At 51.0% G+C, this 57066-nt stretch carries 57 protein-coding genes (2 of these 57 running past the window's edge); 21 read left to right on the forward strand and 36 right to left on the reverse strand.

The window, feature by feature from the left end; genetic code table 11:
• Both BLV22_RS06265 and BLV22_RS06270 read right to left on the reverse strand, forming a co-directional pair.
• A protein-coding gene (locus BLV22_RS06265; protein ID WP_091612724.1) for an ATP-binding cassette domain-containing protein crosses the window boundary here: on the reverse strand, positions 1–206 show its start. It extends 781 nt beyond the left edge of the window; 206 of the gene's 987 nt are visible here — the first part of the coding sequence; it begins with the start codon at positions 204–206; its stop codon lies beyond the left edge, outside the window.
• Between the two features lie 115 nt (positions 207–321).
• Entirely contained in the window at positions 322–1182 is an 861-nt protein-coding gene (locus tag BLV22_RS06270; protein ID WP_245724031.1) for an alpha/beta fold hydrolase, read from the reverse strand.
• 188 nt (positions 1183–1370) lie between these two features.
• On the opposite strand from BLV22_RS06270, the gene manA reads away from it, so the two are divergent.
• Together manA and BLV22_RS06280 are read left to right on the forward strand one after the other, a co-directional pair.
• Positions 1371–2339, forward strand: coding sequence for a mannose-6-phosphate isomerase, class I (gene manA / locus BLV22_RS06275; protein WP_091612727.1), 969 nt, complete (start codon positions 1371–1373; stop codon positions 2337–2339).
• Positions 2340–2416: 77 nt separating this feature from the next.
• On the forward strand, positions 2417–3019 hold the full coding sequence (locus BLV22_RS06280) for a class I SAM-dependent methyltransferase (protein ID WP_091612729.1): 603 nt from the start codon (positions 2417–2419) through the stop codon (positions 3017–3019).
• Here BLV22_RS06280 and BLV22_RS06285 read toward each other — a convergent pair.
• Genes BLV22_RS06285 through BLV22_RS06305 form a run of 5 tightly spaced genes read right to left on the reverse strand, consistent with a single transcriptional unit; the run spans position 3011 to position 7598 of the window.
• Positions 3011–3541, reverse strand: coding sequence for a chromate transporter (locus tag BLV22_RS06285; protein ID WP_091612731.1), 531 nt, complete (start codon positions 3539–3541; stop codon positions 3011–3013). The two genes, BLV22_RS06280 and BLV22_RS06285, sit on opposite strands and share 9 nt — an antisense overlap.
• Positions 3538–4095 (reverse strand): chromate transporter, encoded by a 558-nt coding sequence (locus BLV22_RS06290; protein ID WP_091612734.1) that lies wholly within the window; start codon positions 4093–4095, stop codon positions 3538–3540. The genes BLV22_RS06285 and BLV22_RS06290 overlap by 4 nt, the downstream gene beginning before the upstream one ends.
• A 23-nt stretch (positions 4096–4118) precedes the next feature.
• Positions 4119–5732, reverse strand: coding sequence for a gamma-glutamyltransferase family protein (locus BLV22_RS06295; RefSeq protein WP_245724032.1), 1614 nt, complete (start codon positions 5730–5732; stop codon positions 4119–4121).
• A gap of 14 nt (positions 5733–5746) precedes the next feature.
• Entirely contained in the window at positions 5747–6931 is a 1185-nt protein-coding gene (locus BLV22_RS06300) for an amidase (RefSeq protein ID WP_091612736.1), read from the reverse strand.
• Entirely contained in the window at positions 6924–7598 is a 675-nt protein-coding gene (locus BLV22_RS06305; protein ID WP_176967680.1) for a GntR family transcriptional regulator, read from the reverse strand. The genes BLV22_RS06300 and BLV22_RS06305 overlap by 8 nt, the downstream gene beginning before the upstream one ends.
• A gap of 146 nt (positions 7599–7744) precedes the next feature.
• On the opposite strand from BLV22_RS06305, the gene BLV22_RS06310 reads away from it, so the two are divergent.
• The 3 genes from BLV22_RS06310 (at position 7745) to BLV22_RS06320 (ending at position 11342) form a co-directional block, all read left to right on the forward strand.
• Positions 7745–8479 carry an SDR family oxidoreductase gene (locus tag BLV22_RS06310; RefSeq protein WP_091612742.1) on the forward strand — a complete coding sequence of 245 codons (735 nt, stop codon included), beginning with the start codon at positions 7745–7747 and terminating at the stop codon, positions 8477–8479.
• 449 nt (positions 8480–8928) lie between these two features.
• Positions 8929–10062 carry an ABC transporter ATP-binding protein gene (locus BLV22_RS06315; RefSeq protein WP_091612744.1) on the forward strand — a complete coding sequence of 378 codons (1134 nt, stop codon included), beginning with the start codon at positions 8929–8931 and terminating at the stop codon, positions 10060–10062.
• Positions 10063–10235: 173 nt separating this feature from the next.
• Positions 10236–11342: an AI-2E family transporter gene (locus BLV22_RS06320; protein ID WP_091612747.1), complete on the forward strand. Its 1107-nt coding sequence runs from the start codon at positions 10236–10238 to the stop codon at positions 11340–11342.
• Between the two features lie 61 nt (positions 11343–11403).
• Here the strand turns inward: BLV22_RS06320 and BLV22_RS06325 are convergent, their stop codons facing one another.
• Complete coding sequence (locus BLV22_RS06325; protein ID WP_091612750.1) at positions 11404–11832, reverse strand: small multi-drug export protein; 429 nt, start codon at positions 11830–11832, stop codon at positions 11404–11406.
• A gap of 784 nt (positions 11833–12616) precedes the next feature.
• Here BLV22_RS06325 and BLV22_RS06330 point away from each other — a divergent pair.
• Positions 12617–12823: a hypothetical protein gene (locus tag BLV22_RS06330; RefSeq protein ID WP_091612753.1), complete on the forward strand. Its 207-nt coding sequence runs from the start codon at positions 12617–12619 to the stop codon at positions 12821–12823.
• Between the two features lie 112 nt (positions 12824–12935).
• Here BLV22_RS06330 and BLV22_RS06335 read toward each other — a convergent pair whose 3' ends face one another.
• The 6 genes from BLV22_RS06335 to BLV22_RS06360 form a co-directional block, all read right to left on the reverse strand.
• Positions 12936–13418, reverse strand: coding sequence for a (2Fe-2S)-binding protein (locus BLV22_RS06335; RefSeq protein WP_425433798.1), 483 nt, complete (start codon positions 13416–13418; stop codon positions 12936–12938).
• Complete coding sequence (gene pucD / locus BLV22_RS06340; RefSeq protein WP_091612755.1) at positions 13415–15691, reverse strand: xanthine dehydrogenase subunit D; 2277 nt, start codon at positions 15689–15691, stop codon at positions 13415–13417. The genes BLV22_RS06335 and pucD overlap by 4 nt, the downstream gene beginning before the upstream one ends.
• The gene (locus BLV22_RS06345; protein ID WP_091612758.1) at positions 15688–16554 is read right to left on the reverse strand and encodes an FAD binding domain-containing protein; all 867 of its coding nucleotides are present in this window, start codon (positions 16552–16554) and stop codon (positions 15688–15690) included. Before BLV22_RS06345 ends, pucD begins: the two co-directional genes overlap by 4 nt.
• The gene (locus BLV22_RS06350) at positions 16530–17132 is read right to left on the reverse strand and encodes a nucleotidyltransferase family protein (RefSeq protein ID WP_091612761.1); all 603 of its coding nucleotides are present in this window, start codon (positions 17130–17132) and stop codon (positions 16530–16532) included. Before BLV22_RS06350 ends, BLV22_RS06345 begins: the two co-directional genes overlap by 25 nt.
• Positions 17129–18130: an XdhC family protein gene (locus BLV22_RS06355; protein ID WP_091612764.1), complete on the reverse strand. Its 1002-nt coding sequence runs from the start codon at positions 18128–18130 to the stop codon at positions 17129–17131. The genes BLV22_RS06350 and BLV22_RS06355 overlap by 4 nt, the downstream gene beginning before the upstream one ends.
• 209 nt (positions 18131–18339) lie before the next feature.
• Positions 18340–18699, reverse strand: coding sequence for a Na-translocating system protein MpsC family protein (locus tag BLV22_RS06360; RefSeq protein WP_091612766.1), 360 nt, complete (start codon positions 18697–18699; stop codon positions 18340–18342).
• Between the two features lie 293 nt (positions 18700–18992).
• Between BLV22_RS06360 and BLV22_RS06365 the strand changes: the two genes are divergently transcribed.
• Entirely contained in the window at positions 18993–19361 is a 369-nt protein-coding gene (locus tag BLV22_RS06365; RefSeq protein WP_091612769.1) for a DUF485 domain-containing protein, read from the forward strand.
• Complete coding sequence (locus tag BLV22_RS06370) at positions 19358–20923, forward strand: solute symporter family protein (protein ID WP_091612772.1); 1566 nt, start codon at positions 19358–19360, stop codon at positions 20921–20923. Before BLV22_RS06365 ends, BLV22_RS06370 begins: the two co-directional genes overlap by 4 nt.
• A gap of 51 nt (positions 20924–20974) precedes the next feature.
• Here BLV22_RS06370 and melA read toward each other — a convergent pair whose 3' ends face one another.
• The 4 genes from melA to BLV22_RS06390 all read right to left on the reverse strand — a co-directional run bounded on the left by melA (position 20975) and on the right by BLV22_RS06390 (position 26196).
• Complete coding sequence (melA, locus tag BLV22_RS06375) at positions 20975–22276, reverse strand: alpha-glucosidase/alpha-galactosidase (protein WP_091612774.1); 1302 nt, start codon at positions 22274–22276, stop codon at positions 20975–20977.
• Between the two features lie 69 nt (positions 22277–22345).
• Positions 22346–23377 (reverse strand): LacI family DNA-binding transcriptional regulator, encoded by a 1032-nt coding sequence (locus BLV22_RS06380; protein WP_091612777.1) that lies wholly within the window; start codon positions 23375–23377, stop codon positions 22346–22348.
• A 204-nt stretch (positions 23378–23581) separates the two neighbouring features.
• Positions 23582–24646 carry an AEC family transporter gene (locus BLV22_RS06385; RefSeq protein ID WP_091612779.1) on the reverse strand — a complete coding sequence of 355 codons (1065 nt, stop codon included), beginning with the start codon at positions 24644–24646 and terminating at the stop codon, positions 23582–23584.
• Between the two features lie 56 nt (positions 24647–24702).
• Entirely contained in the window at positions 24703–26196 is a 1494-nt protein-coding gene (locus BLV22_RS06390; protein ID WP_425433791.1) for a potassium/proton antiporter, read from the reverse strand.
• Positions 26197–26468: 272 nt separating this feature from the next.
• On the opposite strand from BLV22_RS06390, the gene BLV22_RS06395 reads away from it, so the two are divergent.
• Entirely contained in the window at positions 26469–26771 is a 303-nt protein-coding gene (locus BLV22_RS06395; protein WP_091612785.1) for a hypothetical protein, read from the forward strand.
• A gap of 95 nt (positions 26772–26866) precedes the next feature.
• A complete protein-coding gene (locus BLV22_RS06400; RefSeq protein WP_176967681.1) occupies positions 26867–27757 on the forward strand; it encodes an alpha/beta hydrolase in 891 nt (296 codons plus the stop codon).
• Between the two features lie 60 nt (positions 27758–27817).
• Here the strand turns inward: BLV22_RS06400 and BLV22_RS06405 are convergent, their stop codons facing one another.
• Positions 27818–28720: a cation diffusion facilitator family transporter gene (locus tag BLV22_RS06405; RefSeq protein ID WP_091612790.1), complete on the reverse strand. Its 903-nt coding sequence runs from the start codon at positions 28718–28720 to the stop codon at positions 27818–27820.
• Positions 28721–28904: 184 nt separating this feature from the next.
• On the opposite strand from BLV22_RS06405, the gene BLV22_RS06410 reads away from it, so the two are divergent.
• Positions 28905–29897, forward strand: coding sequence for an alpha/beta hydrolase (locus BLV22_RS06410; RefSeq protein ID WP_176967682.1), 993 nt, complete (start codon positions 28905–28907; stop codon positions 29895–29897).
• 58 nt (positions 29898–29955) lie between these two features.
• Here BLV22_RS06410 and BLV22_RS06415 read toward each other — a convergent pair whose 3' ends face one another.
• A complete protein-coding gene (locus BLV22_RS06415) occupies positions 29956–31047 on the reverse strand; it encodes a M24 family metallopeptidase (RefSeq protein WP_091612796.1) in 1092 nt (363 codons plus the stop codon).
• A 207-nt stretch (positions 31048–31254) separates the two neighbouring features.
• Between BLV22_RS06415 and BLV22_RS06420 the strand changes: the two genes are divergently transcribed.
• The gene (locus BLV22_RS06420) at positions 31255–31815 is read left to right on the forward strand and encodes a hypothetical protein (RefSeq protein WP_091612798.1); all 561 of its coding nucleotides are present in this window, start codon (positions 31255–31257) and stop codon (positions 31813–31815) included.
• Between the two features lie 167 nt (positions 31816–31982).
• Here the strand turns inward: BLV22_RS06420 and BLV22_RS06425 are convergent, their stop codons facing one another.
• Positions 31983–32684, reverse strand: a complete 702-nt coding sequence (locus BLV22_RS06425) for a peptidoglycan-binding protein (protein ID WP_176967683.1) — start codon at positions 32682–32684, stop codon at positions 31983–31985.
• Between the two features lie 359 nt (positions 32685–33043).
• Here BLV22_RS06425 and BLV22_RS06430 point away from each other — a divergent pair, with 359 nt between their 5' ends.
• Complete coding sequence (locus BLV22_RS06430; protein ID WP_091612804.1) at positions 33044–33730, forward strand: DUF2306 domain-containing protein; 687 nt, start codon at positions 33044–33046, stop codon at positions 33728–33730.
• A 212-nt stretch (positions 33731–33942) separates the two neighbouring features.
• Here BLV22_RS06430 and BLV22_RS06435 read toward each other — a convergent pair whose 3' ends face one another.
• The 4 genes from BLV22_RS06435 to BLV22_RS06450 form a co-directional block, all read right to left on the reverse strand.
• Positions 33943–34392 carry a universal stress protein gene (locus BLV22_RS06435; protein ID WP_091612807.1) on the reverse strand — a complete coding sequence of 150 codons (450 nt, stop codon included), beginning with the start codon at positions 34390–34392 and terminating at the stop codon, positions 33943–33945.
• 72 nt (positions 34393–34464) lie between these two features.
• Positions 34465–36009 (reverse strand): CocE/NonD family hydrolase, encoded by a 1545-nt coding sequence (locus BLV22_RS06440; protein WP_176967684.1) that lies wholly within the window; start codon positions 36007–36009, stop codon positions 34465–34467.
• 12 nt (positions 36010–36021) lie between these two features.
• Positions 36022–36861, reverse strand: coding sequence for a YitT family protein (locus BLV22_RS06445; protein WP_091612812.1), 840 nt, complete (start codon positions 36859–36861; stop codon positions 36022–36024).
• Between the two features lie 90 nt (positions 36862–36951).
• Complete coding sequence (locus BLV22_RS06450; RefSeq protein ID WP_091612814.1) at positions 36952–38433, reverse strand: BCCT family transporter; 1482 nt, start codon at positions 38431–38433, stop codon at positions 36952–36954.
• Positions 38434–38706: 273 nt separating this feature from the next.
• Between BLV22_RS06450 and BLV22_RS06455 the strand changes: the two genes are divergently transcribed.
• From BLV22_RS06455 to BLV22_RS06470, 4 genes are read left to right on the forward strand one after another with little or no spacing between them, the layout of a single operon-like run.
• Positions 38707–39261, forward strand: a complete 555-nt coding sequence (locus BLV22_RS06455; RefSeq protein WP_245724034.1) for a GbsR/MarR family transcriptional regulator — start codon at positions 38707–38709, stop codon at positions 39259–39261.
• Between the two features lie 21 nt (positions 39262–39282).
• Positions 39283–40164: a beta-keto acid cleavage family enzyme gene (locus BLV22_RS06460; protein WP_091612817.1), complete on the forward strand. Its 882-nt coding sequence runs from the start codon at positions 39283–39285 to the stop codon at positions 40162–40164.
• Between the two features lie 17 nt (positions 40165–40181).
• The gene (locus tag BLV22_RS06465; RefSeq protein ID WP_091612820.1) at positions 40182–41153 is read left to right on the forward strand and encodes a 3-hydroxyacyl-CoA dehydrogenase NAD-binding domain-containing protein; all 972 of its coding nucleotides are present in this window, start codon (positions 40182–40184) and stop codon (positions 41151–41153) included.
• A complete protein-coding gene (locus BLV22_RS06470; RefSeq protein WP_091612823.1) occupies positions 41143–41613 on the forward strand; it encodes a thioesterase family protein in 471 nt (156 codons plus the stop codon). Before BLV22_RS06465 ends, BLV22_RS06470 begins: the two co-directional genes overlap by 11 nt.
• Before the next feature lie 59 nt (positions 41614–41672).
• Here BLV22_RS06470 and BLV22_RS06475 read toward each other — a convergent pair whose 3' ends face one another.
• The 4 genes from BLV22_RS06475 to BLV22_RS06490 are packed head-to-tail and all read right to left on the reverse strand — an operon-like array spanning position 41673 to position 45070.
• Positions 41673–42683 (reverse strand): hypothetical protein, encoded by a 1011-nt coding sequence (locus BLV22_RS06475; RefSeq protein ID WP_091612826.1) that lies wholly within the window; start codon positions 42681–42683, stop codon positions 41673–41675.
• A 17-nt stretch (positions 42684–42700) separates the two neighbouring features.
• Positions 42701–44371: a hypothetical protein gene (locus tag BLV22_RS06480; protein ID WP_091612829.1), complete on the reverse strand. Its 1671-nt coding sequence runs from the start codon at positions 44369–44371 to the stop codon at positions 42701–42703.
• The gene (locus BLV22_RS06485; protein ID WP_091612831.1) at positions 44368–44682 is read right to left on the reverse strand and encodes a YkgJ family cysteine cluster protein; all 315 of its coding nucleotides are present in this window, start codon (positions 44680–44682) and stop codon (positions 44368–44370) included. Before BLV22_RS06485 ends, BLV22_RS06480 begins: the two co-directional genes overlap by 4 nt.
• Positions 44672–45070, reverse strand: a complete 399-nt coding sequence (locus BLV22_RS06490; protein WP_091612834.1) for a tellurite resistance TerB family protein — start codon at positions 45068–45070, stop codon at positions 44672–44674. The genes BLV22_RS06485 and BLV22_RS06490 overlap by 11 nt, the downstream gene beginning before the upstream one ends.
• A 214-nt stretch (positions 45071–45284) precedes the next feature.
• Between BLV22_RS06490 and BLV22_RS06495 the strand changes: the two genes are divergently transcribed.
• Positions 45285–46175 (forward strand): alpha/beta hydrolase, encoded by an 891-nt coding sequence (locus BLV22_RS06495; protein ID WP_091612837.1) that lies wholly within the window; start codon positions 45285–45287, stop codon positions 46173–46175.
• Positions 46176–46188: 13 nt separating this feature from the next.
• On the opposite strand, the gene BLV22_RS06500 is transcribed toward BLV22_RS06495, so the two are convergent.
• The 3 genes from BLV22_RS06500 to BLV22_RS06510 all read right to left on the reverse strand — a co-directional run bounded on the left by BLV22_RS06500 (position 46189) and on the right by BLV22_RS06510 (position 49017).
• Positions 46189–46569: a DUF488 domain-containing protein gene (locus BLV22_RS06500; protein ID WP_176967685.1), complete on the reverse strand. Its 381-nt coding sequence runs from the start codon at positions 46567–46569 to the stop codon at positions 46189–46191.
• Positions 46570–46890: 321 nt separating this feature from the next.
• A complete protein-coding gene (locus tag BLV22_RS06505) occupies positions 46891–48111 on the reverse strand; it encodes an NRAMP family divalent metal transporter (RefSeq protein ID WP_425433792.1) in 1221 nt (406 codons plus the stop codon).
• 117 nt (positions 48112–48228) lie between these two features.
• Positions 48229–49017 (reverse strand): carbon-nitrogen family hydrolase, encoded by a 789-nt coding sequence (locus tag BLV22_RS06510; protein ID WP_091612844.1) that lies wholly within the window; start codon positions 49015–49017, stop codon positions 48229–48231.
• Positions 49018–49185: 168 nt separating this feature from the next.
• On the opposite strand from BLV22_RS06510, the gene BLV22_RS06515 reads away from it, so the two are divergent.
• From BLV22_RS06515 to BLV22_RS06525, 3 genes are all read left to right on the forward strand, one after another.
• On the forward strand, positions 49186–50625 hold the full coding sequence (locus BLV22_RS06515; protein ID WP_091612847.1) for a DUF2254 domain-containing protein: 1440 nt from the start codon (positions 49186–49188) through the stop codon (positions 50623–50625).
• A 41-nt stretch (positions 50626–50666) separates the two neighbouring features.
• Positions 50667–51152 (forward strand): cupin domain-containing protein, encoded by a 486-nt coding sequence (locus tag BLV22_RS06520; RefSeq protein WP_091612850.1) that lies wholly within the window; start codon positions 50667–50669, stop codon positions 51150–51152.
• Between the two features lie 272 nt (positions 51153–51424).
• Complete coding sequence (locus tag BLV22_RS06525) at positions 51425–52510, forward strand: diguanylate cyclase (RefSeq protein ID WP_091612852.1); 1086 nt, start codon at positions 51425–51427, stop codon at positions 52508–52510.
• Positions 52511–52568: 58 nt separating this feature from the next.
• On the opposite strand, the gene BLV22_RS06530 is transcribed toward BLV22_RS06525, so the two are convergent.
• The 4 genes from BLV22_RS06530 to BLV22_RS06545 form a co-directional block, all read right to left on the reverse strand.
• Positions 52569–54929, reverse strand: a complete 2361-nt coding sequence (locus BLV22_RS06530) for an FdhF/YdeP family oxidoreductase (protein ID WP_091612855.1) — start codon at positions 54927–54929, stop codon at positions 52569–52571.
• 123 nt (positions 54930–55052) lie between these two features.
• Positions 55053–55409, reverse strand: coding sequence for a Na-translocating system protein MpsC family protein (locus BLV22_RS06535; RefSeq protein WP_091612859.1), 357 nt, complete (start codon positions 55407–55409; stop codon positions 55053–55055).
• A 58-nt stretch (positions 55410–55467) separates the two neighbouring features.
• Positions 55468–56721, reverse strand: coding sequence for an L-lactate MFS transporter (locus BLV22_RS06540; RefSeq protein WP_091613379.1), 1254 nt, complete (start codon positions 56719–56721; stop codon positions 55468–55470).
• Positions 56722–57000: 279 nt separating this feature from the next.
• Positions 57001–57066: the final stretch of a hypothetical protein gene (locus BLV22_RS06545; RefSeq protein WP_091612862.1), read on the reverse strand. It continues 1203 nt past the right edge of the window; 66 of the gene's 1269 nt are visible here — the last part of the coding sequence; the start codon falls outside the window, past its right edge; the stop codon is at positions 57001–57003.

Consider the following 57066-nt stretch of genomic DNA (forward strand, 5'->3'; position numbering starts at 1 on the left):
CTTGCCCGGCCTTCGCTGGGCTGGAGAAGGGTCGCAAGTATGCGGAGGACCGTCGTTTTCCCCGCTCCGTTTGGACCGAGCACGCCATACACCGTTCCTTTTGGCACCTCCAGGTCAATCCCGTCCACTGCCCGGGTCGTTCCAAACGTTTTCACCAGACCTTTGACGACAACAGCCGCTCTCTGTTCCTCCGCCTTGCTATCCATCGCTTGTCTCCTCCTTATTCGTTATCTCTCAGCTGTCTCCTTTCTGTTTATCATAGCATTGACGGCCTGCCCGGACTTCTTTTCAATTGCTGCAAAAACATACGTTCGTATTTTTTTACAGCCGGTTCTTTTTTAAAAAATTTAACACTGCATGATCTCTATTCTGTGCTTTTGATCCGATCCAGATCAGATGCCCCCACGATTCCAGAATAGTTAATTCCGCCTGAGGCATTAAGCGTTTAGCCTGGTGCGCATGCTGGACCGGCACCGACGCGTCATGTTCACTGTGTACAATAAGCACCGGTGCATGAATCGACGTCCACATCTCTTCTGCCGCCTTTGTGTTCACATCAATCAGAAAACCCTTTCCGGACCGCTGACCTGCTATCATTCCGGCAAATTCCTGTAGTGCCCGGCTGTTTATTTCCTGACGAATATGTTCATACGAAAGCGTGCTGAACGATGCGGCCATTTGTTTAAATATCATTTCCGGTCTTTTTTTGACAGCCATTCTCAACAGCGCCCATGTGCCTTTTTCCACTTTCGGCCGAAACAGCACCATTGCCGCTTTGTAGGCAGCATCCTTTTTCGTCAGCCACTTGGTGGTGACGGCCGACTCGAGCGTTAATGTGCGCACCCGTTCAGGATAAGCTGAAGCAAGCATCAACCCGCTCGGCCCTCCGGCGGAAACGGCAAGCACATGAACAGACTCTATCTGCAAATAATCAAGCAGACCGGCGTAGGCTTCTGCAGCGCTTTCCAGGGAGCCTCCGATTTCAGCGCTTGTGGCCCTGTACCCGGGCCGCGAAGGCGTAATTAACCTGTACCCCCGCCTCACGAGCGGTGCATACCCCATCTCCTCCATGCAATTGGAATGCCCTCCATGCATCACCAGCACCGGCTCCCCAGTCCCACAAATGGTATATTCCATCTGCGTACCGTCTTTCCGGTACCACATGCCAAGTGTCCGTTCCATGCTCTGCTCCCCTCCCCGTTTTCTATACCTTTACTATATCCTATAATGGAACAGTCCGCGGGTCGTATTTCCGCTGAAGCCGGAATAAATTTATGTACGGATTTTCATAAACATCCACGCAGGAATTGCAAAGCATTCTGCTCTTTGTCATATTAAACAAGAGACACAACTATAAACGGAGGCTGAACATGGATCAATTTATCTTTTTTCAACCAATTTTTCAGGAACGCATTTGGGGTGGAAATAAATTACATACTCATTTTAATTACAACATCCCCTCAGCATCGACCGGTGAAGCCTGGGTATTTGCCGCCCATCAAAACGGTTCAAGCATTGTAGCGAACGGCTCCTACGAAGGCAAAACGCTCCTGGATCTCTGGCAGGATAAACGGGAATGGTTCGGTTCGTTAAAAGGCGACCGCTTTCCGCTGTTAACGAAAATTCTCGACGCGGCCAAGGATCTTTCGGTGCAGGTGCATCCGGACAATCGGTACGCCTCCGCTAACGAAAACGGCGAATACGGCAAGACCGAGTGCTGGTACGTGATTGACTGCGATGAAGACGCGGAGCTCGTACTCGGGCACAATGCCGACAGCCGCTCGGAGGCAACAGAACTCATTGCTGCCGGCGAATGGGACGCTTTCTTACGAAAAGTGCCGGTAAGGCCCGGGGATTTTGTTTACGTACCGAGCGGCACGATGCACGCCATTGGCGAAAGCGTGCTCATTTTAGAAACCCAGCAGAACTCGGATGTCACCTACCGCGTCTATGATTACGACCGGACTGATAACGAGGGAAAAAAGCGGGAGCTTCATCTGCAGCAGGCCCTCGACGTGACTCATTTCCCTCATGAGGATGCTAAAGTGGAGCCTGCCGTTCAGTCCGACGGCGAGGCAGAAGTCACTACCTTTGTGGAGGCAGACTACTTTTCCGTTTACAAATGGGAGATGCACGGTACAGCTTCGTTCACATGCGAAGCTCCGTTTCTGCTCTGCAGCGTCATTGAGGGCAGCGGTACTGTCGATAACCTGACCGACAGCGCCCCAATTCAAAAAGGCGACCATTTTCTCGTCCCGAATCACGTGACCGACTTTACGATCGACGGCAATGTGACCTGCATTGTGTCCCATCCGAATGCCTCCCTTCACTCCTCCTAAATACAGAAAACCACCTTCTGCACGGCAGAGGGTGGTTTTGTTATACTATAAAAAAAACAAAGATTGGCGGCGGTACGATGAACATGTTTCCTCTATTGTATACTCCGGTCATGCAGCCGGTGGAAAAACAATTTCTTTCTGCACTCCGGCAAAAACATATTCCGTCTCTATCCGGACATGTCCTTGAAACCGGATCCGGTCCCGGAGCAAATTTTCCTTACTACCGGGCAGCCGCAAAAGTAACTGCCATCGAGCCAAACGACCGGATGCGCAAGCAGTCTATTCCGGCGCAGCTGCACGCCCGGGTTCCTATCCGCACGCTCGGCTCGTCAGCTGAACGGCTGCCTTTCGAAGACAATACTTTTGACAGTCTTGTCTGTACGCTTGTGCTCTGTTCTGTAGAGGACCCTCTTCAGGTACTGCAGGAATTAAAACGGGTGTGTAAACCAGGCGCCGCAGCCTATTTTCTCGAGCATGTGCAAATGTCTCACCCAGCCGCAGCCCAGCTGCAGCACAGTATAACCCCGGTATGGAAGCATTTTTGCGACGGCTGCCATCTCGACCGTCCCACCCGTTCGTACATTGAACAGGCCGGGTGGAGCATCACCGGAACCGACAGTTATTTTCAGGGATTTTTATTATCCATGCAGGCTGTTCTTCCTCCAGCTCCGTCATCCTAAAAACAAAATGCCATAGATGATCGCAAGCACAATGACCAGCGCGGGATGCAGCTTCGTCTTTTCAAGCAGCAGGTAGCTTGCTACAAGCATGCCGGCTGTCTGCCAGCCGCCCGCACCCTCCCAGGCATTGGTAAAAAACTGCAGCGTTAATATGCCGAGCAGCACTCCGATGACCGGGCGCACGTAGGCCGTGAGCCGTTTTACCTTCGGGGAATGCCGGTATTTGTATAAAAAACCCATAAGTACGATCATTAAGATTAACGACGGGGCGACGGTCGCGAACAGACCGGCAGCAAGCCCTGGCCAGCCGGCGACTTCATACCCGATGTAGCCGGCCATTTTTGTGGCAATCGGCCCCGGCAGGGCGTTGCTGATGGCCAGCACTTCACTGAATTCACTCACGCTCATCCATTCGTACCGGTTCACGACTTCGTGCTGGATAAGCGGAATGGAGGCCGGCCCGCCGCCGTAGCCGAGAATCCCCGGGATAAAGAACGCCATAAAAACCTCTAAGTAAATCACGTGGAGGTGTCCTCCTCTCGTTTAGCAGGGTCCTTCTGCACCAGTGCTGCAATCAGAAGCACTGCAATGACGATCGCGGGGTGCACGCCGAGTACGCCAAGCACCACAGCCGCCCCGATAATAAATGCAATCGTCTTTGTCCAGCCCAGGTCGCCGCCGGATTTTTTAATAAACCCCCATGTCAGCACTCCCATCAGTACCGTCACTACGGGCAGTACTCCGTTTGCCAGGCCGCTTACCCACGAAGCGTCCCGGTATTGGGACAAGATGCTGAAAAACAAAATCATTAACAATGCCGTCGGGGCGACGATCGCCGCCACCCCGTTCAGCGCTCCCAGAATGCCGCCGCGGCTGTAGCCGATGTAGCCGGCAAGCTTGGTAACAATCGGCCCGGGCAGCGTGTTGGCAATCGCGAGTGTATCGCCAAACTCCTCGTCGGTCATCCAGTTATAGTGCTCCACCACTTCTTTTTGCACGAGCGGAATCGACGCCGGGCCTCCCCCGTAGCCAAAAATACCGACCCGGAAAAAGGCCAGAAAAATTTTCCACTGCATCACTTCCACCTCTTCTCTCTTTATTACCAGGCAGCTACGTTTCCGTCTGTTCGGGATTCACTGCCTCCGCAGAGCACTCCGGTTTCCGGGTCTCTCCATATAATCTGTCCGCGGCCAAAGCTCGAGGATTCTGTTTCTATTTTCACTGTGTGGCCTTTCCGGCTCAGCGCCTGAGCGGCTGCCCTGGAGAAGTCAGGCTCCACCGTAATCAGCGTATCCCGCTTCCACTGCCACCTTGGTGCATCGAGGGCGGCCTGCGGATGAAGGCCGAAATCAATGGTATTCATGATCATCTGCATATGGCCCTGAGGCTGCATGAATTCCCCCATCACCCCGAACGGACCCACGGGGTCGCCCCCCCTCGTCAAAAAGCCGGGAATGATCGTATGATACGGACGTTTTCCGGGCATGAGTCCATTGGCGTGCTTTTCATTCATGGAAAAATTGTGCGCCCGGTTATGCAGAGCGATTCCGGTATCCGGCACGACCATTCCTGAGCCGAATCCCATGTAATTGCTTTGGATAAACGACACCATATTGCCTTCCCCGTCGGCAGTGGCAAGATACACTGTGCCTCCGCTACTTGGGTCTCCTGCTTCGGGCACCTTCGCTTCGCTGCCAATTTCACCGCGCCGGGCCTCTCCGTAAGCATCCGAGAGCAGTTCTTCGGTGGTCCGGGTCATGGCGTCCGGCTGGGCGACATACTTCTCTCCGTCCACAAACGCAAGCTTCATCGCCTCCATCTGATGGTGAAGGGTGTTGATGTTGTCACGCTCCTGAAAATCATATCCTTTTAATATGTTCAGGGCCATTAAAGCAACAATCCCCTGGCCGTTCGGCGGGATTTCCCAGACGTCATATCCTTTATAATGCACCGAGATTGGCTTCACCCACTCCGGCTTGTACAATGCCAGATCCTTGGAGCGCAGATAGCCGCCCTGCTCTTTCATATAGGTGTCTATTTTTTTCGCCAGATCTCCACGGTAAAAGGATTCTGCATTTGTTTCAGCAATTTCCTTTAACGTCTCTGCATGCTCCCTGGAGCTCCACAGCTCTCCCGCAGCCGGTGTGCGGCCCTCCGGAGCGAACACCCGGCTCCAGTCGGCAAACACTGTCGGATCGAGCTCTTTTTCCAGTGTCTCAAAGGCAGAGGCCCACAGCGTTGCGAGCATAGACGCTACCGGATAGCCTTCCTCGGCGTAAGCTACAGCCGGAGCGATCAACTCAGAGAATGGAAGCTTCCCGAAAGCACGCGACAGCTCGGCCCAGGCGGCCGGAGCCCCGGGCACGGTAATCGGCACCGGCCCCCGCTTTGGCATCTCATCGTAGCCGTCTTTGTACAGTCCGTCGATGGAAAGCTCCTCCGGTGCGTAGCCGCTGGCGTTCAGCCCGTGGAGCTCGCCGTCCATCCAGACGAGCGCAAAGGCGTCACCGCCAATGCCGTTGGATGTCGGCTCGAGCACAGTCAGGCTTGCTGCTACAGCGACGGCTGCATCCACAGCATTGCCTCCTTTTTTTAAAATGTCGAGACCGACCTGGGAAGCAAGCGGCTGCGACGTGGCGACCATGCCTTTTTTACCGTATGTCGGCGCGCGGTAGGATGCATATGGATGATGGTGCGGATCAAATGAAATCATGACAATCGCTCCCTTTATAAATCAGTGTTTTGAAGATGACGGACGACGTGTTGAACAAATGACAGAAGCCGGCGGTCGTCATGACGGCCCGCGATAATCGAAATCGAGAGCGGGGCTTTCCCCGGCCTTTCCACCGGAATGGTCACCTGCGGCAGCCCTCCGATACCCGCAATACAGGTCAGCTGCATCGTACGTTTCCGCACCGCCTGGATATCATCTTCCCCGGATTGAATTTTCGGGGCCGGCCCGGGCACGGTCGGAATAACCATCACCGTGTCTTTTCCGAGCCTCCGCTGCACCTCGTCCTGCATTTGTTTCCGTTTTTCAAATATATGAGGGTAATTCTGCCGCCGGGTATCGGTCGCAAATGAAAACCGGTCCCGGACGCCGGGCCCAAACGTCGGTTTGTGCTCCCGGATCCATTCCCGGTGCATTTCTCCAATTTCCACCGCCTGGTGCAGCCGGAACACTTCGGCCCATTCTGCGAGCGAATCCTCAGCCAGCCTGTTTTCATTTAGCGTTTCTGCCTGCGCCTGCACTGCGGAAAACACCCTTCCAAGCGTCTGCTTGTACTCATCGGCGTAGTCTGCCCACGCCTCTTCCTCCCACCAGATTGTCCGGTACGGGGTTTCTTCCTCTCCCGCCGGAAGCAGCGCCTCTCCCACCTGCTGTAGAACTTCGGGGTCTCTGCTCATCCAGCCGACGGTGTCAAAGCTTGGAGCAAGCGGAACGACTCCCTCAAGCGATACGGCTCCGTGCGTCGGACGTATGCCGTACAGGCCGCAGTAGGACGAGGGCACGCGCACCGAGCCGCCTGTGTCAGTGCCAAGGGCAGCATCGACGCTGCCGGATGCTGCCGCTGATGCCGACCCGCTCGAGGACCCGCCCGGTATTGCTTCCGGATCGGCCGGATTGACCGGCATGCCGTAATGCACATTGTCGCCGTGCAGGCTGTACATTAATTCATCGCTGATGGTCGTTCCGGTCAGCGCAGCCCCGCTTCGGAGCAGGCGTTCAATCGCCGGTGCAGTAGCTGTGTTTTCCGGATGGGTTCGAAGACATTCCGGATGGCCCGCAGACGTTTTTTCGCCGTGAATCGCAAACACGTCTTTCACTGCAAATGTATATCCCGAAAGACTTCCATTCATTGCGGGTTCAAGTCTCAGCTTCTTATTCATAAACGCTTCCTGTTTATTCATTTGTCGAATCCTCCTCGGAAATGGCTTGAATAATAGCCTCGGCAGTTTTTTCCGCGTGCTCGCCGTTCAGCCGAAGCAGTTCTTCGCGTTTATTCTCCTGCAGCAGAGCAAGCATCTGCTTGTGTTCTTCCTGAGACATATGGATCGAATGCACGTCTGAATCAATGTTTGTATAGATGTTCATGTACGCTTCAATCCGGCTCCATACGTATTCGAGCGATTTTATCAGCGGTTCGGAGCCGGAAGCCTCGTACCAGGTCTGGTGAAACAACCGATTCTGCTTCCTCCACTCCACAGGTTCCGAAGCGTGCCGGTCCATCTCTGTGATTCGCTCCCGCAGCCTTCGCAGGTTCTCTTCATTCATCTGTTCAAAGGCCCATGCCACCGCCAATTCTTCGAGTTTATTGCGGATGGCAAACAACTCGCGGACTTCACTGGCAGACAAGCGGCTCACATAGACACTCCGCTTTTCTTCAAACAGAAACCCTTCTGTTTTAAGCGTCGTGATCGCTTCCCGGACCGGCATCGTGCTCACCCCAAAATCCTCCGCAATCTTCCGGATAGTCACCTTCTCGCCGGGCCGCCGCTCCCCCTGAATAATTTGCTGTTTCAGCAGTTTGTATACTTCTGTACGTAACGTTGAGACGTGCAAAGACGGTTGATTCACAGTACTCGCTCCTTTGTGATCTGTGATCACAAACATTTTTTATTATTTTAGCAGAAAAATCCTCTTCTGCAAACTAGTTTTTAGTTTACTTTATCGGCGCCTTTCCTTCATATTTAAAAGAAGAGAAGCTCAAGGAGGACGATACAATGACAACACTAGTAACCGGAGTAAGCCATGATAAGGGAATCGGTGCTGCCGTCTGCCGTCTGCTTGCCGAGCGCGGGGAAAATATTATTTTCACTACATGGGGCTCAGACATCGACTGGGCGGCAGAATTTAAACTGCATCTCGAAAATCGCGGCATCGAAATTTATTATATCGAAGCCGATTTCTCAAATCCGGGCGCGCCGGATGAACTCATCGATCAGCTGAACGAACTGCCGCTGTTTCCGACCGCGCTCGTCAATAACGCTGCCTATTCGGCCAACGACAGCTACGAGCGCCTGAACGGGGAATCGCTTGACGAGCATTATTATGTTAATATGCGTACTCCTTTTCTGCTTACCACGAAAATCGCCCAGCGGTGGATTGATTTTGGCATCAGCGGAAAAATCGTAAACCTGACCTCCGGGCAGGATCTCGGACCTATGGTAAACGAAATCGCCTACGTATCTACGAAAGCAGCGGTTCGGGCATTCACCGAATCCCTTGCTGCCGAGCTCGCCCCGTATGATATCAACGTTAATGCTGTCAATCCCGGCCCGACCAACACCGGATGGATGGACCCCGCCATGGAAAAAGAACTGTCGAAAAAATTCAGTAAAGGCCGGATCGGGCATCCGGAAGACGCAGCCAAAGCCATTGCCTTTCTGCTTTCGGACGAGTCGGACTGGATCGTCGGCCAGGTGATTCACTCCGAAGGCGGATTTTTGCGCAGCTAGGGCCCGTACGACGCGGGTCAGTTCGACGTTGCTGCAGGACGTAGCGGTTTTAGTCGAACATCCTTAAAAACCTCCGCTTTTCTCTGTCCAGCTTCGGGTGTTACCATCCCTCTCCGTTCGTGATTTCAGAGCGTTTGCGACTTCGTCTCAATCCGCCTGAAACCGTCGAGCCGTCAGGGATGGTGATCAAACACCCTCCGCTTTTCTATCTGTCCAGCTCCGGAGCCTAGCCGCTCGGGGTTACTTTCCATCCGACTTCGGGCAGCAGGCTGCCCTGCACGTCTGGGAAGTACCTGTCGCGGTTAGACAAGGCTCCTCCGCTTTTCTATTCACCTTGCACAATGTTTCTTTTGTTAACTTTGTTCAGGTTGTCTATATTAATCTGAAAGCGTTTTCTTTAATATGAACAACAGATAACATAAACCTTCCTCAAAAGGAGCGAACTTATTATGGCTGGTATCCGCATGAATCACATTACAAAAACATACGATGGTGACGTTACTGCAGTAGATGACTTTAATCTTGATGTCGAGGACAAGGAATTTATCGTATTCGTCGGCCCGTCCGGTTGCGGGAAATCCACTACTCTCCGCATGATTGCCGGGCTCGAAGACATTACGGGCGGCGATTTATACATCGGAGATGAGCGCGTCAACGACGTTTCTCCAAAAGACCGCGATATCGCAATGGTGTTCCAGAACTATGCCCTGTATCCGCACATGAACGTATACAACAATATGGCTTTTGGCTTGAAGCTCCGTAAGTTCAAAAAAGAGGATATTGATCAGCGTGTGAAAAACGCAGCCGATATTCTCGGGCTGACAGACTATCTTGACCGTAAACCAAAAGCGCTCTCCGGTGGGCAGCGTCAGCGTGTTGCTCTTGGACGTGCCATTGTCCGCGATCCTAAAGTATTCCTGATGGATGAGCCGCTTTCCAATCTGGATGCGAAGCTGCGTGTGCAGATGCGTACAGAAATCATTAAGCTTCACCGCCGCTTAAACAGCACGACGGTTTATGTAACGCACGACCAGACAGAGGCTATGACGATGGCGACCCGTATCGTAATTATGAAAGACGGCGTCGTGCAGCAGGTTGGGTCTCCTAAGGAAGTATACGATCATCCTGCGAACGTTTTTGTAGGCGGTTTCATCGGATCCCCGGCTATGAACTTCCTGGAAGGAAAAATTAATGGCTCCACGCTTGAGCTGGGCGAACACAAGCTCGAGATTCCAGAAAACAAATTACAGACACTTCGCGACCGCGGATTCGCTGATGAGAAAGTTACCTTCGGCATTCGTCCGGAAGATATCCACCACGTGATGGGCGGAACGACGTCGTCGAAAAATAAACTGAGTCTCGATATTGAAGTAGCTGAAATGAACGGGGCAGAGTCTATGCTCTACACAAGTGTAAATGGCAAGCAGGTTATTGCCCGGGTCGATGCAAACAGCAGTATCCATGCCGGCGATAAACTCGACCTTTTCTTCAACATGGACCGCTGCCATTTCTTCAGCCCGGAAACTGAAGAAGTGCTGACTCCGGAATTAAAAGAACTTTCTGCCACTTCCGCCACTCAGTAAAGCAGGCTCCGGCACCTGTTCCCATTCGGGACGGGTGCTTTTTTATGTTCTTATAGTTTTTTGGAAAATCATGAATAAGTTTTATGTTTCCGGCTGTATAATGAAGGGAAGGTGTACAAACGTCCTGATTTTCGTTTATTCCTTATATAAGAAAAGAGTGGTGATTGTAAAACATGTATCAATACAAATGGTTTCGTGTCTCTTTAGGTATACTGGTCTTTTTAGTCATCGCCTTCATGGCCCGGCAGGTAGACTATATTTTTCAGCCATTATTCGTATTAGTAGGAACGCTCGCCGCTCCTATTATCATTTCCGGAATTTTAAGCTATTTGTTCCGGCCGTTTGTAACTCTGCTTTCCAAGTACATACCCCGTTCATTGTCTATTCTGCTTTTGTACGGTGTGCTTGTCGGCGTCATTGTTTTGATTGTAAATTTAATCGGCCCGATAATTGCAAGCCAGTTTAATCAGCTGATCAACCAGATTCCCCGGTACTTTGAGCAGGTACAGTCCTTTATTATGAACAACCAGAACCACCCGGCCGTGCAGCCAATCATGCAGGGAAATGACATCTCTATGGACTCTCTTGGCTCCCAGCTGCAGAATTCGGCCAGCACGATTACGGATTCACTTGTTTCTACGATAGTAACAATAGGGAGCGCCATCGTCAGCTTCTTTGTTATCCTGTTTGTTATTCCATTTGTTCTTTTCTATATTCTGCGCGAAGGCCACAAGCTTCCAGGCTTTATGCTGAAATTTGTGGACCGTGAGCACCGTCCGGAGGTACACAAGATTTTACAGGATATGGACCGCGCACTTGCCAATTATATTCAGGGACAGATTACTGTCAGCTTTATCGTAGGTATTCTTTCCATGATTCTGTTCTGGATTATCGGTCTCGATTACGTGCTCATTCTCGGCATCATCTGCATGCTGACCAATCTTGTCCCGTTCATCGGACCGTTTATCGGCACCATACCAGCAGTCGTAGTAGCTCTATTCGACGCTCCAATTACTGCCTTGTTTGTTATTATTGGTGTAGTAGTTATACAGCAGTTTGAATCCAACCTGATCTCGCCGCAGGTTATGGGACGGGTGCTTAAAGTACACCCAGTCACCGTCATTTTCGTCCTGCTGTTCGCAAGCAGCATGTTCGGCCTGCTTGGGTTGATTCTCGCGATACCAGCGTACGCCCTTATAAAAGTGGTTGTTACCAATCTCTACCGGATTTGGCAGATCAACCGCCGCGGGAACAAACACCGCCGCGAAGAAATGATTTAACTAAAAAAAGCCGGCAGCCGCATCATTGTGCGTGCTGCCGGCTTTTTTGCACCGTCATATATTAAAACCAGCCGAGTCCAAGCTGTATCGATCCGGCAATGGCAATACCGTAAATTAGAATACTTGTACCAGTGGAGAGAAACAATGTCCGCTTTGACATACCGATGGCTTTGGCAATCACAGAGATGGCCCAGACGCCCGCAATCGGCGTCAGCAGCAGGATAACCCAGCCTCCGTACTGCTCTATTTTACCCCGGAACCGGTTAGCTGATAATTTTTCCATCCAATTGGAGAAAAAGCTGACTCTCTCCAGCTGGCGGTAAAAAAGCGTCACGGTCGGTACCGCCATAAAGTTTCCTACGGCCGCCCACAGAACAGCCGATACAGGATCAAACCCTGCCCCCATCGCTACAGGGACTGCAATATAAATTTCAAACAGTGGAAAAAACCCCATAAACCAGGCCAATGAAGCCATCGAAATGTATTCCATTATTTCTCCCCCTTCCCTACCGAAAATTTCACACAAAAATCATTTTAGCACGCGTTATTTCGAATAGGAAGCGAAAAAACCTGTTAAGATGGATTCAACTCTTTATATATATTTATATGTTCTAATTACTAAGTATAACTATATATATATCGATCATATGAATTTCCTTTGAAACGCTCCGCTTCGGCATTCTTGCTTTTACTGCTCCCTCTTCTAAAGCACTAATATTTGTAAATTTTTTGCACATTTTAACTAAAGAGTTCTTTTTTCGGTTAAATGCGGATAAAACCCCCCCCCCGATTATTGATTTTTTAGATAGAAAAAAGGTAAAAACAGGTAAATAGTCCTTTAAAATGCATATTTAATACTTTCCTCGTAATCTCTTCGTTATGATGGCTTAAAATCACTTATATGCCAGTATTTTCACCTTTCATCTATACATCAGCATGTTTTTTAGACGACTGGGGAAAAGATAGTGCTTTATTCTTGAAAGCGGGACCTAGTTCCCGGCAGCGCTTTTTAAAAAATTATCGTTCCCCATTTTATTCCAAAACAGTGAAGTGTTGATACTAAAGCATTTAACGCATGTATTTTATTACAATATTGCAAACGCGTGATACATTTGCTCTCTTTCTTAACGGACCGGAAACCTCTCAAGCACGCTGTCTGTAATGAGAATTGTTACTTATTTAGCATTTCTTCCAAATTTGTATCGTGGTACGGTAGTTGTAATAAACTTTTCCTTTCGACAATGGTGTAAAAAGTGTTAAGGGGGCGAATGACAGTGTCGGAGAAAAATGAGACGCTTTATGTGGAATTGCTTGAATCTTCTGATGATCCGCATCAGAGTTTCATGGATTTATCCCGTACGATTCTGGACCAGGGCGTCGACTCGGAGAAGAAAGTGGAAGTGATGCGAAGACTTCTGCAGGCCTATGACACCGTGTCACGCAGGTACAAAACCGTCATACCACTCCGGAAGGTAACATAAATAGAGATATAACAGGGGGAAGCCGGCAACTTGGGAATGCCGGCTTTTTGTATGTTTTTTTAATCTATACAGGCATGCAAAAAGCCCGGGCACGCAGCCCGGACCTGATTTATTACTGAAGATTGGCGGCGGCTGCTTTCACCGCCCGGATAATGCCGCTGTAGCCGGTGCATCTGCAGATGTTTCCGGACAGTCCTTCCCGGATCTCTTCATCGTCCGGATCCGGCGTGTGCCGGAGTAACGACTCTGCGGCCATAATCATGCCCGGCGTGCAGTAGCCGCACTGAAAGCCCCCTTCGTTCATAAACGCTTCCTGTACTATACTGCAGCGCTCCTCTGTACCCATGCCTTCAATGGTCGTTACTTCTTTGCCTTCCACCTGGTAGGCCAGCAGCAGGCACGAGCTTGTGAGCCGACCGTCCACCCAGATCGAACACGCTCCGCACCGGCCGATACCGCAGGAAATTTTCGTGCCTGTTTCATGCAGCCCGTCTCTTAAAAGATCGACGACCCGGTCCATGGGAGACGCATCGACACTCACCTCTTTTCCGTTGACGCGGAAGGTGCACGCATATTTGCCCTGCCGGTGCTCTATCCTCCGGGAATCTTTTCTGGTTTGTTCCAAGGCAGAAGCCCCCTTTGCTGAATCTGTTGCAGTACCCACTCTCTTGAAACAGGAAGCTTTTCCGGACGGGCCCCAATGGCCTGATAAATAGCTTCCGCAATAGCCGGTGCCACTGCAATTGTCCCTATTTCCCCGACGCCCCTGGGCCCGTGAATGTCTCCTTCCATCACTTCTTCACGCGGCTTTACCGTCACATTATCCGGCAGGTCCTTTACTCCCGGCATCAAATACGTATCGAAATTTTCCGTCTGATAGCGACCTTCTTGCATGACGGCGTCCTCCATCAACGTGTATCCGAGCGCCATGATGCCGCCGCCTTCAATCTGTCCTCGGTACCCTTGCGGATACATGACCGGACCGGCGGACACAGACTGTTTCAAATCAAGCACCCGTACGGTACCGGTTAAAAGGTTTACCTCCACCTCTGCGCTCACACCGCCGAAGGAATACAAATAATGACCGGAGTCAATTTCATCCGGTGTCACCGGAAAATCAAATGATGTGTGTGTCTCAATATCCCCGTCCTGCACATATTCCGCCAGCGCCTTGTAGCTTAAAAAGAGCGAGGGCTCTGCCCCTCTTTTATGGACACCGCCTGCGCCCAGGTATAAATCTGCTGCAGCCGTCCCAGTTACTCTGGATGCTTCGATCAGCAGCTGTCTGCGAAAAGAAGCCTTCATGTTTTCCACCGCTGTCCAGACCATACTCGTGCCGCGTGAAGCGGTCGTTGAACCCGAAACCGGCACTTTATTTGTATCACCGATCGTGATTTCAATATCTTCTTCATTACAGGAAAATGTACCTTTCATCACCGTTTCAATCACGGCTACAATGCCCTGGCCGCACTCTTCAAATCCAAAAGCAGCCTCGAGCTTTCCTTCCTTCGTGAGAGCAAGCCGCCCGCCGGAGGGGTCCAGCCGTCCGTAGCCAAGACCTCCTCCGTGCATGGAGACAGCGCCTCCCCGGCCGTTTTTCACCCACGCGGTTTCTCCCGCATTACTCAGCGGCAGCTGCTGCCAGGTGGTGACGTCTTCAAGTATCATCCGTCCGCCGTCCGTCGGAGCAATTCCCTGGCCGAGCGGGCCGGTGTCTGAGGGCTTTCTCATATTCCTTGCACGCAGCTTCGTCCCTTCCATTCCAAGCTTTTCAGCCAGCCGGTCCATCTGCCCCTCAAGCGCAAACGTTACCTGATTACCGCCAAACCCGCGGAACTCCCCGGCTACCCCGTTATTTGTGAACACGGAAACACCGGTGGTCGTAATGTTTGGGATCGGATACAGCCCGCTCGCATGCTCGACAGCAAATTCCAGAATCGCCGGGCCGAGTGTAGCATACGCCCCGGTATCGGCATAAATGGTCGTTTCGTGCGCGAGAACACGTCCGCTTTCATCAGCGCCTGTCCGCATCGTAATCGCCATCGGGTGACGCTTCAATCCTGCCCGTATCGACTCTTCCCGGGTGTTATGCACCCGGACCGGACGGCCTGTTTTCAGTGCCAGCAGCGCCCCGTACGGCTGCAGGTTCAGCTCATCCTTGCCGCCAAACGATCCGCCGATCGGACTCGAAATGATGCGTATCTTCTCTTCCGGAGTCTCCAGTATTCTCGACAGCTGAAAACGGTCTTTAAACCCGTGCTGGGTGGCCATGTATACGGAAATGCCCCCGTCGCTTTCCGGGACAACCACCCCGCCTTCCGTTTCCATGTAGCCGTGCATCTGACGGGGCAGCTGATACGTTTCTTCGACAATACAGGTGCACCCTGCAAAGCCCTGTTGCAGATCCCCGCGCGTATAGGAAGCTTCATGCAGGATGTTCCCGTTTTCGTGCAGCTGTTCCGCTTCGGGAGTCAGCGCTTTTTCGACCGAATCAAGCACAGGCAGCGGCTCGTACTCCACTACTACAGCTGCCAGCGCCTGATCTGCCGATTCAGCTGATTCTGCTGCCACCGCAGCTACTGCATCCCCCGTGTAGCGTACTCTGTCTTCACAAAATACGGGCTGGTCCGGCATGACGATGCCAAAGCGGTTTAACCCCGGTACGTCGTGATGTGTCAGCACCGCATGAACGCCCGGAAGCGCTTCGGCCGCTGACGTATCGATTCTTTTAATACGGGCATGCGGATATTCGCTTCGCAGCACTTTGCCGATCAGCATATTTTCTTCAAAGCGGTCGGTTAAGTATTTCAAGGATCCGGTTACTTTCGGTACAGCGTCCGGACGGCGCTGATATTCTGGCTGTTTCATGTTTTATGCACGCCTCCCTTTTCTGCCTTATCTTCGAGCCACAGGTGGGATAAAAATAAATGAGCGGCCGCCTGCAGGCGGTAGTTTCCTGAAGAAAATGGTTCATCCTCCGGCTGATAATCAGCTGCAAGCGCCTCGAAGAACGATTCCGGCGTCCATCCGGGTTCGGCCACACATGCTTCTGCACGGCGAAGCCGCACCGGGGCGTCCTTTCCGCCTACTAACGCAAGCCTCGCCCTTATACTTCCGCCCCCCTGCCTGCGAATGCAGCCGCTCACCGCAAGGAGCGACGCGGTGAATGCTTCCCGGCGCCCGATTTTTTCAAAAAAATGCACTTCGTCCGGACCTTTTTCCAACGTTTTTGGCAGCAGCACAGCTGTTAATAAAAACACACCGTCATAGGAAGCTGCTTCTTCCACCGGGATACAGGCATATGACTCCCCGTTCCAAATTTCAAGCTCAGCCTGCAGCGCAATCAGTGCCGGCAGGGCGTCTCCGTGTCCGTACATAATGTTGCCGCCGATGGTGCCGCGCGTACGCACAGCCGGAGCGGCAATCCGCCGAAGCGTTTCCCCCAGTATTTCCCGGGAAATGACCGGATTCTCTATTAACTGTTCGAGTGTCATACAGGCACCAATCCGCACGTACTTTTCTTCTTCCTGCAGAGACGCGAGCCCGGAGATACGCTCAAGTACGATCACATTGCCGGTAAACGCCCTCCCTTTTTCCCGTTCGACCTGCCGCCACGTCCCCCCGGCGATCCATTCGGCATCAGGAAAATACTCCTGATACAGAGCATAAGCTTCCTGTACCGTTTCCGGCATCCATACCACCGGTGTTACTGTTGTGTGTGCAGCATCCATCTGTATTCCTCCTCGGTGTCAACGTCAAGCTGTTCGACTTTTTGGAAGCCTACGTACGGGCTTCCTGCCCACGTGTGCGCACTCCGTAAAATAGAAGCAGCCCCGCGGTCGCCCTCCACCCTCTGCAGAGCAGCAAACATCTGTTTTTTAAAAAGCATAGGCGGCTGGTAATGACGTCCGGTCCACATGCCGGTGAAATCGCACGCCTCTGCCTCCGCCTGCGCGATTAACCGGTCAATCGTCTCCGCTGTCAGGCCGGGCTGATCGGCAAGTACGACAAGGACCGCTTCCGCACCGATACGAGCCGCTTCGTTCACTCCAGCCCGGAGAGAATATGCCTGTCCTTTCACTGCCTGCGGACAGGCTGCGAGACGTACCGGACGCTTGTTTTTTTCGAATATTCTGTTATCTATCCATACAGACTGATTCGTCACGACAATAACTTCCTCTGCACTGCTCTTTAGCACCTGCTGCAACGCACTGCTTCCAAGCGTTGTATTTTTCCACGGTTTTTCGAGTTTGTTGTGGCCCATGCGGGAGCTTTTTCCTGCTGCTAAATAAATCACTGCCGTCTTCATGCCATCACCTCTCCAGTTTTTACGGCGTTTTGAAGGGCAATAAGCTGGCTGACCACGCTCACCGCAATTTCTTCAGGCCCTTCTGCTCCAATGGACAAACCGATCGGAGTTGTAACAATCTCCGGCAGCTCCTCTGTCTGCAGCAGGCGTTTCGTTCTCATCTTTGAACCGAGTACACCAATATACGCCATTGGCTGCTGCAAAAGATGCGTCAGCACTTCCCTGTCCCTTTCAAAATGATGAGTCATAATCACCGCCATGTCTCCGCGGCGGAACGCCGTTTCTGTCCACCATTCATGCGGAAATCCAAGCACCCTTCCGGCCTCCGGCACCTCATTATTTACCGTTTCGAGGGCGTCCGGGCGCCAGTCGAGAACTGTGACCGCGTAGCGGCACCGCGCCGCCATTTGTACGAGCGGACGTGCATCCGATCCGGCACCGAAAATAAACAGTCTCGGCCTCGGGCGGATCGTCTGGACAAATATTTTTTCACCCCGGCTGTCTGAAATGGAAGAACGGCCGCTCCTGCGCTTCATCGCGGCTGCCTGTACGGCTAACTCCTCTGTCTGTTTGTCCGGTTCCCTGCCGCAGACGAACCATCCGCTCTCAGCGGTAGTGGCCCACCTCAGCACGGTTTCTCCCTGATTTACGAAAGCGTGCATGCTGCGCATAGATGCGGCCAGTGCTTCCGTTACCGGCTCAAGCAGTACTTCAATCACCCCGTTGCATCCTGTTCCTTCTCCCCAGGACAGCTCTTCGTAGCCCCGCATATCATACGATACTATTTGAGTCCCATCAGCATGCACGTCTTCAATCCGGTAATGCAGATCCCCTTCAAGACAGCCGGAACTCAGCATACCCACGGAGCTTCCGTCTGTTTTTAACAGCATGGTTGTACCTTCCTTGCGGTACGCTGATCCTTCCACATTCGTTATCGTCGCCAGTATTTGTTTTTCGTCTGCAGAAAGCTGCGGAATAATATCATGCAGATGGTCCATGCATCTCGCTCCTTTTATAAAAAAGCCGGAGAAAGGCACAGGTATCTGCTCCTGCGTTTCTCCGGCCTCTTCATTCCCGTCTAACAGGAATCAAGCTTCCGTCTGGATGGAAAGAGAAGAGCTGCCGGTCTACAGCAGTTCTTCTTCTTAACTGTTTGTATTTATTTTACTTATATCCAGACTGGCTGTAAGGAAAGATGTCATATAATCTAACTCTTTTTTTCTTCCAGGTAAACAACGGTCGCCGCAGCCCCTGATACAGGATCAAAATCCTTCAGCACAGTGCGTACCGGCAGATTCAGCTCCTGTACCAGCAGATGATGCAGCCGCTTCTTGAATTCGTCCACCAGCGCCGCATCCACCTGGCTGGTCAGAGCTTCGTTGCGCTGTTCGAGCGCCCGCAGCGCAGGCACTCTTTTGTGCTCTCCAAAAATAATACACTTGTGCTGTAACAGCTCCACCTTTAACGTTTTTACCCCAACATCGTACATCTCCTGGTTCACACTGTTGTACAACTGAGCGATTTGCTGTTTGATCCATTTTTCACTCTCAAACTGTTTTTCCCACACATTTACCCCGTCCTTTCATTCATGATTTATTATAACGAATAACGCGGTCTTAGCCTATTTTCATGAAAGATTTTTTGTCTCCGGAATTATTAACTAGTAATTTTGAACTAATTTAGGTTTCTTATGTACTGTTATGCAACAATTTTGGATTTTTTCTGACATTTTCGATTGACGGAAGCGCTTCCATATTATAAGTTTAATTTATCTCCTTCCTTTCTGCTGCATGTCGTTTTCGTCGATACTTTTATCTTACTCACACTGACTGAATTTTATCTGATAAAGGAGGAAAAAATATGGCTGTCAAAAAAGAGTCTGGTGCGACTAACGAAACCTTTACCTCGGGCGGCGGGGTGAAATATTCCGAAGCCGTGGAGAACCCTGATTTTAAAAATCTCATGTCGAAAAAAAGAAAATTCATCGCCCCTTTAACGGTGTTCTTCCTGCTATTTTACTTAGCTCTTCCGGTCTTAATTCTTACCTCAGATGTGTTGAACAACTCAGCAATTGGGCCAATCACCTGGGCGTGGATCCTCGCGTTCGCGCAGTTTGCCATGACCTGGACGCTCTGTATCCTCTACGTACGCAAATCTGCAAAATTTGATAAAGATGCCGAAGCTATCATCGAAGAAGAAGAACGCAAAGCTAAGGGGGATCATTCATGAATGTAACAGTTATAGTCCTATTCCTGGCAATTGTCAGTCTTACCCTCGTCATAACATATTTTTCAGCGAAAAAAACCAGCTCGGCCAGTGACTTCTACACCGCCGGCGGCGGACTGACCGGCTGGCAGAACGGCCTCGCCATTTCAGGGGACTACTTATCGGCCGCTTCCTTTCTCGGGATCGCCGGCGCCATCGCCTTATACGGCTTTGACGGCTTTCTGTTCAGTATCGGTTACTTAGTAGCGTACCTCGTCGTTATGTTTATCGTAGCCGAACCGCTTCGTAACCTGGGTCAGTTTACGCTCGCTGATATGCTGAACGCCCGCTTTGACGCGAAAAAAATCCGCGGGGCCGCAGCCTTCAGCACGATAACCATTGTTATTTTCTACATGATTGCCCAGCTCGTCGGAGCCGGCGCGTTAATTCAGTTATTGTTTGGAATTCCATACATTTGGGCCGTTATTCTCGTAGGTGTCATGATGACAACCTATGTGCTGTTTGGCGGAATGACTGCCACCAGCTGGGTACAAATTACGAAAGCTGTACTACTCATGATTGGTACACTGATTATTTCCATCATGGTGCTGTGGCAGTTTAACTTCAACATCATTGCCATGTTCCGGGAAGCAGGCCAGGCAACACCTGCAGGAACCAATTTTCTGAACCCGGGGCAGCAGGATAACCTGCCACTCGATTCACTATCACTCATGATTGCGCTCGTGCTTGGTACAGCCGGACTTCCACACATTCTTATGCGCTTTTTCACTGTTAAAGACGCGAAGACAGCCCGGAGCTCGGTTGTTACCGCTACCTGGATCGTTGGTATATTTTATCTCTTAACAGTCTGTTTAGGCTTTGGCGCTGCTATTTTTGTCGGCCGTTCGGAAATCATCGCTGCCAACCCGGCCGGAAACATGGCTGCACCGCTTCTTGCCCAGGCACTCGGCGGCGATCTGCTGTTCTCCTTCGTAAGCGCTGTGGCGTTCGCGACAATTCTGGCGGTTGTGGCAGGCCTGGTGCTGTCCGGCGCCAGTGCATTCGCTCACGACCTGTACGGACAGATTATTAAAAAAGGGAAAGTATCCGAGCGTGAGCAGGTGGTCGCAGCCCGTACCGCTTCACTGACTGTGGCCATACTCTCCATTGCTCTTGCGATTTTTGCCCAACACTTAAACGTGGCCTTTCTCGTGGCACTCGCCTTCTGTGTGGCCGCCAGTGCGAACCTGCCGGTTATTGTGTACACGATCTACTGGAGACGCTTTAACACGAACGGCGCTATTACCGCGATTGCAGTCGGTCTGATCAGCTCAGTCGGCCTGGTAATTATCAGCCCGAACGTCATGAACCCTGACGGCAGTGCATTTATTGCCGCCCAGGCGATATTCCCTCTTACAAACCCGGCAATTCTCTCCGTACCGCTCGGCTTTCTTGGCGGTTGGATTGGCACCCTGGTTTCCAAAGAGGCGGAATCCGGACGTTACGACAAAGTACTATTCAAAGCCAACACCGGCTACCGCGAATACGACCTCCAGGGTCGTGCGATTAAAAAAGGTGAAGATTAATCATACAAAAAGCACCGGATCCGCGGATCCGGTGCTTTTTTGCGTTATTTGTTACTGCAGGGCCGGCACCCAGTGGCCGTGGCGTTCGAGCAGCTCATCGCACATGGCGATAATCTCGTCCGGCGAAAGCTCTGCGGCTGTGTGAGGATCAAGCAGCGCAGCCTGATAGACATGTTCCTTTTTGCCGGAAACGGCTGCTTCCACGCTCATGAGCTGCGTGTTGATGACGTTGCGGTTCAGCGCTGCGAGCTGTTCAGGCAGTTTGCCCACATAGGTTGGAGTAACGCCGTTTGCATCCACAACACACGGCACCTCCACACACGCTTCCTCCGGCAGGTTGGAAATCAGCCCGCCCGTGTTCATTACGTTGCCGCCGATCACAATCGGTTCGTTGTATTCCATCGCTTCGATCATGTACGAGGCGTACTCCTTCGAGCGTTCGTGCGTCAGCTGCTCGTTTTCGACAAACTGATCGCGCTGCTGCTTCCATTCTTCGATTTGATGCACACAGCGGCGCGGATATTCATCAAGCGGAATATTGAATTTATCAATCAGCTCCGGATAGTTCCGTTTAATATAGTACGGATAGTACTCTGCATTATGCTCCGAGGACTCGGTAATATAGTAGCCGAACTTCTCCATCATATCGAGACGGACCATGTCCCCGTGCGTTTCCTTCTGCTTTTCCTTCGCGCGCCGCTTAATTTCAGGATACAGATCGATGCCGTCTTTTTTTACTTCAAGCAGCCAGGCCATATGATTAATGCCGGCGATTTTGGCACTCACACCTTCATCATCCATCCCGAGCAGTTCAAACAGCTCCGGCACGCATACCTGTACGCTGTGGCAGAGGCCGACGGTGCGGATGCCTCCATGCTCTGTCATAGCTTTTGTCAGTGCTGACATCGGATTCGTATAGTTCATAAACAGCGCATCCGGACACACGTCCCGCATATCTTCGGCAATTCCGAGCATCACCGGGATGGTCCGGAGGTTCCTGAACAGTCCGCCAATTCCGTTTGTATCGCCAATCGTCTGTTCGAGCCCGTACTTTTTCGGCACCTCAAAGTCAATGACAGTGGACGGCTCATATCCCCCCACCTGGATGGCGTTGACGACGTAGGAAGCTCCACGCAGGGCTTCTCTCCGGTCATGATATGCTGTCACCCGGATGCTGCTCTCGTAGGTGTTAATCAGATGGTTCAGCATCTGCTCGGAGTCGTTCAGCCGCTCCGGATCAATATCATAGAGGGCGATCTCAAGGTGCTGCAGCTTCGGAGAGACGATACAGTCCCCCAGGATATTTTTGGCAAACACGGTGCTCCCGGCTCCGATAAATGTTAGCTTTGTCATTTGTTTTCCTCCTCGAATTATGTGTAAGCGCATTCAAAACTTAAGCAGAAAAAGGATTTCTTCCTTTTTCTATGACTCCAGAAGCTTGTTTATCCGGCTCCCGCAGCTTTCCCGTACAATAAGCCTGGACGGCAGTACCCACCTCATCGGCAGGTCGCCTTCTTCTGCTGTCATCAGTTTACGCACGCCCATCCGGCCCATTTCCTTTGTCGGAATGTTCACTGTCGTAAGCGGCGTGCTCGCATACTGGGCAAGCTCTGTACCGTCAAAGCTTCCGATCGCCACATCCTCCGGCACGCGGATACCATGCTCCTGAAAAGCGCGGAGCGCGCCCATCGCCATCCGGTCGCTGGCAATAAAAAATGCTTCCGGAAGATTACCCTGCTCAATTGCTTTTTTCCCCATCCGGTAGCCATCGTCCATGGTAAAGTCAGCAATGTGTATATTGTTTTTGTAGGAATAGCCCGAAGCATCCATCAGCTGTTTAAATACCGTCTCCCGTTTATCTTCAATCTGCACTCTCCGCCGAAAACCGTTCTCTGCCTCCCGGCCGCCGATATAGCCGATTTTTTTATAGCCCTGATCAAGCAGATGACGCACCACTTTGCCAGCCGCCTGTTCAAAATCGATACTCACCGACGAGAACTGCTCATCATTTGGCGAGTGGCTGATAAATACAAGCTGCTTATTATTTCGCCGCAAAAACTCCGCAACCTCCTCACGAATGCGCCCAATCAGAATGAACGCGTCCACTTCCTGCACCGCTGGGTCGTTTTGAATGGTCGACAGATAAAAAATCCGTGCCTGTTCAATATCCTGGCGCATGCATTCATCTTCGATTTCCTGGCGGATTGGGTAAAAGTACGGGTCGTCCTTTTCGAGGTCGCTTGGCTGGTGCAGCACGATTCCGATCTTCATTTTCTTTTTACCGCCGTTCTTCTTCCTGGCCTTCACCGGCACGTAGGCAAGCTCCTGGGCAATCTGGCGGATTCTTTCCTTCGTGTTCGGTGATACCGAAAGCGTCTCGTCGTGGTTTAACACCCGTGACACCGTCGCAGCAGATACCTGCGCCCTGGCGGCAATATCTTTAATGGTAGCCATCGCAACCCTTTCCTTTCAGTAAAAATTTACTTTATATTTTCATTATTTTACTTTACTTTATCAAAATTATTAACCGCTTACAATCATTATTTCTCGTCCTTTTAAAATAAAACAGCTCTTTATTTACAAATATAAAAATATGTTAACTAAAACCTTAACCAATTCCTTTTCTATAAAAAACCGAAGCACCCAGGGCGCTTCGGTTCATCCGGTAATATGCTGCGCTATAAACACGGTAAGCGGCAGCAGAAGCAGGCTGAGGACCGTTGTCGCAATCAGCGCCACGATACCAAGCTGCTTGGAGCCCCCGTGAATGTAGCGTTCAAATAACACAGTAGCAAGTGTAAAGGTGGGCATCGACGCCTGCACAATAATGATCTTAGCGAGAAGCGCCGGAATCGGAAGCAGCCACACCAATAGACAGGCCGCGGCCGGCACAGTGAACACCTTCACGAGTATGGCCGTTCCCATAAACCGCTTGTACCCTGTCTTCACCATTTTCCAGTTCGCAGACGTAATCGTCGGAATCAAAAGCCCGATCAGAATCATCGCAAGCGGCGCTGCCAGACCCGAAATGGTGTTTACCGTCTCGAGAAAAATCATCGGAAGCATAATACCGGCGGAGGCCAAAAGCACCGAACAGACAAGCGACAGAAACGGCGTATTTAAAATTGCCGTCAGCTGCCGGAACGAAAAGCGCCCGGGCTTCAACAGCAGAATACCAATTGTGAACACACTCGTCATGGTCCCGGCATCATACACCGCCGCATACGACCCTGCTTCGGTTCCAAACAAAATTGTAATCAGCGGAATGCCGATAAAACCGGTATTGCCGCATCCCGAAACAATCGCAAGCTGGCGGGCCTCCATGTCAGTGTAATGAAACGAGCGCCCAATCGAATAGCCAAGAGCCATCCCCGTCCACGTAAGCCCGAGCGCACATGCGTAAACCATCGCAAACGATGCCCACGTGGAGCTGTTGAAATCCAGCTGAAAAATACTGTACACCACCACAGCCGGAAGCGCGAAATTAATAGCTACAAAGGAGATAAAACGGCGCGTTTCCACCGATACATCAATCATTTTAGAGGTGACAAGGCCGATCACAACCATCACGGCCATCATAAACACCGGCGTAATTATATCAATAATAGACATCCGTCTCGCCTCGGTTCTTTCATTATTTTCCTGAAGCTGCACGTGTTCTATCTTAATACAAATCAGCCGGAATGAAAACGAATGAAAGCTTGCTGTATCAATAAATTCCATGCAACCGCTTCCCCTGCGCGAAAAAAAGCCGCCCTCCGGCTCGAAGGCAGCGCCCGTTACTGGGTCGTCTTAGGTTCTGGGTGCTTCTTGCGGTTCAACAGCCGCCGCAGGTCGTCCTTCTGCTGTCTGGAAACGAGAATATACAGAAAATCTCCCTCCTGGACCTCGGTATTTCCGCCTGGTGTTACGAGTTCGTTGTTTCGCACCATGGCGCTTACGGTCGCGTCATTTGGAAAGTTGATTTCATACAGCTGTTTCCCTACAATCGCCGATTCCTCGCTCGCTTCAAACTGCACCATTTCCGCATTTGCCGAGCCCATACTGACGAGCTCGATAGAATGGTACGGTATTTCTTTTTTCGGGCCAACCAGATGCAGAAGCTTCGCCACATAGGAGATGCTTGAACCCTGGATGAGCGCGGAGGTCAACACGATAAAAAATACAAGGTTAAAAATCAGCTGGGCATTGTCGAGACCGGCGACCACGGGAAACGTTGCCAGTACGATCGGTACCGCTCCGCGCAGTCCCGCCCACGATAAAAACGTCCGCTCTTTCATCGTATAGCCGAGAAATGCCGTAGATATAAAAACGGCGAGCGGCCGTGCGACAAACATCAGGACAAAGGAGAGGGCGATACCGGCAAGCATCACGTCTGCTGTAAATACCTGACCCGGAAAAGCAAGCAGACCAAGAATAATAAACATCAGAATCTGGCTCATCCAGGCGAATCCTTCATTAAACTGAAAGATCGAGTAGCGGAATGTAAGCTCAGAGTTGCCGATTACAAGCGCGGCTATGTATACTGCTAAAAACCCGCTCGCTCCAACAGCCGCCGTCACGCTGTAGGCCAGAAGCGCAAAGGCCACCGAAAAAATCGGGTACAGACCACTCGATTCGAGACCGATATGGTTGATCGAAAACGAAGCGAAACGGCCGAACAGCAGGCCGAAAATAATGCCCGCGCCGATCTGCCAGAAAAAGGACGGAATGAGCATCCAGATGTTGGCATCCACATTTGTCAGCAGTTCAATAAAAGAAATAGTTAAAAAGACAGCCATCGGGTCGTTCGTTCCCGACTCGGCTTCAAGCGTTGCCCCGAGCTTGGCTTTAATATTTCTCTCCTTCAGGGCAGCGAAAACGGCCGCGGCGTCGGTGGAGCCGACGATGGACCCGAGAAGCAGCGCTTCGTACCAGGTGAAGTCGAGCAGCAGATACGCCGTGCCCCCGATACATAAAGAGGTAATCACTACTCCTGCGGTCGCGAGCGAAATGGACGGTACCGCCACCCGGCGCACCGTTGCCCATTTTGTCTGCAGGCCGCCCTCAAACAGGATAATCACGAGGGCAAATATACCGACCAGCTGGGCTACTTCGGCGTTATCAAAATAAACGATTTCCAGGCCATCGCTTCCGATCAGCATGCCAATAAGAATAAACAGTACCAGAGCCGGCAGTCCGAGCCGGTTCGAAAATTTAGCAACAATAATGCCGGCCACCAGCAGTAAACCGACAAGCAGAACGACTCCATCGTTTGCTTCCAAAAAATCCAATATGTTTCGTTCCTTTCATGACACATGCTTCTTCATGCGTTATGTTTTATAGTTTTACGGTGTTTTAATAGGAGAGCATACGCGCCGGCTGCGGAAAAGAATGACGCTGAGTCAAACCGGGAGAATGGTACATAATAATATACCCTTATATTTTAACATTGATTTTTTATTCTCCATAGCAATCAGCCCTCCAGCGTTTGCATGCGTAATGAAACCTTTTACAGGGAAAGGACGTATAGTGGTATACGCACATTAAAAGGAGGCAACCATTCATGGAAACGTCCCGGATACTCAAATGGGTCACCGGCGGGATTGAACTGTTTCTCGGTATCCCGATTCTCGGCGGACTCATTATTGTCGGCACAGGGTACCTGCCGCTGCAGATTATGCTTGTTGTCCATATTATCGCTCTTATTGCGTCTATTTATGATAAGCAAAAGAAAAGCGGCAACATTCTCGGCATCATTACGTCCGTCGTCGCCTATATCCCGATTGTCGGTATGTTTATGCACATCCTTACCGGCATCTGGCTGCTTGTTGAAGCCTTTGGATATCAGCGCGAAAAAGAAATTTAAAGCGGGGCACGCCTCACGCAGGCGTGTCCTGTTTATTTCTGCCCAAAAACAGGAATATGATTTTTAATACTTTTCAGGAAAGGAAGCAGTTACTTATGGCCAAATGGAAAACGTCTACGCAGGCAGCAATGCTGCGTTCTTTTCAAAAACGCGTCAGCCAGCAGTCCCAGTCGTATATTACTCCCCCGGCGGCTGATTCGGTGAGCACCTTTTCCTACCTGGTCGAAACGACGCCCGGAGTTACACCGGTACATATTTATTATCCGATCGCGGACGTTTCCAAAAAACTTCCAGTATATATCAATATGCACGGAGGCGGGTTTGTGATGGGCAGCGCTGATGAAGATGCGGGCTGGTGCAGATACATTGCCGCTGAAGTATCGTGTGTGGTCGTAAACATCGACTACCACCTCGCGCCGAAGACCCGTTTTCCGGCAACCGTGCTCGAAGTGTTTGAAATTGTCGAATGGCTCACAGCACATGCCGGGCGCCTTTCGCTGCAAATGGATAACTATGTGCTCGGCGGCCACAGCGCCGGAGGCAATTTTGCTGCCACGGCGAGCATGATGCTGCGTGATACCGGCCACACGCTCCCGAAGCTGCAGATTCTTGACTATCCCGTGCTCGACCTGCAGACGGACCCCTACGAAAAGCCGGCGTATTCGACCGCCATTCCGCCGTCCATTGCGCAGATTTTTAACGACAGCTACCTGCAGACACCGCAGGACGCCCGTCATCCTTACGTCTCGCCGTTGTATGCTGAACATCTCGAAGGCCTGCCTCCGGCGCTCGTCATTACCGCTGAATACGATTCGCTCGCCAGAGAAGCGGCCCAGTACGTGAACCGCCTGGAAAAAGCCGGCGTCGCTGTGCAGCATTACCCATTTTCTGCGACCAGCCACGGATTTACGCATATGGGAAATGAAGAAACCGCGCTCGAAGCATGGGCCACAATCATTCATGCGCTGAAACGCGCCCTGAAATAAAATAAACCGCCCGTTCGGTAACGGCCGGCTCATGCGCCGCCCTTCCCCGGGGCGGCTTTTTTAGTTACAGATCGTGTCTTCGCAGATGTCGCGGTTTTCCATGTCGATCTGGATGGTCGTATGGTGGATGCCGTACTCCCTGTGCAACAGCTCGTTGGCATTTTTCAGCGCCTTCTGCTGGCTCGTGCCTTCTTCAACGACCAGGTGGCAGCTGAGGGCCGGAAAGTCTGACGTAATCGACCAGACATGCAGATCGTGCAGATCCTTGACATGCTCGACAGTCAGCAGCTGTTCTTTTATCTGCTTCGTATCGATTCCTTCCGGCGTTCCTTCCATGAGTACGTGCACCGAATCCCGCAACACCCGGAGTCCGCTGATGAAGACAAGCACCGCAACAACCATGCTTGCGATCGGGTCAGCAAGGCTCCAGCCAAACAGCATGATTAAAATCGCAGCTGTAATGGCGCCGACCGAGCCGAGCAGGTCGCCGAGTACGTGCAGAAACGCGCTCCGGACGTTTAAATTTTCATGGTTGTCTCCGCTGTGAAGAATGCGGGCCACAACAATGTTGACGATCAGGCCGATGGTGGCCACGATGAGCATCCCCGTGCTGACCACAGACGGCGGGTCCATTAAACGCTGAATGCCTTCATACGTAATATATACGGCAATCACCACCAGCGCGAGGCCGTTAATAAACGCAGCCAGCACTTCAAACCGGCGGTAGCCGTAAGTTTTCGACGAGGTCGCACTGCGGCTGCCGTACCATATGGCTGCAAAGCTGAGGCCAAGGGCTGCTGAATCACTCAACATATGCCCGGCGTCAGAAAGCAGCGCCAGACTGTTCGTCCACAGGCCGCCGATCACTTCGACGACCATAAAAACAGTAATTAAAATAAATGACCATTTCAGGGCCGTTTGGTTTGTTGTTCCGTGATCATGGCTGTGTCCTTCATGCGACATAATGTCTCCTCCCTGCTTCTTTGCTTTTATATTCAAATAAACTTTTGATTATATTATACCACTTTCACTCTTTTATTCAAACATTCTTTTGAATAATAAAATGTCTAAATTTTTCTTTAGAAGGGAATACAGTAACGTACGTAGAAGTTAACGTTTACAAAAACCACACAAGGAGAAGATGTTTATGCACAAACTCGTCAAACAGGCAGGCCTTGGCGCCTGCGGGCTGATCGCTGCAGCAGCTGCCTATGCATTCTTTTCACCGCGGCCGGCCGCCTGGTATGTAAAGCAGGCCTTTAAAGGCGGACTCGAAACCGAAGCTCCCGATTTTGCCGAAGCAGCCGAAAAAACGGTGCAGTACCACGATATTGACTACGAATCCCAATACCGTAACGGCCGGCTTGATGTTATTTTAACGACGAAAAAAGAAGAAAAAACGCCGGTTGTTTTTTGGATGCACGGCGGTGCCTACATCGGAGGCGACAAGCAGGATGCTTCCAAATACACCACCTACCTGGCCGCCTCCGGCTATAATGTGATCAACATTAATTATGAACTCGCTCCGGCCGCCGCTTATCCGGCTCCATTAATCCAGCTTGATGAAGCGTACCGCTTTATTAAACGACATGCCGATGACTACGGCCTCGATCTGACTAATATTTTTTTCGCCGGCGACTCTGCCGGAGCACAGATTGTCTCCCAGTACGTGGCCATCCAGCTGAACGAGGGGTACTCCCCGTGGGTGCCGGTAAAACGGCATATTGACCCGCTTTATATTAAAGGGGTGCTGCTGTTTTGCGGGCCGTTTGATCTTCGCCAGATCGCGGGAGCGCCGCTCGGCTGGTTCAACCACTTCCTGTTCAAACGTATCGGCTGGGCGTATATCGGCACTTACAATTGGGAGAACGCTCCGGCTCTTACGGAAATATCAATGCTCCAGCGTCCACCGGAAAAATTTGCGCCTACGTTTATAACCGACGGCAATAAAAACTCCTTTGACACCCAGGGCCGCCGGCTTGCTGCCATGCTGAGCCGCCGTGTACCCGTCCGGGACATTTTCTACGACAAGGATGAAACACCGGTCGAACACCAGTATCAGTTTCAAATGGACAAACCTGCCGCCCGGCAGACATTCCGCTCCCTCACAGCTTTTATTGATACGTACAGTCGTACGTAAACACCGAAAAGGGCCTGCTTCGCAAACATGCGTTCAGGCCCTTTTTCTATGTCGGCTGTTACATATTCAACAGCGTCCCGAGTCGATTCATGATTTCGCCGCCGTTTTCGCCAACAATCACGTCGTCCTCGAGCCGGATGCCGCCCCAGCCTTCAATATAGATGCCAGGCTCAATGGTGAGCACCATTCCGGCTTCAAGCAGGGCGTCATTGCCGCCGTGAATGGACGGTTCCTCGTGCACGTCCATACCGAGACCGTGACCGACACGGGTAATAAAATGACCGCCATAGCCGGCTTCTGTGAGCACGTCCCGCGCGGCTTTATCCACGTCCCCGATTCGCCCGCCGTTCCGGCACGCCTCTATCGCTTCTGCTTTCGCATCCGACACGAGCTCAAGGCGTGCCTGAGTGAGTTCATCAGCTCCGCCGAATACCCAGGTGCGTGTCATGTCGGAGCAGAAGCGTCCGTACCGCGCGCCTAGATCCACCAGAACCAGATCCCCCTTTTGCAGGTGGGCTTCTGACGGAACGCCGTGCGGATAAGCACTTTTTTCTCCGAACAGTACGATTGTCTCAAACGCAGCACCGTCTGCTCCTCCCTGCTTCATCGCATCTTCAAGCTGATGAACGACCTGCCGCTCGGTCACTCCTTCCCGGAGTCCGGCTGCCACGGTTTCAAGCGCCCGTTCGGCAATATCGACTGCCTGATGGATCTGTATCAGCTCCTCCGTCGATTTCACCTGGCGGCTCTGCACAATCACCCGTTCAAAATCTGTATAGCGGACTCCCGGATAGATGTGCTGAAGCTTTTCGAACCGGACCACAGATAAATGATTCTTTTCCACTGCAATCCGGACCGGGTTCGGCATTTGTTTATGAAGTGCTTTTTTCACACTTTCCCAGGGGTCGTCGCTGTCCGTGTAGGTCACAGTGCTTCCATGCCACCCGCTTTTTTCCACCAGCGTCTTTTCCATTTCCGGACAGACGAGTATCGGCTCTGCATGCTGAAAAAGGATAAGCATCAAAAGCCGTTCATGCGGATCTGTGTAAAAGCCACTCGCATAATAAATATTAGCGGGGTTTGTGAGAACGGCTGCGTCCTCCTCCCGTTCTGTTAACGCCTCGGTCCATGCTTTAATTACAGCAGTCATCTTTTGGCCTCCTTTTTCTTTAGTATCGCACAATTTTTTAAATGCTTTCCAGCCCTTCTTTTCCCCAGGGTTTGCCTAAAGGCAAAAACGGGAAACAATGACAACGATAAGTGTAACGACGCCCTTTTTGGATGCGTACACATAGATAGATAAACAGCGGGGTGGTTTCGCGCATACCGTGCAAACCATAAAGGGGGGACAGCATCTATGCAGAATCAGGAGTGGATCTTTAACGATATACTTTTCTTTTCCTCCCACAATTCAGTTCCAGTCTACAATCATGGAGGAGAAACGATCGGCCTGCTTGAACGCGCCGACGCTAAATCCATCGAGGTTAACACAGATCATATGCGTACCGGGGACGCTTACCGGTTTAAAGATATGCACGGCCGCACGCGGATGGCCATGGGTGTAAAAAAAGGAAAGATGCACCGGCGCCTCCGCTATCATTATATGTTTCAGCCATGCAGCGAAGAAGAAGAAATTGAGCTGCGCGATCAAATATTTTTTCCTTACTTTCGTTTTCATGTAAAAGGGCACATTAACGATGAGCAGCTCGAAATCTACGAGAACCGCCACGAACAGCTGATCGTGCGGTGCGAAAAAGTAACCGTCGCTACGATTACATTTAATAACTCCGGGTGGAAGGTTTCCGCCTCAGTCAATAAAATTCAGGATTCCTGCGTGACCACTCCGGAATTTCTTACCCTCGCCTACTGTATGTTCCGCTTGAACGACTTTGAATCCTCCGATATTAAAACGCTGTAAGTAACACGCGAAGCACGGAGTTTACTTCATTACCATGCGATTGACGTCTATCCGTATACGAAGGCTGATGAACAGGAGCACTGAACGGTGCTCTTTTTTATGGCTTCAAGCACATTAAAAAAACCCGTCTTCCCCAAAAAGGAAGGCGGGTTTTGTCCGTTAGTTGATTAGTCTACTACTGTTACTTCCACGTCCTGACGCCCGAATTCAAAAGCGTCCGATTTTGTTGGTACGTGAATGTCGATGCGGTCGTTGTTGATGGCACCGCCGGTGTCGGCTGCTTCATATGTGCCCATGCCTTCAACCTTCACCGTGGAGCCGAGCGGGATCACGTCCGGGTCTACGGCAATAACGTTGGCGTCGCGGTCATTGTTCAGGTTTTTCCCTGTAGCGGTAATGCCGCTGCAGCCGGCACATTCAGCCGTGTAGGCAGTAGCTTCCATCGTCATGGTTTCGCCGCCGCTGTCTGCGTCACTACTGGTGGATTCTTCTGAAGAGCTGCTGCTTTCGCTTTCAGAGGAACTGCTTTCAGAGGATTCGGATGTAGAAGCTCCTTCCACTGCTTCGCCGCCGTCCACGTCATCGAGCGCCGCGCGGGTGTTCGGTCCGATAATGCCGTCTACTACCAGTCCCTGATCACGCTGGAAGCTGCGTACGGCGCTGTCCGTGATCGGTCCGTAAATACCGTCTACGGCGTAGTCGTAATAGCCTTCATCCTCGAGAACGGACTGCGCTTCGGATACGTCGTCCCCGCGGTCCCCTTTATTTAATAAGTCTGCTGCGTCCGACACGGCCGGTGCTGCTGCAAGAAGTCCCGTTCCGAGTGCGAAACCACCGGCCCATTTCATCGATTGACGTACAGAAAACATATATGAATACCCCCAACTGTTTGAATTTCTCTCACAGCAAGAACTATAACGAACCGCCATGGGGGACTTCAAGCTTATTAGTTAATTGTAATTACATTGTAATTTCTATGTAATTATTACTAATGGTTGATAAATTCTCATAATAATTCCTCTGTTTTTTCTTATTTTCAGCAATTGCCCCTGACCGGCGACTTACAGATGCTTTCTGTTATCCATTCATGCCATCAGCGGCAACACTTCATTTTTTCTTCTATTACAAAAGCTTTTCGTTCCTGTTACAGGAAATTTGCTTTTTTTCACGAAAATATTTAAGTAAACGGCCCGAGGATTCTCAAACTAAACCGAAGGGGTGCTTCGGCATGTTTACTGGCAGTCTGATTGTTCATATCACTGCAGGCTTTCTGGCTCTTGGCGTGTTTTGGGTGCCGTTAGTGACTAAAAAGGGAGGACGAGCACACAGGCGCGCAGGCTGGGTGTTCGTCTTTGCGATGATGACCGTCGCCTTTACCGCCTTTCACCTTTCCTTTTACCGTTTGTTTATTTCTGTTGGCCGCACGCCCGGTGAAGACGCCTTTTCCTATTTTCTCTTATTTATCGCTGTGCTGAGCATTGCCACCGCCTGGCACGGCATGCGGGTGCTCCGTTTTAAAAAACGAAAGGCCATCCACCGTCACCCTGTCGACATCGGCATTTCCTTCCTTCTTCTTGGTTCCGGACTGGCAGCCTGCTTATACGGCTTCGTGCAGGGCATTGCTCTCATTACCTACTTTCCTCTCATCGGTGTCGTTCTTGGCAGCCTCCAGCTGTACTACTGGCTGCGACCTCCAGCCGAACGCATGCACTGGATCTATGAGCATTTAGGGAGCATGATCGGCTGTTCCATTGCTACGATTACGGCTTTCACGGTGTTCGGGGCGCCGCAGCTGTTGAACATGGAAGAAGTTTCATTATTCATCTGGATTCTTCCGACCTTTTTGCTTCTGCCGCTCATTATCGGATTCTCCCGCCACTACCAGCGGAAATTCAACCCACCCGTCAGCAAATAAGTGATGTATTTCTTTCCTGCCTGCAAAACCCGGGCTGTTCCCACATAAAAAAAGCCGATCCTGAAAAAGAATCAGCTACTTCTCTGTTTGTTGTCTGACCAGCATGCGCCTGATGCGAAGCGTGCGGTTCGCGGGCAATTTATCATCTTTCAAGTATGCAGCTTATTCCACAAAAAAAACTGGAAGCCCCTGGCTTCCAGTACATATTACTTTTATTCTTTACTATCCACGATCAATATATCGCAGCTCGCCGAACGGACGACGGCTTCGGAGAAGCTGCCCATCAGCGTGCGGTCCATTTTATTCTTGCTCGTCTGCGGAAGCAGCACCAGATCAATCTGATAGTCCGGCACTACCTTCTGCAGGAGCGTCTGTGTCGGTGCTCCGTGCTCGACAATCAGCTGCGCATCAAGCTTACCGTGGCCGTGGGACTCTGCTTTCTGCTTCACTGTGTGAAGTGTTTCGGTTGCTTCTTGTTCAGCTTTTTTTAAGACATCTTCTTCATAGCGGGCAAACGGGCCATAGCCTTTTTCCTCAACCATAGATGCTAAATAAAGGTTCGCTCCGTGAAGCTCGGCCAGATCGCAGCCCTTTTGTACGACATGCTCCGGCACGCCTGCCGTTGGATGTACGCCGATTAAAATGTTTTTGTATAGTTCCATATTTATACGCCTCCTTATTAAGTATATGGAATGCGTAATACGCCTATTCCCACCTACCGGAAAATGTATGCATTAATTCTGGAAAGCCGGAGAAGTTCCGGCGGTTACGTGCAGCTGCGAAGTTCCTTGGATGTCCGCCCTGGCAGGGCTCGTCCCGCTTTCCATACGCGGAAAACTGCTCAAATATATTTCCAGGCGCAAGTGGTTCCCCGCTGAAAACCGGTACGCCGTTCTGCCGATATCGATAGTGTCTTCCCCAGCCTGCACAGTATCCACCACGTTCCATGCACTCCCGTCCGGCTTTACATCGCTTATCCGCAGGCCGACCGGAAGACCCGGGCGGCTCAAGGTCATCCGCAGGCGGGCCTGCACGGTGCCGAGCATTTCCCAGTCGCTTCGCAGCGGTGCGGTCGTATACACCAGCACGTCGCTCCGTTCCTGTATCTCCTGTTGGTCAAAGCTTCCCGCCGGAAATCCGCTCATTAAAATATTTCCACCGCTCGTCGGCACCGGATGGTCCGGATCATGCCGCACCCGGCGGCCGGGCGCCCCCTGCTTTGGTGCTTCCGTGGACAGCAGGCCGTCTGGGTGCAGGTAAAACACCGTCTCCGACTGCCCCTCCGGTATTTCTGCGCCGCTTCTCCATTCGCCGGCGCGCATCATGTAATAGTGCACCGGATCCCGGGGCGGCGTTTTTTCGTCCTTCAGCCAGCGGTCAAACCACTGCAGAAACAGCCCGGTCCGGTCGATCTGGGCGTCCGGAAAAAACATGTCTCCCGCTTGGCCGCTCTGGTCTTCGTGCGTCCATGGACCAATCCAGATCTCCGCAGGTCCGGCCGTTCTTTGATACAAATCAATGGTTTCCTCAAGAAAGCAGTCGTACCATCCGGCGAGAAAAAGGGCCGGCACTTTAATGCTCTCCGGAGACGCCTGCATCCGCTGCCTGCTTTCTGCAGAAACATTTTCAAGCAGAAAGTCTTGATAGTAATCCGGCAGGCCGGCAGCTGTGACCGGCGGCCACGTGAGCGGGTCTCCCTTCCCGAGCCAGCCCGTCAGATCTTCAAGGTACCCGCTGATACGTGCCGGGCCTTTGGGACCTTCCGCCCGCTCCAGATGATCCGGAAGCATGGACCCGGCGACCCACGACTGCCATTTCCCGAGTTCAAGCACGCCACGGTCTCCCCGCATCGTGCTCCAGCCGTCCGCAAACGCCATCACCGGCGCTATGGCCTGCAGCGACGGCGGCTGTCCGGCAGCCACTGCCACCTGGGTGAAGCCGTGATACGACATGCCAATCATGCCAACTTTCCCGTTCACCTCCGGGAGGCATGCCGCCCATTCCACCGACACGTACCCGTCGGCGGCTTCATATATAAATGGATAAAAAGTTCCATCGGAGGCAAACCGGCCGCGCACGTCCTGAATAACGACCACGTATCCGGCCGCTGTCAGGCGCCCGGCATCAACAAACGTTTCCCGGTAGCGGCGGGTCGTTTTGTCATACGGGAGCCGCAGCAAAAGAGCCGGCCAGCTTCCCTCCCCGTCCGGGCGGTACACGTCTGCGCGCAGCACAGTGCCGTCACGCATCCGGCTTTCCGCCTGCTTTTCAATACGCATCGCCATTCTCCTTTACGAACGTACTTCCTCGTGGCCGATCGAAAATGTTCCGCCCGATACGTCCTTCACATTGTGCACGACAATGAACGCATTCGGATCCACTTCTTTAATCACCCGTTTCAGACGGAGCAGACGGTGCGAATGAATAACAATATACAGCACGCGGCGCTGTTCTTTCATATATTCCCCCCGTCCGTCAAAAACGGTCGCACTCGAGGCAAGCTCCTTCGTAATACGCTCTGAGATCTGTTCGGAGTAAGGGGATACCACGTTGAGCGCTTTTTTCGAGTCAAAGCCGCCGAGCACAAAGTCGGTGACGACCTTCCCGATATAGAGCGTAATCAGGGTATACATCGTAGACACCGGCCCGATAATGAAAATCCCTGCAATAACGACGAGCGCATCCAGAACGAGCGTCATGCCGGTCAGGTCCCAGCCGAGCTGCTGGTTAAAGGCACGGGCAATAATGGATGTGCCCCCGACGGAGCTTCCCGCCTGATAAATAAAGCCAAAGCCGACACCGGTAATCGCCCCCGCGAAAATTGCCGCAAGCATCGGGTCCTCCATTGGCCGGGCATACAGGCCTTCAAAAATCCAGATGAATATTGAAAACAGCGCCACATTAAAAATCGTTTTATACACCATGTGTCGCGGCAGGTAACGGATTCCTACTCCTAGCAGGAGAAGGAAAATAATCGGTGTCGAAATACTCGGCGAAATGTCTAACCCGTAATAGATCAAAAGCGACATACCAACAATGCCGCCCTCGGCAATGGAGTTTGGCATCGCAAGCTGTGTCACCGCGAGCGCAAACAGCAGCGTGCCGATAATAATGTACATTATATTTTTCATACTTTCTTTCCCCCTGCATACATATTTTCAGACAAAACTACATTATAACGCAAAAAAGAGCAGGAACGCAGCCTGCGTTCCTGCCCACGCTTATTTTCCGCGTTTTTGGTCGTGGTTTAACGTCTTGACGATGCCTACGCACATTAAAATGACAATGACCGACAGCGGCAGCGCGCTGACCACAATGGCAGTCTGGAAAGCACTCAGGCCGCCGACCAGCAGTAGAATCGCGGTAACGGAAACGAAGAAGATGCCCCACATAATTTTTATCGACACCGGCGGGTTCAGACTGCCCCCGGTCGTCTGCATCCCGAGCACAAATGTCGCAGAGTCTGCGGTCGTCACGAAGAAGATCGTCACTACGATGATGGCAAACACGGACATAAGGCTTCCGAGCGGATACGTTTCAAGCACATAAAACAGCGCCGTTTCAAGCGACTGCGACGATACCTCGCGTCCTTCGAACAGCTCGAGGAACATCGCGCTTCCACCGAGCGTACTGAACCAGAAGAACGAAACAATCGACGGCACGAGCAGCACCCCGGCCATAAATTCACGAATCGTCCGCCCTCTCGAAATCCGGGCAACAAACATTCCGACAAACGGTGTCCACGAAATCCACCAGGCCCAGTAGAAGACGGTCCAGTTCTGAGTCCAAGCTGCTTCCTGCTCATCGATCGGATCCATCCGCAGCCCCCAGCCGAGGAAGTTCTGCACGTAATCCGACAGCCCGGAAGCAAAAATGTTAATTAAAAAGAGCGTCGGTCCGGCGATCAGCATAAACAAAAGCAGAATGCCGGTCAGGCTCAGATTAATATTACTTAAATATTTAATACCGCGCTGAATCCCCGTGCTTGCTGACGTCACAAAGATAATCGTTATAATCGTCATAATAATGAACTGCACGCCAAGATTGTACGGCACACCGAAAATAAACTCCAGCCCGGCGTTAATCTGCTGGGACCCGAGCCCAAGCGAAGCGGCAACCCCGAATAATGTAGCGAATACAGCGATAATATCGACAACGGTCGCGACCCGACCGTACGCATATTTTCCGAGGACCGGCCGGAGCGTCGTACTCATAAGCCCCGGTGCCTGGTAACGGAACTGCTGGAGAGCGAGCGCCAGCGCGACCAGCGCATAGATTGCCCAGGCGTGCAGCCCCCAGTGAAGCCACGTCGAGGAAACGCCCCGGACGGCATCACTTTCTGCACCGCCCTCGCCGTTTGGCGGGCTCGAAAAGTGCCCGATTGGCTCGGACACGCCGTAAAACAGCAGCCCGATACCGATACCGGCAGAAAACAGCATCGTAAACCAGGTGAGCCGGTTAAACTCCGGCTTTTCGTCCGGTTTTCCGAGCCGCACCTTTCCGTATTTACTGAACCCCAGGTAGACGGCGAAAATTAACAGAAGTGTCACTAAAATCTGAAAATACCAGCCAAAATTCACAAATACAAAGGCCTGGGCAGCACTCATTGCTGCTTCAAGCTGCGCGGTAAAAAACACGCCGAATGCTAAGAATAATAGAATAAGAACGATCGACACTTTTAGAACAGTCGTCATTTGTCTCATTATGTATGTACCTCCTCCATAGTCTTTCCGCTGTAGTCGTTCACAACGTCCCTCATTATAGAGAAAGCCTGTTGAAAAGGAAAAACGCGTAAACCTGCAAAAACCGCCTTAAACTCTATGCAATTTTTATTGCATAGAGTTTAAGATTCATTATCTTAAATTTACTTCCTTTTCCGCTGTCAACGACCCTAACCTGCATTTTTGCCTTTTTTTTGAAACATGATACAGTTAGACGCGTGGAAAACAGAGAAAGCTTTATAAAGGGGGAGAGCCATGAGTGCCTCAGGGGATAACAGCCAGCTGCTTGAACAGTTGAATGAAACCGAACGGCAGATTGCCGACCGCATTTCCGACAATATGAATACGTTTGGCGTGTCATCGACGATCGGCCGGCTGCTCGGCATCATTTACATGAACCGCGAGCCGATGACGCTCGACGACCTGGCTGAAGCGACCGGAATGAGCAAGACCCGGATGAGCCAGGTGATGCGGCAGATGATTTCGTTAAACATTGCCGAAAAGGAGCATGTGAAAGGCAGCCGCAAGGAGCATTACAATGTGGAAAACGATTATGTGCAGACGTTTGTGTCCCTGTTTACGACAAACTGGCGGGAAGTGATCAGCAAAAACCGTCAGTTTGCCAACAAGCTGCAGCGAGAAATCGATGAGGTCGCTGCTGCGAGCGATGGGTCAGCTGAGGTGGACCAGAAAATTGCCGAGCTCCGCAAAGAGCTCGACGAATGGGTGGCATACTATAACTGGATCAACCGCCTCGTTGAATTTTTCGAAAGCGGAGATGTTTTCGACGCTGTTCCTTATAGAACCTAACAATAAAGGAGAAGATAGATAATGGGCCAGAAAACAATTATTACAAGCGCCGTCACCGGCGCCGGAGATACGACAGACAAAAGCCAGCACGTTCCGGTAACACCGGAAGCCATCGCCCGTGACGCCATTGAAGCGGCCAAAGCAGGAGCCGCGGTCGCGCACATTCACGTGCGCGATCCAAAAACAGGCGCGTACAGCTTTGACCCATCTCTCTTCCAGGAGGTCGTGGAACGCGTCCGCGAAAGCGAAACCGACGTCGTGCTGAACCTTACAGCCGGAGGCGGCGGCGATTTTGTGCCCGACCAGAAGCACCCGGCCGCCGGCGGCGACGGCACCTTTATACAGACACCGGAGGAGCGCCATCTCCCGGTCGGAAAATTTCTTCCGGAAATATGCACCCTCGACTGCGGAAGCCTCAACTTCGGCGATCAGGTGTATCTCGGCCCGGCCGGCTGGCTGCGTGAGCAGGCATCGCTGATTCAACAGAGCGGTGTGAAGGCGGAAATGGAGTGCTTTGATACCGGCCATGTCCGCTTTGCCAACCAGCTCGTTCGCGAAGGCCTCGTGGACGGCGACCCGCTCTATCAGTTCTGCCTCGGCATTCCGTGGGGCGCAGAAGCAGATGCGGAAACGATGCTTCACATGAGGCACCACCTGCCGGAGGGCGCCAACTGGTCCGCGTTTGGCATCGGCCGCATGCAGATCCCGATGGTCGCCCAGGCAGCCCTTCTTGGCGGCAACGTCCGCGTCGGCCTTGAAGACAACCTTTACCTTGAAAAAGGTGTGCTCGGCACGAACGCCCAGCTCGTCGACAAAGCCGTGCAGCTGCTGCAGACGCTGAACGTTGAACCAATGACCCCGCAGGAAGCGCGCGACACGCTCGGCCTGACGAAACAATCTTAAATCTTTAGGAGGACTTCATGAATCCAACAACAACTACTATTGCCGTCATTGGAACCGGCGTGATCGGAAACGGCTGGATCGCCCGCTTCCTCGCGCACGGCTTTCACGTCATCGCCTGTGATCCGGCGGACGGCGCCGAAGAAAAAACCCGCAGCACCGTCACGTCGCTGTGGCCGAAGCTGAAGGAAAACGGCATGCACGACGATGCTTCCATCGATAAGCTTACATTTACGACTGACATTACAGATGCTGTCCCGGGCGCTGCCCTTATTCAGGAAAACGTGCCGGAGCGCGAAGACATCAAACGAAGCGTGCTTGCCCAGATTGATGCACACGCTCCGGCCGAAAGCATCATCGCTTCGAGCACGTCCGGCTACAAACCGACGACGCTGCAGACCGACTGCACTCGCCATCCGGAGCGCGTCATCGTCGCCCACCCGTTTCATCCCGTGTACCTGCTTCCGCTTGTGGAGCTTTCCGGCGGGGAGCAGACGACGAGTGCCGAAATGGAACGCGCGCAGGCAATATATGAACTGGCCGGCATGAAGCCGCTTGTTATGACGGGCGAAGTGGACGGCCATATTGCCGACCGCCTGATGGAAGCCCTCTGGCGGGAAGCCCTTCATATTGTGAACGACGGCCACGCCACCACCGAAGAAGTCGACAAGGCGATCGTCTACGGCGCCGGTCTCCGCTGGGCGCTCATGGGACCGTTTTTAACCTTCCATCTGGCCGGCGGCGACAAAGGCATGACCCACATGCTCGAGCAGTTCGGCCCGGCCCTGAAAGCGCCCTGGACTAAGCTGGAAGCACCGGAGCTCACCCCGGAGCTGAGCGAAAAAGTCATCGAAGGAACAAAGGAGCAGTCCGGCGACAAAAGCGTCGCCGAGCTTGAAGAACGCCGTGATGAATTTCTTTTAAAGCTGATGAACCTGCTGCATGAAGGCAGCTACTGGCCGGCAGAAAAGGTGGAGAGCCATGACAAATAACCACACCGTGTGGAACGGCCGCGTGGAAAAGGAATGGGTGGACTACAACGGCCACATGAACGATGCGGCTTACGCTGTTGTTTTCAGCCGTGCGCTCGATGCGCTGCTTGAAAGCGCCGGCCTGACCGCCCGCTTTATCGAACAGGAGCAGTACACCGTATTCACCCTCGAAACGCACCTGTTGTACCTGGCGGAGGCCCACCAGGATCAGCCGATCGCCGTTTCAGCGGTGATTCTCGATCAGGACGCCAAACGGCTGCATCTATGGTTCGAGATGCAGAACGACCAGAACGAAGCAATCGCCACGAGCGAACAGATGGCGATGGGAATGGACCAGTCCGCCGGACGCCCTGCCCCGTTTCCCAAAACGCTGCAGCAGGGGTTTGCCGGCGTTCCGGTTCTTTCTCCGGAGAACTGGCCGGCTAAAGCCGGACGCTCCATTGGAATTAAACGAAAATAAAAATGCAAGCCTCTTAAACGGGCTTGCATTTTCTTCGTATTTATAACTTTGATAGAAGTTTACTTCTTAAATTTTGATAAAGCAATATTTCCGTTTTCCAGTACTTCTTTTGATTTTTCAGTAATTTCCCCGTCTTCATCAAGGAGAGGTGTATCAATGATGCCTTTTATTAGCTGAGCAATTAAGAAAACACGGTGAATCGTACGTTTTTCTTCCTGCTCAAAAGAGCTCCAGTCTGTCCCTGAACGTTCTATAATATATTCCATATTCGCAATACCTTTTTTAAACAGCCTATCAGTTTCTAATAATAATGTAATCAGTTGCGTTGATCTTTGCTGGATAGAAGATAATACTACTACAGCACTATCTAACTGTTCCACATATACCTTCGCTTCCTCTTGTCGTTCATAAGCTTCATTTAATTTCTTTTTTGAATTAGCTTGTAAGAAAAAACCTCCTACGGCCATTGCCGGTCCTGCCACTAAACCTCCAAGCACAACCATCCCCCCGGCCATTCCATAACCACCTGCAGAAAGTGCTCCTCCACCCAGCCAGGCAAGTGTAGCGTTTTGCGCTGCTACACCACTCAAACCTCCAATAGCTGTGCCGGTAGAAGCTGTGCCTAAAGCCATCGCTCCACTGTATGCACCGTAAGCTGCCGCTGCTCCTGCTCCAATTGAAGCCGCTCCACCTTTAGCCAACTTTATAGCTTCAAACGATTCCGCTTCTAAATCATTTAATAAATCCTCAGAAACTCCAATTTCTTTTAGCTCTTCTATACCTACTGTATTATCTTGAAAATCTACATTCTTTAATTTTTCAAAGTTCTCAATAAAATCTTTTACTGAGAAAGTAAGAACCTCTATCTTGTTTTTTCCAAGTGCTTCTAAGTTTAGATGAGTCATTTCTCTTTCCACATCTAAATCATTCTCTGCAGTTTCTACAATACTTTCCGTTTCTTCTTTTGTAAGTTTTGCTTCTTTGGAGTCTTTTAAAGATTTCCATCCGCTCCTAGTACCAGCTACTGCTGATACTGCCGCTGCTCCTGCAGCAATAAAAGGTATAGGCATAGTTAAATTCCTCTCTATTAAAAAGTGAACGACTGAGAATTATCACTCATGAAATCATCAAATTCTTCAAAATTTAAATATTGTAATTGAACACCAAAAGTATTCGCTAACTTATTAATATTGTCTACAAAGCTTGAATGATCCTTTTCTTCTATCGATAATTCAATCGCTGAAAAACAATTGTTAAAAATTTCTTCTTTTTCCTGGTGTTTCATTGCGATAAGATCCTCTAATTCTTCTCTTTCAGAACGTATTTCCAGTATAGACTGCCGGGATAATTCTTCAGCTTTTTTTCTATTAGCTTCAGATAGTTTTGTTTCTTCCAAAACCTCCGCAACCGAACGATAGAAAGTAGTGATTGCAAAATAACTAACCATTCCTAATAACACTGGCGGAGCCGCTGCTGAAGTACCGTAAATTGCAGTAGTGATTCCGTTTGAAGTAGCTTTTGCTAATTGTTTAGCGAGCAATCCCAGTCCTTTTTCTCCTAAATCTCTAAAAAGCTCCGTTTGAGTGGCAGAATCATTTTCAATATAATACTTTACAGACTTTGTGACCTCTATTGATACCGTACCTAATAACGCCGGGAAGGTGGTACTTGATAACGTTTTTAAATTTCCATTTTTATTTAGATCAGAATCTAAATATCCTTTTAAAACAGAGCTTATAAAAGCCGAACTATATCCTAGGGCTCCAGCCTTTGCAGTATCCTTAGCCGTCTCAACAAATATCTTTTTCTTATCCTTCTCTTCTGCTTGACTATAGATGTACAAGTTTTGTGCTAAAGAAATGACTCCGCCAACTGCTGCGCTGGATGCTCCAGCCTTTAAACCCGCTTGATTCGCACTGGAAGCAATTTTCTTAGTTGTATGGATTTTCGGGTGCTTCCTGGCAAAATGTGCTTCTTTAGAAGAAACCCCGCTATTTCTAAGACGTTCGTACACTGACTTAGTTCTGTTTAGCTCTTCTTGTTTTTTATTTAATGCTTCGTAGTTATTTTTTTCTTCAAGCTTTTCGACCTGTAATTTTAATTGGTTTTGTTTATCTTCCAGTATTTTTTTTGCTGGCTCGTACTGTTCTTTCGGAATATCAATATGTTTAGCTTGGCGATATTTTTCAAAATCTTTATGATTAATAAGTTTGTTTAAGTTACCCCTCGCAGCATCTTCAATAATACTTTGATTTGTAAGATCATCTTTTGGTTCCCAATCAGGATCTTTTTTCTTTTTTGCTTCAATGTACTTTTTTTTACTATAGTGCCCTCTGAACTTGGTTTGAGAGCCGCTCAAATAATTTCCGTCCTTATCCAACAAAGGATTGCCGTCAGCATCAGACATAAAATGATCGAACACCTGATGATTGTTTTGCCCCAAAGATTCTGTTCTTCTAAGAGTAAAGGTCTTATTTTTAGTTATACTTTCAATCTCGCTCTTCTCTTCCATCAATATTTCAGCAGTAAAACCCTCCTGCTGTTTTTGACTCATATAGTTATCGGCTTTATAGTTCTTAAAATCCTTCAAGCCTCTTATCGTTTTTCCATTTTTAGTTTTTTCACCATTATAAGCTTTTAAAGAAGCCTTAACAGCCTTTCCGTACTTTTCACCTGTATTATTGGCTATCCCCATAATTTGCGAATTCACAAAAGTATTTTTAAAGTTTTTTAACTTTCTTCTATCTTTTTCATTCAAGGCTCTTCCCCCTTGATTAGGTTAAGAGGTAGTATATCCTCCTCTGCTACTTCATTGTTAAATTGCAATTCGCGACAAGCTATAATATTTTGTTCATAATACTCTTGTTTAGATAACCTGTTAGAAAAGACTTTTTCGTACATATCGTCTATTCTGCAGATCAGAGGTCGATTTTCATAAATAGTACATTCATTTTCTTTTAAATGAATACAAGTACCGGTGCCATCGTCAAATTCCTGCAATTCAGTAATATGTTGAATATTTTGACAACATAAGCCGCATTTATTGCACGGAAAATCACTATACTTCAATTAATTTTTCTGCCTGTTCATACATATAATTTGATTTCACAATCCAACTCTTAAAATTTTGGTAATCTTCTTCAGTAATATTAAAATCATTTTTTAGTTCTTCAATCAACTGTTTTTGTTCTTCATGGTAAATCCCATCAGCAAAGGCCACAGCCAATCCTTCTAAAAATGCTATTCTTTTACTTTTATCACTTTCAAAGTTTTTGATTAAATTTTTCACGTCTTGTGTATCTTCAAGTTGTACTTTTGTTGTTATATCCATTTCATTTCTGTATTCCTCAAGCATTTTTTGTTCTTTTTCATCCAAAATACCATTGGATTTAGCAATTTGATGAGCCAATAGTAGGAAGGTTTCTTTTTCATTCTGAGTCAATACATTCAAAAACATGGTATTCCCCCTATAATTTGTTAATTACAAAATTACTATACCATAAATAATACATATTTTGTAACTAATTAGTATAATAAGCCCTCGACTTAATAACTGTATATTTAATTTAATTAAATAAGGGGAATCAGTAAGGACAGAACACAGAATGAAATTTCAACTGTTTTAAAATTTGCATCACCTATTACGCTTTTAATGAAAGGATATATAGTTTATGTCTGTATGGAGAACCTACCTGTTGACCGCGCTTTTACGCGCGTTTCAAATACGAATGCGCCGCTATTCACCGACCCACATTACCCCGCCTGCGGCAGAGACGGTCCGCACGGACTCCTACGTTGTGGAAACGGCTGCCGGCGCGACGCCCGTTCACATTTATTATCCCGAAGCAGCTGAAGGGACTGCTCTTCCGGTGTTTGTGAACCTGCACGGCGGCGGCTTTTTCATGGGAAGCTATGCCGATGATGAAGGCTGGGGCCGGCACGTTGCCGAGCTTACCCCCTGCGTGGTGGTAAATATTGATTATCACCTGGCCCCGCGCAGCCGCTTTCCGTTTTCCCTGTTTGAAGTCCGGGACGTGCTCGCGTGGCTGCACGCCAATGAGGATCGGCTCGGATTGAATATGGAACGCTTCGCCCTCGGCGGCCACAGCGCCGGCGGCAATATCGCAGCATCAACACTGCTGCTTCTACGCGATACCGGCGCCCCGATGCCGGCGGTTCAAATTTTGGATTCGCCGATCCTCGACCTTGCGACCGATCCCCGCGAAAAACCGTCCTTTCCAGGAGCGATTCCCATCTTTGTAGCGGATTTGTTTCCAGCAAGCTACCTGGAAACGAGCCAGAGTGCCGCGCACCCGTACATTTCCCCGCTGCGGGCAGAGTCGCTCGCCGGGCTGCCGCCAACGCTCGTGTTTACGCCGGAATATGACTCCCTCGCCAGGGAGGCCTTCCGGTACGCGGAGCGCTTAAAGCAGGAGGGCGTGCCTGCGGAGTATCAGATGTTCCCAAAAACCATTCATGCGTTCACCCACGTGGGACGAAAAAGCACCGCAAAAAAAGCGTGGGGACTCGTCGTCTCCACGCTTCAGGCCCGCCTTCTGTAGGCGGGCTTTCGTATTACTCTCTTGGATGCGCCGGCTGCTGATCGAGAATTTCCTTCAGCACCCAGGCGTGATTTCGTTTCACGTCCTCCGAAGAAAATACGAGCGTCACGTCCTTGTCCTGCATCCGTACAATTTCTTTCAGGCGGTGCATTTCTTCGCGTTTGAGTTCATCCTGCTCAAGCTCTGCCTTGTACGCCTCCTTGAAGCTTTCGAACTTTTTCGGCTCTTCATCGAGCGCCTTCTGGAGCTCCTTCGACGGGGCGACCCCGTCGACCCATTCATGAATATCGGCGCGTACCTCTTCGACTTCGTTCGGCCATTCCCGCTCGACAAAAATCCGGTAGCCGTCGTCCGTATCTGCCTTCTTATGGAGCCGCTTGCAGTATATTGGCATTGGTATCATCCTTCTTCTGTGTATAGTATAGATCTCTCACCCCGGCTCTTTCCTTTCCCGGAAGACCGGCAAACGTGCAAAAGAGAAAAGAAGCCTTATTCAAATCAGCAGACTATTTAAGCAAAAAAATAAACCACCTTTGAGTTAGCGGCTCTTGTGGTTTATTTTCTCCCATGGCCGACCCCTTTGAAGGGTCAGTACTGCTGTTATTGGTCCGCGTCAGCGCACGGGCCATTTTTCGTTAATCAAATTATATCGCAGTCAGGCAAAGACATTCAAGCTCGTTCAATCCTAATCTCCAATGTGATTCATCTTAAAATTCTACTGCCACAGGTCCGCGATTCCCTGAAGCGATAGAAACCCTGCGACAAGCGTCACAACTACTGCCACAATTCCAAAGATGAGCATCCAGTCCGGGTGTCTGTAATCCCCGACAATGGATTTTTTTCTGGAAGCCAAAAGCACCGAGCCAAGGGTTAACGGAAGAATTAACCCGTTCAAAGCGCCGGCGACGATTAACAACGTGACCGGCTCGCCGACAATTGCGAAAACGATCGTTGAAAAAGCAATAAAGCCGATGATCAACCATTTATAATACTTTTCAAGCTGCGGGTGAAAGGACCGGATAAATGAAACACTCGTATATGCCGACCCAATCACGGAGCTGATTGCAGCGGACCACAGTACCACGCCGAAAATTTTATACCCAACATTACCGAGAGCGATCTGAAATACTGAGGCAGCCGGATTTCCTTCATCAAGCGTATACCCTGCAGATACCACGCCCAGCACAGCGAGAAATAAAAGCACTCTCATTACCCCGGTCGTTAAAATGCCGAAATTCGCAGCTCTGGTCACGAGCGGCAGGGCGTCTCTTCCCCGAATGCCATGGTCGATCATCCGGTGGGCACCGGCAAAGGTAATATAGCCGCCCACGGTACCGCCGACAAGCGTCACGACCGGAAGCACGAGCGCTGCGTAATCCTCCGGGAACACGCTGCGGACCACGGCTTCCCCCACCGGCGGGTTCGTCGTGATCATGACATAACCCACCATCGTGATCATCACAATACCTAAAATGGGAATCAGGATGTCCAGCACTTTTTCCGCACTCTTTACGGTGAAAATGATAATAGCGATCACGCCGGTGATCACCGCCCCTGCCTCCGGGGAAATACCAAACAGCACGTTAATACCAAGACCTGCCCCTGCAACGTTTCCAATATTAAAGGCAATACCGCCGAGCACGATGAGTGCTGCGACCAAATAGCCGAGTCCCGGGAATACCATGTTGGCCACGTCCTGTCCCCGTTTTCCGGAAACAACCAGCACCCGCCAGATGTTTAACTGGGCACCTATATCAATAATAATGGATGCTAAAATAGCAAAAGCAAAACTGGCCAGAAACTGGGATGTGAATTCTGTTGTCTGCGTTAAGAATGCCGGGCCGATGGCAGAGGTCGCCATTAAAAAAACGGCTCCCCACAATACCCGCCGCTGTACGCCTTTTTTCAACGGATCGCTTTGGTTTTGGCCCATCATTCACCGCCGCCTTTCTTCATTCAATCGGCTGCTGCATCTTATCGCTTGTCAGACCGGCTGCCTCCGGACCGGATCGTGCAGTTCAACGATTTCTTTTGCTATAGGCTGCTTTCTTCTTTATTCGTACAAATCCGGCACCCGGCTGTCAAAGACGGGCACATTTTTGCGGACGTCGGCCACATTGGACAGGTCCAGGGTTTCCCGGAGCGTTTCTTCGTGCTCCACGCTGCCCTTCTGCAGCACGCTGCCCCACGGATCGATAAACGCTGAGGAGCCGGCGAACGTAATGCCGTCGTAGGAGCCCGGGCGATTGCACGTCACGACATACATCTGGTTTTCCACCGCCCGCGCCCTACTCAGCACGTCCCAATGACTCCGGCGGCTGTCCGGCCATTCCGCCGGAATAAACAGCAGCTCGCACCCCTGCAGAGCGAGACTCCGGATAATTTCCGGAAAACGAAGGTCAAAGCAGATCACCACACCCATTTTGATGCCGTCAAGCTCAAACACCTTCACCGGCTCGCGCCCGCCGTTTAAATACGCCGGCTCGTTCAGCATCGGAACGAGATGCATTTTGTCATACTCATAGACAAGTTCCCCGGTGTTATCTACCGCAATGGCACGGTTATACACCTTTCCGTTTTCTTTTACCGCAATCGATCCTCCCATCATATGGACGTGATAGCGCTTCGCCGCTTCCTGTAAAAAACGGATTGCTTCACTGTCCGCAGGATCCTCCGCAATGTCCTCAAGCTCCGGGAGCGTATACGCCGTCGTCCACATCTCAGGGAGCATAACCAGATCCACACTGCCGAGCTCCTGCTCCCCGAGCCACCGGCTTACTTTTTGCCGGTTCGCTTCCGGATCTCCCGCCACAATATCCATTTGATACACCGCAATATTCATCGTTTTCCTCCTCTTGTTTATGTAGCCTATTACGTTTTAATATACCACCGGGCGCTGCCAGAGAAACAGGTCTGATTTCCCGGCTCTCATTTCATTTCCCACCTGAAACCTTTATGCTTAACTGTAGCAGAAGTAATACAATTCCCAGAAAAGAAAGTGGGTGAAACGATGCTTCATATGCTGTTTCGCATGATGCCGGCGCCGGTAAAGCGGCTGATCAGCATGTCCTCCCGCCAGCGCTGGCACGAAACACGCGCCAGTCTCTGGGTGCTGCCGGCCATTTATATTTTCATTGCGGTATTTTTATCGATTATTTCGTTTTGGATCGAGTTCAGCCTGCGGCCCGGCTGGACACTTCTTTCGGCATTCACGACGGAATACTCGCTCACCCAGACGATGTACAGTACGATGCTTTCCGGGGTCCTGACGCTCAACGCGTTCACCTTTAACTCGATGCTGATGGTGCTCACCAATATGTCGAACCAGTTCACTCCCCGGGTGCTGATTAATTTTATTTCGAACCGCCGCACCCAGCACGCCATCGGTATTTTCAACCTCTGTTTTTTCTATCTGCTGATCGTATTCTTCTTTTTGGATTCATCGATCAGCCAGTACACCATTTTTCCGATTGCCGGTGTACTTGCGACCGCCTTTTCGGTGCTGAATTTTATTTTATTTATTAATCACGCCACCAAATGGATGCAGGCGCCGAGTATTACGACGGACATGAAAAAGCAGTCCGAGGAACGGATTTTAAACACGCTTCACTACGACCTGGAAAAGTACCGGGCCGACAACCCGGACCACCTCCGCCTTTCCTATCTTCCGCAAAAGCATCAGGACAAAGCGCAGAGTGTGGCCTGCGAAACGTCGGGGTATCTGCAGATTATTGATTTCGGCAAACTGATCCAGGAAGCGCAGAAGGACGGCATCGTGCTTCAGCTGCACTGCAGCATCGGTGATTTTCTGCTTCCCGACCTGACATTCTTTTCCTATTGGACGACCGAGGAAACCTCGGTGGAGGAGGTTGATGAGCAGAAATACCGGCGCATGCTGTTTCTCGGCGACCGGCAGAATGAAATCCAGGATCTCAGTTTTGGCGTCCAGAAGCTTAAGGATATCGCCGTAAAAGCGATATCCAACGACGAGCCCGGCACGCTGAAGGACACGCTCTATCAGCTGATTGACCTGCTTTTATCCATTTCCAAAGTGACCTCCTTTACGCCATATTTATCCGACGGGGAAAACACCCTCCGCGTCGTCATGAAGCAGGAGTATTTCTCGGATTATCTGTACACGGCGTTTGGACACATCAGTGTGTATGTCAAAAATGATCCCGTTTTGACCAACATGCTGCTCGAAACACTCGTGCTTCTCGCCCGCTCGCTGCCGCAGGATAAAAAACCAATCTGCTGGAGCTACGGCCAGGTGGTCGCCCAGTCATTCGCGGAAAAATTCGCCTATGAATTCGAGCAGCGCTCCTTCTACACTCACCTGCGCACGCTTTCCGTCGAAGCCCGTGATCCGCAGACATTCCAGCAGCTCGTGCAGGAATTCATCGAAAAAGGCACGCTGCCAAAATCTTATGGTGAAGGAAAAGGTTCATAGACCAAAAACGTATCCAATACTATTACAAAAGAGGGATGCCTATGTTTACTGCCAGCGAATGGATTACGCAGCTGCAGCTGGAGCCGCACCCGGAGGGCGGCTTTTTCCGGCAGACGATGAAATCGGATGAAACTGTCACCACAGCTGACGGAAGAAGCCGTGCCCAGTACACGAGCATTCATTTTCTCGTACGCTCCGGAGAACCGTCGCGGCTGCACCGGCTGGAGTCGGATGAAATGTGGTACTACCATACCGGAGCTCCGCTTGATGTGCATATGATTCATCCGGAAAGCGGCCAACATGAAATCATGACGCTTGGACCGAATCCATCCAATGGCGAAGTGCTTCAGGGCGTCGTACCGAAGGGCGCCATTTTCGGAGCCGAAGTCCGCGCCCCGGAGCAGTTCGCGCTTGTCAGCTGTGTCGTTGTTCCCGGCTTCGATTTTGCCGATTTCGAGCTGCTTGCACATAACGAGCTCACTGCCGCCTATCCTGAGCACCGCGAAGTGATTGAGCGGCTGACGTGATAATGAAGAAAAGCCCGTGCAGATTCTATCTGCGCGGGCTTCTCTATACCTTTTATCGGCAGGAAGGTTCATATAGTTGAATGCCAGCCAGGTCCGGACCGTGCTAGTGCTTTATAACTAACTTAGGTGCTTTTCACCGTATCGTTCGTATTTACTTATTTTCATCTTTTCGTCCCTGTTCATTTTTTTGTGTCACGGAGGTGCTATCATTGGGATAAAACTCTTACTTGAATCTAAGGTTCAGCTTGAGAGAAGCGGAGACGGGGGATGCCATGCTATCAGGATTTTTTATAAATATAACCATTCTTATATCCTTTATCTTTTTGTTTCACCGCCTGCTCTATAAGACGCCTTTAAGCACGTCTTCACCGTTGAAACAGAAAATAGCTGCCGGCACTGCCAGCGGAATGCTGGGGCTCGTCCTGCTTGCCTACACTATCCCGCTTAATGAAACGACTATCATCGACCTCCGTCTGGTGCCTGTTACATTGATGGCTGTCTTTGGAGGCTGGGTGCCGACAATCATAACCGGAATTATTGTTGCGGGGGGACGGCTGCTGATGGATTTCAGCCTTTCTTCTGCTCCTCCCCTGCTTCTTATTGCTCTCAGCGTGGTTTCAGGCGGGATCATCCATACTACAGTGAGAAAAATTTGGCGGCGGGCCGTCTGGATGATTTTCCTCACCAATCTCTATATGACAGTGACACTTTCCATGATGCTGGCCTGGACCGGCTGGCTTCCTGCAGCGGGCTTTTATCTTCTCGCTTCCCTTGCCGGTACAGGCGTTTCTGTTTATATGTTTGTTCACCTGGACAAGGTGAACCAGATGTTTATACGCTACCAATACCAGGCTTACCGGGACAATTTAACAGCACTATACAATCAGCGTGCCTTTCAGGAGCTGCTCGGACAGGCAGCAGAGGAATATCCGGCAGCCAGCCGCTCTCTTTCGCTTTTAGTGCTTGATATCGACTATTTCAAGCAAATTAATGATACATACGGGCACCTCGAGGGTGACATGGTTTTAAAGCAGCTCAGCCATGTGCTCGTTGCTTCTATCCGACCAAATGACATGGCCTTCCGCATCGGCGGTGAAGAATTCGGAGTAATCCTGTATGACTGCGATGAAACACATGCGTTAACGATCGCCGAGCGCGTCCGTGCCGATGTCGCCCGCACCCCGTTTATCGTTGCCCAGCGTTCCACTCCTTTGTTTATTACCGTTTCAATTGGAGTCGGCACCTATCCTGTGCCTGGAAATAGTATCGAAGCTTTATATGATATGACGGACAAAGCACTGTATCAGGCAAAAGATCAGGGCCGCAATTGTGTTTGTTCCTCTGAAGCGTCAGGATAAATACAACAAAAAGCTGCCCGTTCAACGGACAGCTTTTTTTACAGCACTCACTGCTTCATTATGCCCCCGGTGTGTCCTCGAGGTCATCCACCCGTTTTTCCAGATACTCGGTATCCTTGCGGGCGTTGAATTTTTCGGCTTTTTCCACCTTCACGCCGACATTGTAATCCGGGATTTTCGCAAACTGCTCATAGCGCCCTTTTGGCAGCAGGAAGTTGCCCTCCGGAAAATGGACGCTCAGATTGCCCGGAGCCATATCGGCGATGCGTACCCGGCCCTGGAACACGCCGTACCGGTTGTACAGCACCACCGCTTCGCCGTCGGTGAGCCGGTTATCTTTGGCATCCGTTTCGTTCATCAGCACATCGTCGCGCTCGGCGCCGTTGATCGGGTCGGTCGTTTTGTACACCATCGAATTAAACTGCTTACCGCGGCGGGTTGTCAGGTAAAAGTCCCCCGGCTGCCGGTTTAAGTCCGGGATTTCGACCGGAATCAGATTGCCGCGGCCATCCGGTGTCGGGCAGACGCCCCCCTCGCACAGCCACGCACCGCCCCACTGGAACACATCGCCCTGCTTTTTCAAATGCTGGACGCCGTCGTAGTTCGGATTTGCCTTCGCCATTTCTTCGCGTACCTCGTAGCCGTCCTTAAAATCAACCAGGTGTGCCGTTTCCGGCTTCACGCGTTTTGCGAGATCAATGTAGATCTTCCATTCCGCGCGCGCTTCTTCGATTTTGTTTTTGTTGCCTTCAATTTCCGGGGAAAAGTAAACCATCCGCTCGGTGGATGTTGATGTGCCTCCGTCCTCCTGCTCGTAGCGGGTTTTGGCCGGCAGCACAATCACCGCTTCCTTCGCATCCACAAGCGTGGACGTGTTCAGGATGATGTCCTGGTGGACGCGGACGTCAAGCTCCGAGAGCGCCTGCTCCACAAAGGCCGGATCCGGCATCGTCTCAAGGAAGTTCCCGCCGGACAGGTAATACATTTTCACCTTGCGCTCGTTATCGTCGGGAAGCAGAATATTTTCAAGCGTTACGCCGACCACATCGCCCTGCCATTTCGGCACATCAAAGCCCCACAGATTTTCGATCCGTCCGATGTTGTCGCCTTTAAAGTCACCGCCCGGAAGCACAAACGGATCCGCGCCCATTTCTCCGCTTCCCTGCACACTCGAGTGGCCGCGGAATGGCATCAGACCGCTGTACTGGCGTCCGAGAAAGCCGCGCAACAGCGCGAGATTGGCCACCTGCGAGATGTTGTCGGTCGCAAAGGAATGCATTGTCAGCCCGAGCGCCCAGGCGAACACCGCATTTTTACTGCGGGCGAGCAGGTCGGAAAGCTCGATGATCCGCTCCCGGCTCACGCCGGATGACTCCGTGATTTCCTCCCACGACTGTGCCGTCACCTGCTGCTTCAGCTCCTCATATCCGTTCACGTGCTCATCAACGAATTCGTGATTGATCGCGGAGCCCGCTGCCTCTTCCTCCATGTCGAACCAGTGCTTCATGATGCCGTGCATAAACGCAATGTCGCCGCCAATATTAATCTGATAAAAATCATCCGCCACCTTGGTACCGAACAGCGCCGATTCCGGATTCGACGGAATCCAGTACTCGTCCATCGACGGCTCGCGGTACGGGTTAATGACAATAATTTTTGTACCCTTTTTCTTTGCTTCGAGCATGTACTTGGTGGATACCGGCGAGCTGTTGGACGCGACGCTTCCCCAGAACATCAGCACATCGGTGCCGATCCAGTCCTGATAGTTGGCCGTCGACGCCCCGACGCCGATCGAGCGCTTCATCGCGGTCTTGCTCGGCGAGTGGCAGATTCTCGACGCGTTGTCGATATGGTTCGCCCCGAGAAACCGGGAGACCTTGGCAGCTACGTAGTACGACTCGTTCGTAATGCCGCGCGACGTCAGGTAAAACGCATACTGCTTCGGATCCAGCTCTTTCATTTTATCCGCAATCGTATCCATCGCATCGTCCCAGCTGAGCCGGGAAAATTTGCGCTCGCCCTTGCGGCGGATCATCGGATATGGCACCCGGCCGAGCTCACGAAGCTCAGTGCTCGAGTATTCGCGCAATTCATCAATATCCTTGTTTAAAATTTCGTCTTCCACCGCCGGCATCGTATTCAGCCGCAGCACGTTCAGCCGCGTCGTACAGATGTGCGGACCGCTGAGCGTCTGGTCGTACAGCCCGGACACGCCAAGCGCACAGCCGTCACAGACGCCTTTTGTAATAATGTTTTTCGCGTAGCCGAGATTGTCCTTATTGTCCCAGGCGATTTTCATTGAATCGCGGATATGCTTTGGCTTTACTTTCCCGAGGCCGAACGGAATCGGGCTCACCCAGTGCTCCGGTGCCGGCATTTTTGCTTTTTTCATTGGTCCCTGGTGCTTTGTCTCTCCCATCATTCACCACTCCTCTATGTGTAATAATAAAAAAACCACCTCACGCCCCGGTGCCTGAATCGCCCGGAGCGCAAAGCGGTTGAGTCTTTTGCAGGGTCGCTGCGAAGTGCCTAACCTGTGTATTTAAGAAAATTTCTCCTGAATGTTGTCACTGAACACAAAGACCGACATGCCGAAGTCCTTTTCAATATCAATATCCACATACAAATCGACGAACGTGCTGCCGAGGAACTCCTCCATCTCCACGGGATGGTTCTTTTTGTACATGTCCTTCACCATCTCGGTCCGGGCCGCCCGCAGCATCTGTTCGCCGTTGTCCGCGGCGGCAATAAACTTTTCCACCGGCGACAGGTTGCCCTCCATCTCGCAGATGGCCCAGTTTTTGCAGAAGGTCGTGTTGATTTTGCCCGGTCCTTTGCCCATATGCCGTTTGCGGAACGCTTTAACCAGGTTGCTGAACTCAGCTTCGTATTTGTTCATTTTTTTCACCTTTACTATATTTAAGCTCTCTAAATTTTATGCCCCGCAGCCGTAAAAATCAACTCGAAAGTCTCTCTTCTTTGGCCGGCTCGGCGTTGGCCTGCTTCAGCTGGCGGATGTCGATCCGGATCAGCAGCGACACGAGAAGCGCGACGATAAACATGCTGCCGAAAATCGAAAGCGTGAGCGCATAGCTCTCGGTAACGCCCCGGATCCAGGAGGCAAGCAGCGGCCCGGCAAGCCCGGCTGCCGCCCAGGCGGTCAGCACGTAGCCGTGGATGGCACCGAGCTGTTTGGTGCCGAAAATATCGCCAATGTAGGCCGGGATGGAAGCAAAGCCTCCGCCGTAGCACGTCATGATCAAAAACAGTGCCAGCTGGAATAAAAGTGCAACGGTCAGGTTCGGCAGCGCAAAGAAGGTGACGATCTGGATCAGGAAAAATGCCGTGTATACGTTCGGACGCCCGAGATAGTCGGAAATGCTCGCCCAGGCAATGCGGCCGGCTCCGTTGAAAAAGCCCATTAATCCGACCGTAGTCGCCGCAGCGGCCGCCGACAGACCGGCAATTTCCTGTGCCATTGGAGAAGCTACCGATAAAATCGCAATCCCGCACGTCACGTTAATGAACAGCATCACCCACAGGTACCAGAAACGGCGCGTCTTGACCGCTTCATTCGCCGTCAGCTGCGCAAGATCCGGCTTCTGCTTTCCAGCCGCCGCGTATTCCTTCATGTACCCTTCCGGCGGACGCTCGAGGTACAGCGCCGAGCTCATCATCACTGCGAAATAAACCGCGCCTAAAATGAGAAACGTCAATGGAATGCCGACGCCTTCAATGAGCGAGGCCATTACCGGGCTTGCGATCATGGCCGCAAAGCCAAATCCCATAATGGCAAGGCCGGTAGCGAGCCCCCGTCGGTCCGGAAACCATTTAACCAGGGTGGATACCGGCGTAATATAGCCGATGCCAAGGCCGATCCCGCCAAGCATTCCGTAGGTTATGTACAACAGCCAGAGCGACTCCAGCATCGTGGCCGCCCCGGAGCCGATCATGCCGAATCCGAAAAAGCTCGCGGCAACCATTCCCGATACCCTCGGCCCGTGCTTTTCAACAAAGTGGCCCATAAACGCAGCCGACAGCCCCAAAAACAGAATCGCAATACTGAACGTCAGCGACACCGCGCTTAAATTCCATCCGTAGGTTTCGATCAGCGGATTGGTGAACACACTCCAGGCGTAGACTGAGCCGATGGAAATATGAATCCCGACAGCCGCAAGCGCAATCAGCCAGCGGTTTTTTGTTCTACTCATTTCTCTCACTCCTCTATATGTAATAATAAAAAAAGCGCCGTCTGTGCCGCCGGGGAAAAAACCCCAGGCAGAAACAGAACGACGCTTAGCTTCAGGCAGGACCTCTGCCGAAATACCAATGTAATCGTTTCCAAAATTATACTCATTTAAAACCGCCAACAGGAACGCTGCCGCGATGTTTAAATGTTACAGCTTTATGAACACCTTTATCATAGCTGTTTTTACGGAAGATTTCAATCTCAATTTTATCTTTCCGCTTATTTCTACTCATTTTCCCTTTTAAAGGTTATTCCAGGTATTATTAATTTTATTCCTATTTCTCACAGCTTTCTCGGCATCTTTATT

It is taken from the genome of Marinococcus luteus (genome assembly GCF_900106595.1).
Lineage (GTDB): Bacteria > Bacillota > Bacilli > Bacillales > Marinococcaceae > Marinococcus > Marinococcus luteus.

What these genes read in the sequence shown, in the direction of transcription:
- BLV22_RS06490 (WP_091612834.1), bottom strand. Translation starts at nt 45,070, where the DNA reads ATGTTTTTGAATGTATTGACTCAGAATGAAAAAGAAACCTTCCTACTA.
- BLV22_RS06410 (WP_176967682.1), top strand. Translation starts at nt 28,905, where the DNA reads ATGCACAAACTCGTCAAACAGGCAGGCCTTGGCGCCTGCGGGCTGATC.
- BLV22_RS06405 (WP_091612790.1), bottom strand. Translation starts at nt 28,720, where the DNA reads ATGTCGCATGAAGGACACAGCCATGATCACGGAACAACAAACCAAACG.
- BLV22_RS06320 (WP_091612747.1), top strand. Translation starts at nt 10,236, where the DNA reads ATGTATCAATACAAATGGTTTCGTGTCTCTTTAGGTATACTGGTCTTT.
- BLV22_RS06270 (WP_245724031.1), bottom strand. Translation starts at nt 1,182, where the DNA reads ATGGAACGGACACTTGGCATGTGGTACCGGAAAGACGGTACGCAGATG.
- BLV22_RS06440 (WP_176967684.1), bottom strand. Translation starts at nt 36,009, where the DNA reads ATGCGTATTGAAAAGCAGGCGGAAAGCCGGATGCGTGACGGCACTGTG.
- BLV22_RS06505 (WP_425433792.1), bottom strand. Translation starts at nt 48,111, where the DNA reads ATGATGGGCCAAAACCAAAGCGATCCGTTGAAAAAAGGCGTACAGCGG.
- BLV22_RS06395 (WP_091612785.1), top strand. Translation starts at nt 26,469, where the DNA reads ATGGAAACGTCCCGGATACTCAAATGGGTCACCGGCGGGATTGAACTG.
- BLV22_RS06420 (WP_091612798.1), top strand. Translation starts at nt 31,255, where the DNA reads ATGCAGAATCAGGAGTGGATCTTTAACGATATACTTTTCTTTTCCTCC.
- BLV22_RS06370 (WP_091612772.1), top strand. Translation starts at nt 19,358, where the DNA reads ATGAATGTAACAGTTATAGTCCTATTCCTGGCAATTGTCAGTCTTACC.
- BLV22_RS06455 (WP_245724034.1), top strand. Translation starts at nt 38,707, where the DNA reads ATGAGTGCCTCAGGGGATAACAGCCAGCTGCTTGAACAGTTGAATGAA.
- BLV22_RS06530 (WP_091612855.1), bottom strand. Translation starts at nt 54,929, where the DNA reads ATGGGAGAGACAAAGCACCAGGGACCAATGAAAAAAGCAAAAATGCCG.
- BLV22_RS06425 (WP_176967683.1), bottom strand. Translation starts at nt 32,684, where the DNA reads ATGTTTTCTGTACGTCAATCGATGAAATGGGCCGGTGGTTTCGCACTC.
- BLV22_RS06325 (WP_091612750.1), bottom strand. Translation starts at nt 11,832, where the DNA reads ATGGAATACATTTCGATGGCTTCATTGGCCTGGTTTATGGGGTTTTTT.
- BLV22_RS06385 (WP_091612779.1), bottom strand. Translation starts at nt 24,646, where the DNA reads ATGGAATTTATTGATACAGCAAGCTTTCATTCGTTTTCATTCCGGCTG.
- BLV22_RS06290 (WP_091612734.1), bottom strand. Translation starts at nt 4,095, where the DNA reads ATGCAGTGGAAAATTTTTCTGGCCTTTTTCCGGGTCGGTATTTTTGGC.
- BLV22_RS06525 (WP_091612852.1), top strand. Translation starts at nt 51,425, where the DNA reads ATGCTATCAGGATTTTTTATAAATATAACCATTCTTATATCCTTTATC.
- BLV22_RS06510 (WP_091612844.1), bottom strand. Translation starts at nt 49,017, where the DNA reads ATGAATATTGCGGTGTATCAAATGGATATTGTGGCGGGAGATCCGGAA.
- BLV22_RS06445 (WP_091612812.1), bottom strand. Translation starts at nt 36,861, where the DNA reads ATGAAAAATATAATGTACATTATTATCGGCACGCTGCTGTTTGCGCTC.
- BLV22_RS06300 (WP_091612736.1), bottom strand. Translation starts at nt 6,931, where the DNA reads ATGAATAAACAGGAAGCGTTTATGAATAAGAAGCTGAGACTTGAACCC.
- BLV22_RS06280 (WP_091612729.1), top strand. Translation starts at nt 2,417, where the DNA reads ATGAACATGTTTCCTCTATTGTATACTCCGGTCATGCAGCCGGTGGAA.
- BLV22_RS06475 (WP_091612826.1), bottom strand. Translation starts at nt 42,683, where the DNA reads ATGCCTATACCTTTTATTGCTGCAGGAGCAGCGGCAGTATCAGCAGTA.
- BLV22_RS06535 (WP_091612859.1), bottom strand. Translation starts at nt 55,409, where the DNA reads ATGAACAAATACGAAGCTGAGTTCAGCAACCTGGTTAAAGCGTTCCGC.
- pucD (WP_091612755.1), bottom strand. Translation starts at nt 15,691, where the DNA reads ATGAAACAGCCAGAATATCAGCGCCGTCCGGACGCTGTACCGAAAGTA.
- BLV22_RS06495 (WP_091612837.1), top strand. Translation starts at nt 45,285, where the DNA reads ATGTCTGTATGGAGAACCTACCTGTTGACCGCGCTTTTACGCGCGTTT.
- BLV22_RS06520 (WP_091612850.1), top strand. Translation starts at nt 50,667, where the DNA reads ATGTTTACTGCCAGCGAATGGATTACGCAGCTGCAGCTGGAGCCGCAC.
- BLV22_RS06415 (WP_091612796.1), bottom strand. Translation starts at nt 31,047, where the DNA reads ATGACTGCTGTAATTAAAGCATGGACCGAGGCGTTAACAGAACGGGAG.
- BLV22_RS06310 (WP_091612742.1), top strand. Translation starts at nt 7,745, where the DNA reads ATGACAACACTAGTAACCGGAGTAAGCCATGATAAGGGAATCGGTGCT.
- BLV22_RS06515 (WP_091612847.1), top strand. Translation starts at nt 49,186, where the DNA reads ATGCTTCATATGCTGTTTCGCATGATGCCGGCGCCGGTAAAGCGGCTG.
- BLV22_RS06355 (WP_091612764.1), bottom strand. Translation starts at nt 18,130, where the DNA reads ATGGACCATCTGCATGATATTATTCCGCAGCTTTCTGCAGACGAAAAA.
- BLV22_RS06465 (WP_091612820.1), top strand. Translation starts at nt 40,182, where the DNA reads ATGAATCCAACAACAACTACTATTGCCGTCATTGGAACCGGCGTGATC.
- BLV22_RS06500 (WP_176967685.1), bottom strand. Translation starts at nt 46,569, where the DNA reads ATGCCAATATACTGCAAGCGGCTCCATAAGAAGGCAGATACGGACGAC.
- BLV22_RS06315 (WP_091612744.1), top strand. Translation starts at nt 8,929, where the DNA reads ATGGCTGGTATCCGCATGAATCACATTACAAAAACATACGATGGTGAC.
- BLV22_RS06380 (WP_091612777.1), bottom strand. Translation starts at nt 23,377, where the DNA reads ATGGCTACCATTAAAGATATTGCCGCCAGGGCGCAGGTATCTGCTGCG.
- BLV22_RS06350 (WP_091612761.1), bottom strand. Translation starts at nt 17,132, where the DNA reads ATGAAGACGGCAGTGATTTATTTAGCAGCAGGAAAAAGCTCCCGCATG.
- BLV22_RS06295 (WP_245724032.1), bottom strand. Translation starts at nt 5,732, where the DNA reads ATGATTTCATTTGATCCGCACCATCATCCATATGCATCCTACCGCGCG.
- BLV22_RS06430 (WP_091612804.1), top strand. Translation starts at nt 33,044, where the DNA reads ATGTTTACTGGCAGTCTGATTGTTCATATCACTGCAGGCTTTCTGGCT.
- BLV22_RS06540 (WP_091613379.1), bottom strand. Translation starts at nt 56,721, where the DNA reads ATGAGTAGAACAAAAAACCGCTGGCTGATTGCGCTTGCGGCTGTCGGG.
- BLV22_RS06470 (WP_091612823.1), top strand. Translation starts at nt 41,143, where the DNA reads ATGACAAATAACCACACCGTGTGGAACGGCCGCGTGGAAAAGGAATGG.
- BLV22_RS06460 (WP_091612817.1), top strand. Translation starts at nt 39,283, where the DNA reads ATGGGCCAGAAAACAATTATTACAAGCGCCGTCACCGGCGCCGGAGAT.
- manA (WP_091612727.1), top strand. Translation starts at nt 1,371, where the DNA reads ATGGATCAATTTATCTTTTTTCAACCAATTTTTCAGGAACGCATTTGG.
- melA (WP_091612774.1), bottom strand. Translation starts at nt 22,276, where the DNA reads ATGACAAAGCTAACATTTATCGGAGCCGGGAGCACCGTGTTTGCCAAA.
- BLV22_RS06400 (WP_176967681.1), top strand. Translation starts at nt 26,867, where the DNA reads ATGGCCAAATGGAAAACGTCTACGCAGGCAGCAATGCTGCGTTCTTTT.
- BLV22_RS06450 (WP_091612814.1), bottom strand. Translation starts at nt 38,433, where the DNA reads ATGAGACAAATGACGACTGTTCTAAAAGTGTCGATCGTTCTTATTCTA.
- BLV22_RS06345 (WP_091612758.1), bottom strand. Translation starts at nt 16,554, where the DNA reads ATGGATGCTGCACACACAACAGTAACACCGGTGGTATGGATGCCGGAA.
- BLV22_RS06435 (WP_091612807.1), bottom strand. Translation starts at nt 34,392, where the DNA reads ATGGAACTATACAAAAACATTTTAATCGGCGTACATCCAACGGCAGGC.
- BLV22_RS06365 (WP_091612769.1), top strand. Translation starts at nt 18,993, where the DNA reads ATGGCTGTCAAAAAAGAGTCTGGTGCGACTAACGAAACCTTTACCTCG.